Here is a 57,671-nt window from a genome sequence, read left to right on the forward strand (position 1 = left end):
TTTCATATACAGATAGATTTGAGAGCGCTTCAGGCCAGTTTTTTCCTCAACCTGTTTCAGACGTAATAACTGATGAGATGTCACGGTATTCTCCTGTGGCAGATATAGCGCTAGCCGGGAGATAACACGACAACACAAAGTCGTGCTGTGGAGAAAGTTGATGAGCCCGTATTACGGAAAATACAATCCTTAATACGGGTTATCATAGCTAAGAGACATCATCTTACTTTTGTGTTGGTAGGGAAGAGGGCGAGCCGCGCTCAAGCGCAGTCTTCAGCGTGTCGCCACTGAATCGATCGGTAATGCCTTCCTCTGATGCCCATTGCTCAAAAATGGATAGCAACTTGTAAGGCTTTCCTATCAACGGGCTGATAGTTTCATTATTTTTGCAGGCAAGCCAGAGGAGGCGTGATAGAGGGGTGGATATCCGAGTTGGAGACGGTGGAAGTATTTCTTTTTCGATCGGTTTGTTGATCAACTTATCAAGTTCACTTTTTCTGAGGACAAAGCAGGCATCACTCGGTAATTCATGCATAGGAAAATAATATTTATGCGAATCTTTCTTTATAGCGTTTAGTATTATATCTTCGTAATCATCTGATGAAATATCTTTAGGTGGCCTTTTTACGTGTCGTTCGATTCTTTCATGCCATGTCATCTTTTCGAAAAGTTGAAACGTTTCCCCCAATAAACAAACTGTAATGCCATAATTATTCGACTTTGCTCCTGTTACAGGTGATGGTATCTTTAATGAATGTGCAAGTAAATGCTGTATAAGGACATATTCATAGCCGAGCAATGTTGTGTCAATGACTCTTTGTACAGGGTGGATATATCTTCCTTCAGTACTGAAAGTTAAATTATTTTCGCTGACAAAGGAACTTTCGGCAAGCGTGAATGATTTCATCGTTGACGAGGTTTTTATTGGTCTTAGCTTTAATTTATGATTTTTTGATTTAATTTTCCTCAATATTACTGGGGATTGAAAATATATTGAAAGCCGAATTTTCCCTTGCAGAGCAAATCGATAAAAATCACTTTTTCTTATTTTACACCCATTCAATCCATTGAAAAGTCTTACCGCCTCCCTGATAGTTAGCCAGTCTGCAATTCCATCTCTAATGTTTAGGTAAGTTGGATTGTCTGACATAATACATCTCCTTTCACACAATTATATTGCTGATGAATTTCGCTGTGTTTTTGAAAGATGTTTAAAATTCTGATTGAAAAGAAATAGGCCGGATTAATATAGGCCTATTTTATAAAATAAAAAATAACCTGTGTTTGGTTGTGACATTTTTCAAAGAGGTAAAATAAAATGGCTCAGTGATTTGGTGTTCACTGAGCCATTTTAAATGCTATGTGTACTATCAGGAGTAATCGGAGGTGGTGCGTCTTTTATTCGAATTTATTTGTAATAACATCCACAAAATACCAACGATTACAACTCCGCCTCCAACCCAGGTAGGGCTTGTAAGACCAGTAACATCCAGTGCTACACCCCCCAATAGCGACCCTAATGCAATTCCTCCGTTAAAACCGGCAATATTCAGTCCTGCTGCCACAGCTGGAGCTTCAGGTGCATGTATGTGAGATAGCCCTATCACTCTTGCTTGCATTGAGGGGACCGCTGCGTATGTCAATGCTCCAAGCAACCCAATAAACAGGGCCATTAATATTAAGGATGAGACAGAGAACCACATAGCAAAGAGGACGATCGCCAGACCAATAAGAATTGTCATCACGGCACGGTCTGCACCTTGCTTGTCAGTCAGGCGACCACCCCAGACATTCCCGATAGCGGCCATCACGCCGTAGACCAACATAAGCAAACTACTCGTCCGCTCGTCTAGATGCGTTACCTGAAGTAGAATTGGGGAAATATACGTATACAGGGCAAAAGATCCTGCATAAGCCAAAACTGTAATTCCTGCTCCCGCAAGCAGTAGTGGGTTGAACATGGATTTTAAACCGTCCATGGCATTTGCTTGCAAGGAGGGATCATTCTGATCCGTGGGCATCAGCATTGCCAATCCAATGAAACCGATCGCTCCACTTGCCGTTACTGCCATGAATATAGACTGCCAACTCAACAGACTACCGATGTAGGTACCAAGTGGTACGCCTAATGCCAACGCAATTGTAAGACCGCCAAAAACGACCGAAACAGCGGCGCCGGCACGATGTCGCCCAGCCAGTTGGGTAGCCACACTTGAAGCAACAGCAAGAAACACTCCGTGCCCTAAACCGGAAGCAAATCGTGCAATCAACATAGGCGTTAGGGACTCAGACGCACTGACGATACCATTGCCAACTGTAAACAGGCCCATAGCAACAAGTAATAATCTTTTACGAGGCCATCGTGTTGCCAACGCAGTTAATCCCGGAGCACCAATTACGGCGCCGAGAGCGTAGGCTGTCACCGCTGTACCTACATGACTGACACTGACGTTTAGATCAGCAGATATCCTGGAAACTAAGCCGATCGTGACAAATTCAGTGAATCCCAAAGCAAAAGCGCAGAGTGCAAAGACATATATAACAAAAGGCATGCGTTCTTTCATAACTTAGGCTCTTCTATTTTCAATTGAAGCCAACAAAGGCAGCATTGCCTCAGCGACTCCTTTTGCGGAAGCGGGATTCTGTCCGGTCACTAATCTCTCGCTGACAATCACCTGAGGCTGAAAATTTGCGGCTGCAAGATGCTCGGCACCTCTTTCCTTCAACGTGTCTTCAAGTAAGAATGGAACAATGTCGTACAACCCTACAGCACGTTCTTCATCGTTGGTAAAAGCTGACACCTTTTTGCCCGTAACCAGATATTCATTATCGGAAAGCCGAATATTCACCAATCCGGCGGGGCCATGACAAACCGCAGCGACAACGCCACCTTTTTCATAAATTCGTGATGAAACACCCGCCAACTCTATATTGTCAGGGAGATCCCACATCGTCGCATGCCCTCCTGCATAGAAGACGGCGTCATAGACGTCAGGATCAATCTGCGAGGGTTTTAATGTGGTTTTAGTTGCCTCGCGTAAGGAATCATTATTCCAAAAGGAGGCGTTAACCGGATCGCTGAGGTCTAAACCGTCAACATGTGTCTTGCCCCCCTTGGGACTCACAAAATCAATTTCATATCCTTCTTTTGTAAGTACATCGTAGGGGTGAGACACCTCAGAAAGATAGAAACCACTGGGTGCGGCATCTTTACTCTCGGCTTGACCTTTACGGTCATGGCTGGTCAATACAAACAGGATACGTTTAGGCATTTTAACTTCCTCTATATGGGGGGACTTAAAGCAAAATTCTTCTGACTGCATGCGACATAACAGACTTGTCATATTGAGTCTTATTGTGGAACAATCTATTTATCCTTTAAATAGACCTAAATGGACAAACACTTACCCCAAAATGAACAAAATAAATTTGAGAAATGACGACCTTGAAGTGTTTTTACACGTCGTCGACAGAAACAATTTCTCTGCCGCAGCACGAGACCTACAGATACTCCCCAAGATGGTGAGCAAGCAGATAGCCAGGCTGGAAACTGCACTTGGCACTACACTTTTTGAAAGAAACACCCGTAATCTACGTATTACAGACGAGGGCAGAGCTATAGCTGAGAGGGCTCGCGTAGCGTTGAGCGTTCTGGATGAGATGAAGGAACTTTCCCGAGGGGATAGTGAGGAGTTAAGCGGAAATATTCGTTTGACTGTGCCCGCACCGTTTGGCCGAAAATATGTTGCTCCTGCGATCGCTGCATTCTGCCAAGTACATCCGAGGGTGGGCTTTGATTTAAGGTTATCTGACCAAATCCAGGATCTTTACAGTGGTGATTTCGATCTGGCTATTCGTATGGGGGATCTGGCGGATTCTCGCCTTCTGGCCAGAAAAATAGCAAATAATAGACGTATCCTCATCGCATCGTCCGAATATCTGAAGAATCATCCACCCATTGAGCGACCAGAAGATCTTTTAAATCACAACTGCTTAGTATTTGCTTACCCGGGTTTTTTACACAATTCATGGACGTTACGTAAAGCCGGTCATGAAAGAAGCATCAGCGTTACTGGCAACCTTATCAGTGACAACGGAGATGTATTGCATGCCTGGAGTTTGGCGGGGCTTGGCATATCTCTTCGAGAAACTTGGGATATTCATGATGAATTGAGGGCTGGGAAACTTTGCCGAGTTCTGCCTGATTGGGAAGCAAACACATCTCAGATCAGTGTTGTCCGGGCGCGGCGAGAACCTATACCCCGTAGGCTAAGTGTATTTATCGATTTCATGACTGAAAAATGGAAACGGGCACCATGGGATGATGATTAATGTTCCGAAAGGTAGTCCGAACCGGTCTAACAGAAGCTAACCGCTTCGCTGACCAACGGAATTTGTGATAACTCGATTTGAGTTGAGGTTGTCAACGTTAATAGATAAAAATACAATGATTGTTTAGCTAATTTAATGGTTTAGCGACTATCACACCTCAGAGTATGTAATAGAAGATAATACGCCAATCCTAATCATATGGTATGTTTGAAACCTTAATGCTAACCAGATATAACGCACATAAAAGCTATTTATATCAATTGGTTATGTTGTTATATGCTATCCTTGCCCTATAAGATTCTTTAATTGTTAAAATAAGTTAATATGTGTAGAAGCATTAACGAAACATCTTTATAACATAATACTGTGCAGGCTTTCGATTTTATGTCGTAATCGGAGAGCTTCAGGCTCTTAAGGGTGCGCAGTATGAGCTATCTGGTTCAGTTACGAAGTTTTGTTGAAGTATACAAAGCTGGTTCGATTTCAAAAGCGGCAATGCGGTTGGGCATAAGCCAGCCTGCAATGTCTGCCCACATTCATTCACTTGAGGCTTTTACCGGGTGTGTTCTCTTTACTCGTCGTTCACATGGTGTGGTGGCGACAGTGGATGGGGAGGAATTGGCGAGATTGGTGGCTTCAGATTTAGAAACGATTGAACTGAAGTTGTCGATGCTTAGATCACGTACAAGAAAGTCCTCGGGGACAGTATCTTTCATCGGGCCAGCAGAATTAATGTGGTCAAAATTACCGTACTTGGTGAAAATACTATTCAATGAAGGTATTAAATTTAAAGTTTTGACAGGAAATAGGAAGCGCATATACAGCTGTCTTCTGGACGGAAGTTGTCAATTAGGTTTCACGACTTCTATGCCGGATAAACAAAAGTTTGGATATGCTGAAATTGGAATGGAAAAGTTAATAGTTGTGGTAGCGTCACTTATAGCAGACAACTTCAAAGAAAACGAGGACGTGATTGATACGCTGTCGAAGCTTCCTCTAATAGCTTACGATGAACAGTTACCATTGATAAGGGAGGTTTTCCAGGATTCTTCGCGATTTTTTGCACTGCTTCGTCCGTCTATTACTGTACCGGATTTGCGGATTTTAGAAAGAATGATCCGAGAAAATATTGGTTGGACTGTGATGCCTGAGTATTTATGCGCCCAAAGCATAGCAGGAGGTCAGATCGTTGAAGTCAATGTCCATGAGAGACTCCCCGTAAATTCAATCTATTTGGTATGGATTGATAGCTCATTACGTAACCCACTCGTTTCAGGAATCAGAGACAGAATCCTCGAACTATCAAAAAATAGCGGATTTATGGTTTGAGATACATAAAATAGGCAGCCTTATCGGCTGCCGTGTCATTATTTTATCCGTGGCGATCGCTTGGCATAGTCATCTGCAATGTCATTCAATTTTAGGAATTTCACCCCTGGATGACCAAGCATATGAGTTAAGAGGCGTTCGAGCATCATTAATACGTGCGGGCGTCCAGATACGTCCGGGTGAATCGTAAAAGTAAAGATCGCATATTCATGCTCACGGTAGACCCAATCGAATTGATCCCTCCACAACTGTTCGATGTCCCTGGGATTCATGAAACCTTGGCTGTTGGGTTTTGTTTTCATGAACATGAAAGGAGGAATATCGTCGATTGTCCAACTGGCGGGTAATTCAATGAGGTCCGTCTCTTCTCCGCGTACCAGCGGTTTCATCCATTCGGTCGGTGTCTTGGAATAATCTATCTTGGTCCAGGAATCACCTTTCCTGACATAATAAGGCTGATGATCATGATGCATTAGTGAATGGTCATATTTGATGCCATTTTCTAATAGAAGATCTGTGGTTACAGGAGAAAATTCCCACCATGGAGCGACATACCCAGTAGGTCTCTTCCCTGTTAATTTTGTGACCATGTCAATGCCTTTTAGAAGGACTTCTCTTTCTTGGTCAGGCGACATAGATATTGGGTTTTCATGACTGTAATTATGAACCCCGACCTCATGTCCAGCATTGACAACTGCTTCCATTTGCCGAGGAAAGGTTTCAATGGAATGACCAGGCATAAACCAGGTTGTGGGGATATTAAACTGGTCAAATAGATTTAGAAGACGCGGAGTACCTACTTCGCCAGCGAACATACCGCGAGATATATCGCTTGGAGAATCTTCTCCCCCATAAGAAGATAGCCAGCCTGCAACGGCATCTACACCCACTCCAAAACCACATAGTATTTCTTTCGCCATGAGTTATTACTCCTCATACAGAAAAATTGAAATAATATTGCGTTAAGAGGGTTTCTTGACTAATTTCAAGAGAGCCTCGGTATCTAATTCATTAATTCCTTTTTGTAGCGCGATTAATTTATGCTCAGGGATGTTGTATCCCCAATTAGCCCAAAATGATTGAATGCCATGATCTAATGCATCAATAACATTTTGGATATTGTCATCAATAAATAGAATATCCTCTTTTTTATCGAAGGCTATTGATTTTAGCAAGGTAAGAGTCTTGTTTTTGTCGGTCATCCTCCCATATATTTTATTCGCGGGTATGTTTAAACCATATTTACTTAGAATGAATAATATAGACTCTTCATCCTTTCCTGATACAATATAGATATCATTAGCTGTTTCAAATAAATTTGAAACATCCAATAGCGGACGGTGTAGTTCAGACCAAAAACTAGGGTAGATACTTCTTGCCAGCTTCCTATAATGAATGAACTTATCCCTGAATATTTTCTTATCTTCAGTTGGAATTGATTCATATATAGCAGTGAATCTGTCATTATCTATAGCTTCGTTACCAAATTCAGTGAATGAGGCAATAAAGTGACCGTCATGGCGTACAAAATTCCTTAATTTCCTGAACCGTTTAGCCATCAGGCGTGGGATGTTTTGAAGTACATCTTGGTTAAAATCACTGAGAGGTCTGTCATGTAATACATTCCATGTAATTAGCATGCATTCGTCTACTCCATCAACCACGACCCCGTCGAAATCCATTGCTATTAACATCGAATTATACCACCAGCGGTTCTTTAAGAGTTTCGCCGCGCTTCCATCTATCTATTGCATCGAATGTCTGACGCATAAATTTTCCACATTCGGCATAATAGGAGCAAGTTATGATATTCCCGTCGACAACTACATCTGCTTCAATTACATTGGCGCCGGAATTAACCATATCGTCTTTCAGACCAACATAAGCGCAGGCGAGTTTGTCTCTTAGAATACCGGCAGAAATCATAATCCAAGGACCATGGCAGAGCCCAGCCACAACTTTCCCCTGTATTACCATCTGCTTTAGAAAATCTTTAACTCTCTGATCTTGGCGAACTCTATCAGGCGCTTCATGACCGCCAGTGAGAATAACAGCATCAAAATCAGTGGCGTTGAGTTGATCAAAATTAATATTGTCTTTGGATCTTTTATCCATAGGAACAGTGATGCCATATTTCCCTGTCACTGCACTTCCATCCTTTGTTGCAATAGATATATCGTATCCTTCCTCTTTAGAACGATAGTAAGTATAAACTACATCGTGATCCTGAAAACCTGGACCAGTGATTATCACTACTCGTGTCGGATTAGACATGTTATTTTCCTTCTTATTGCGTTACGGGACGTTAATTAAAAATACATTCTGACCACAGTACATTTCTGAGATGGCATCTTTAGCTCGTAGGATATGAATCTTTCCCATTAGATGGCTTTTTACATCTAATGAAATAAAAATAAAATCATCCTCGTCATTCAACATTTTCCTATCAAGATTTTTGACGGAAAAGTATGCTAATTTGTGTAGGTCATGTTCTCTGATCAATGTGCCTGCAGCTATCTGTTGCAAAGGAGGTAAAAGATCATGTTCCTGTGATTTCTTTTCATATGCCATATTTTGCCGGCCATAATTATCTTTAAGTCTGAGTAAGTCGAATTTGTTTCTTGGATTTTCAACTTCAATTAACTCGATGCCTGATTTTCCCGAAATAGTCTGATGGAATACACCTTTTGCAATATATATGCTGTCGCCAGATTTTAACGCCTGATGTGTACCATCAAGAAATCTGGTCTCGCCATCACCATGTAGGCATATAAGGACGGTGTCTTTCAGTATATGACAATGCATTGAAGTGGATTGATTCTTTGATATATGAAGGCGCCATACATCAAAAATAGAATCACAATAAACTCTATACTCATATCCCCATGGTTTTTCTATGAATCCATTGAGATGTAAGTCTTTCTCAAATGACTCACCATTATTTGAAGTTGAAAGTAGAATTTTGTTTATTTCAAGCAAGTCATATACATTTGGAGTCCGGTTGTGGATTTCCATATGGTCGCTCCCCCGCTAATTGAATTGCTGAATGTTGATTTCACTTCGGTCAATCGTTCTGTGATTTCAGTCTATAACGGTTATTTAGTTGGAGAGAAATAACTTTTATGATGATTACCTATATTGTTTCTTTTGATCAGTCCTTCGTACTCAATAATTACTGAAAACTATGCTTCTATACTTGGGTACTGTTAAAGATGCATAGATTCTATGCCGTCAGGAGGTCATAGCTCACAAGCGATTAAGATGCTCAGCAAGATGCCGAACTCGGACGTCAGCACGATACAGCTCATGATATATGTATTCGATGTTTACCAGAGGCCGCTTTATGTGATCCGGTAGGGACGGGGTACAGGTCAGTAAACCAGTCTGTCTCCATCAGTAGCATGCATGCCGAACCTGGGGACATTGTGGAGGTCGATACCAGCGGAGTGGTGATTGTCCTATGCGCAAAAGCTGAAGATGTCGCCAGAGTCTCTCATGAGATCGAGAAAACGAAGTCGCGGATAAGTGCATTGGACAATGAGGGTACCAGAGCGAATACGGAAAACCTGACGCGCCTTTTATGCCAGCTCAATGCAAGGTGCTTAAAGGATTTTCCTGGGGGGTAGGTAGTATGTTCTGGCCAATAACTTAAGTATGGCATCACGTTGATGCCGGACGTCAGCCAGAGAAACATCGGAATAAGCGCTTAAGGCACCGGAGCATGAAAAGCAAGAAGCCCGTTTACTAGACGTGCTTCTGAAATTTGGCCTCACTGATCGGGATCATCTTTGACAGTAACTGTCTAATAAGTAAGCTAAAACTGAGTTTCCTTTCTGTTAAGACCACGAATTGTTGCGGGTAACATAAATCTGGGTTGAGCAATCCCTGGCATGTGTTGATCGTTTCTATCGTGTTCCTTGAAAAGGAAGCGTAGCTAGAGCGAACATTGAAGAGTCTGTTCTAAGATAAACTGTGTCCATAGAGGTTTGACTGTCTGCTCCGTGCCAGAAGCGGAAATTGACTACGACTGAATAGCAGTTTTTAGATAATCCATGAATAAATATCCCAAATGCCTAAGCTTTTCATCAACAGTGAAAACTGATTTAACGTTTAGCTTTTAACCCCCGTCTTGCGGGCTCGAAACCGTTCCAGCACTCACCTATTTTGGTAAATATATCTGGAAGCGGTTGAATGGGCGCAGGTTAAAGGTTAATTTCTTATGAGTAAAATTCATGAATGAAGGTAATATGATTTTCTTCTTGCGTGTGTTTTGCTTTTGAAAAATACTGTTACCCAATCCAATCTCAACCTACAGGTATTGAAAGTGAAAAAAACTCCTCCATTTCAAATACCGCCACCAAGAAACTGGCAAGACTTTGAGAGTTTATGCTGCGACTTGTGGGCGAGAGTATGGAATGATCCAAACACTCAAAAAAATGGCAGGGGCGGCCAAAGTCAACATGGCGTTGATATTTTTGGTAGTCCATCAAATGCTTATGGAAAATATTATGGAATTCAGTGTAAAGGAAAGGATAATTACAGCGGAAGCATCCTTACAATTAGTGAACTAAACTCAGAAGTAGAGAAAGCTTCAAATTTCCTGCCTAGTATTGAGTGCTTTATCATTGCTACAACGTCAGTAAAAGATGCTGTCATTGAAATGAGGGCAAGAGAAATAACTGAAGAAAATAGAAAGAAAGACAGTTTCACGGTTCATGTATTTGGATGGGCTGACATAGTAGAAAAATTATCCGAACATCCAGAAGTTATGGATAAATACTATTCTTGGGCTGTACCATCTAACGATCCGAACAAAAAGCTTTTTGAATCATGGTATAGAGATGCCGATATAAAAAATCTGCAAAAAAACTCCAACATTATTCCCTTTCAGCTTTTTAATATCAGGTTTACTGGTGGCTTTTTAAACACCCTTCATTCGTATTTGATGAAAATTGAAACCAATTTAAGAGCATTTCCTTCAAACTCTGCAAGCCAAAACCTTAGGGATGCTATTGTTAATTTTAACCATGTTGCTACTGACGTGTTGAAATCGTGCCATGAATTTGAAAATAGATACGATATTGAGTCTGATGTTTACACTTACTGGATTGATACCAAAGGTCATCCATATAATAAGCAAGGGGAGTTCATTGAGTTTAAAAAAGGAGTCCTTAAGGTTCTTTTTTACAATCTTGTGAAAGCTGCCAATTATGTAATCCACATCCGTAATTCTCTGCACTTCGATAGCAGTCGAACATTAGATTTTATAGGTTTCATTGAGAACTTTAACTATAATTATCCGCTTTTCGGAGAACCGCACCCGTCCCCAGAGTACTACCCGCTTTACTCGGTTCAAGAAGTGGAAGAGGTTAGATTTTATCAGGGCTTAGAAAATATTAAACAATATGTTCATGACCAAGTATACAGCGACTAACATGGAGCTGATGGTGGAAAATTTGCCGTAGACGGCGGCGTTAATTTCCGCTTCTCGCTCGTAGCAGACCTTCAGCGTCACCTGTTTGTCTGCTGTGTGCTAGGACCGGACTTTGTAAACAAAACTCGTTCTTACTATTCATTTGGAATTATATTAATGCGTTGTTTTCAATGATTATATAAATAGAGGAGCTATGGAATAAATACTGGCGGCGTTTTTTAGAACATGAAAATACTATAACAGAAATGAAAAGCATTATATTTTTATCTTCTAATAAGATAATTGTCGAGTCTAAAAATAGATCGTTTACATTGTTATACTGATTAATATAAACGATTGTATTTTTTTAAGAATCTAATTTCTTATTTAATGGGAAGAGATTAGAGTTTTCACTTCACAAAGAAATGTACCCTTGTAGATGGATTCTCTGTAACCCCTAATAAAATCCCATAGTTTTTTGTAATCGATGCAGTGGTAAAAGAACCTGGATGCCCGTGTTTATTAGTGGTCCCGTATGATATAACTGAATATAGGAACTCCTTCATATTAATTTCATCCCTGTAGTTCTCTGATGAGCCATGATGCGGAATCTGTATAACTCCAGTTAAACTGTAATACTTATTAAGAATACGGTCTGTTACCCTCCATGCATCATCATGAACCTCATAGTCTCCAAAATATATACAGCCAGCATCTGTCGAAATAAATGGAATAAAGGGTGGGAAATGTAAAGCTAACGACAACTGCATGTGCTGACTATATTTCTGCTCCGAATTAGGTCCTGAATAAACAACCATTGAATTTTCATTTTGATTTTTTGGTAGTTTCTCAAATGCTTGTTTTATTTCTCTTTTTCTTTTTTTGGTATTCCAGGCAGTAATGAAATCTGCCGCGCTATTAAATTCAATATTATGATGCTTTAAGAATCGCTTGAAAATTGAAGAACGATTGCTATTGTCATAGTTGATCGGAATAAAAATCCAGTTAGGAACACATGAATGCAATAAAGTACCGCTATTAATAACATCACCATTATCCAAAGCATCGATAGTTCTCTCCTCTGGATCATCCCCATACATGTATTTTTTTACTAAAATAACTTTTGTTTGGGGTGAGATTGATTTTATCGTTTCGACAGGATTTATTGTTAATTTCGTATCAAATGAATTTAGATTGCCATCAGTATACATAAAATCAAGCACATGTTCATATACATCGTATTGGGGGATGAACACTTTCTCAACTTCGAAATTTGAAAGCAAATATTCCAATCCATTAATATGATCTCTGTGAAAATGCGATATGAATAAAGCATTAATGATATCGTTTTCTTTAAAGTGATTTTTTATATATTTTTCGATTCTTTTTTTTCCATCAGTATCGGTTCCACAATCATATACAAACCTAAAATCATCAAACTCTTCTGTATAAAAAGCGCCTTGCCCTATCGAATGAAAAGTTCTAATCATTATAACTCCACTTTTGCGATATAAAATTGATTATGTTGACTTTATAGTACTTGTATTTCATGGAAATACAAGATCTTTAAATTTCAACATTTTTTAGTTGCGCAGTATTATTGGCAATGTACTAAAATTAAATATATTAGCCTGAGCATGCAACTACTATGAGCCAGTAAGTTTTTATGTCCGTTTCTCGCTCATAACTGACCCAATCCGTTTCCGTGGATAGATCTAAATGATAAGCGGACCTCACACTTTCGATTCACGCAGGTCAATTCGGTTGAAGATGCTTATAAACGGCTTAACAATTTCTCCGAGTTGAAGCCAGAAAAATACCGTACCAGTACAGACTGATACGGCTATTTCTGTGGTTTATTTTGTCAGAGGGCTTATCCCATTGCGCAACTGATTTCCTTCCCACAAATATAAGGTGGAGCATACGCTTTCCGGCACATATCCAGATAATCCGACCACCATTGCATCATCGCTTTACGGGCATCGAGATATTCTGCTTTATGGAGGTAAGCCGCTCGAACGCTGTTACGCTCCTGGTGACTCATCTGCCGTTCAACCGCATCCTGTGCCCATAGGCCAGACTCCATCAGGGCACTACAGGCCATTGCACGGAATCCGTGGCCGCAGATTTCATCTTTCGTGTCATAACCCATCAGCCGCAGTGCCTTGTTGACCGTGTTTTCGCACATCGGTTTATACGGATTATGATCACCCGGAAATACCAGCTCCTGATGCCCGGATATTTCCCGTATCTGTTTCAGAATAGTGATGGACTGGCTGGAGAGAGGAACGATATGCGGTGTGCGCATTTTCGCTCCACGCCCGGAATAGCGGACACCGGGGATTGCCTCGCGAGTGGCAGGAATGGTCCAGATTCTGTTCCTGAAATCGATCTCAGACCAACGGGCGAAACGCAGTTCGCTGGAACGTATGAACAGGTGCAGGGTGAGTGATACTGCCAGGCGGGTTAGTTCTCGTCCTTGCTGATAGTCCTCTATGCGAGCCAACAGCTCCGATAGTCGCTCCAGTGGAAGGGCAGGGTAGTGGCGTTTAACGGGAGGGGCGATGATACCGTCCAGATTTGCCGCCGGATTGTTATCTATCAACTCCTGATGCACGGCATGGCGCATGATGTTGCACATATGCTGCCGGGAACGTGCCGCCACTTCCAGTAGGCCCTTTTTCTCAATCCCTTTCAGCAGGTCGATAAAATGACGTGGTTTTAGTTCAGAGACAGGTAGATGCCCAATGATCGGAAAAATATGGTTATTCATGCTGGCGAGCAGACGGACGGCATGATTCTCAGACCATGCTCTGTTGCTTTTATGCCAGCTCAGTGCAACAGACTTGAAGGTTTCTTCTGGCAACGCAGTGGCTCTTTCAGCGGAGCGTTGTTGTGCTGGATTGATATTCTGCACCAGTAGCTTACGGATACCGTCACGCTGTTGACGAGCATCAGCCAGAGAGACATCAGGATAAGCACCTAAGCCGAGGCGGGATTCTTTTCTATTGATGCGGTATTTGAGATACCAGAGACGTGAACCGCCTGGATTAACCAGCAGATATAGACCATGAGAATCGGAAACTTTGAAGGGTTTAGCGGATGATTTTAAGTTGCGGATTTTTGAGTCGTTAAGAGACATTTGGGGGTCACTCCGTCATCGAACCAACTTGACCCCAAATCTGACCACCAAATTCTCCCGATGCGGAGGGAAAACTGAAAATGCATCGGGAAGACTTTTCACGCTAACTCATTGAATCGGAATCACATAAGGATTCGCAAAGCGGCATGAAAACAAGAATTTGGCTCCTCTGACTGGACTCNNATCGTGTGAACGGGGCGCATGATAACGGCGTGTGTCGCACATGTCAAAGGTGTAAACCACAAAATTGCATTGTTCGGTGAGAGAATGTGCAATCTGCCGATATTTTTGGCAAATATCGGCATTTTATTGCGTCCTGCCATCGCTAGAGGGTATTCAGCGGCGCTTTCTGTTTATCGGAAAATGCATACAGTGGCCCTTTTCCTGACAGCGTAAAGAGGGATATCGCGGTAAAGGAGAGGGCAATGCAGCCTAAAATCAGGTAAGTGCCATGAAAACCGATGCTGTCATACATATTGCCAGCAAAGAGCGACATGAAAATGATTGATACCTGTTTAAAGAAGCAGAAGCACACCAGATAAATTGTCGCGGAGAAGCGGACTTCAAAGACCGTGGTAATGTATTTGAAGCAGCCGACAATCAGGAACGGCACTTCAAACATGTGCAGCGTTTTCAGCACAATCACTTCCAGCACGGAACTTGCGAAGGCAGAGCCAATAATGCGCACGGACATAATCGTACCAGCAATGAGCAGGGCGTTTTTACCGCCGATGCGGTTCACAATCAGCGGTGCGAAAAACATGATGCTGGCATTGAGCAATTCACCCAGCGTGGTGACGTAGCCAAATACTCGCGTTCCTTCTTGTCGGGTCTCGAAAAACGAGGTGAAGAAGTTGGCAAACTGCTGATCGAACACATCATAGGTGCATGACACACCGACGACATAGAGCGTCAGGAACCAGATTTTTCGTTCTTTTAGCAGTTCGACGGCCATTTTTAGGTTGAACGGTTTCTGGTTGGAACCTACCTGATCGGCAACGAGAGCGCTGGATGAGGCCTCTGGTTTTGCCAGCAGCAACAGGATGCCGAGGATGACGGCACAACCGGAACCCAGCCAGAAAACAAACTGGTTATTGATGGTAAACATAATACCGACGATAGACGCACAGAGCGCCCAGCCGAGGCAGCCAAACAGACGCGCACGGCCAAATTCAAACTGGCTACGGCGGCTGACTTTCTCGATATAGGCCTCAATAGCCGGTGCACCGCCATTGTTGATGAACCCCAGGTAAATCCCGCCGACGATAGAACCTAAAACGATATTGTATTTTAGTAATGGGCCAAAAACATAAATAAAGAACGGAGCAAAAAACACCAGCATTATGGTAATAATCCATAGCAGGTGTTTTCTCAACCCCAATTTATCGGAGAGTAAGCCAAATATCGGTTGAAATAGCAGAGCGAAAAAAGAAATACAGGCGAAGATAATTCCCGTATCGCTTTTACTTATTTGGTTAATATCATGCAGCCAAATAGGGAAGAAGGGGAAGTAAGCCCCCATGATGAAGAAATAGAAAAAGAAAAACAGGCCGAATATCCAGAAATTCCTATTATGTAGGTAGTACATGTTGCTTTCTCCGATATGCATAATATCCGCAGCGTTTATTTTGACGGCGGATATATACCTGCTGGGTACAACCAGGATGAAAAGAGGCGGTATACCCGCGCTCTTTCGTTGTTTTTTAATACTGCTTTTTCATATCAATATGGCTGGTGATGTTGCATGGCGATGCGATAGTGATAATGCGTCGCTGTGAGTAAATCATCGCGATGAACGCTAGGGCTCCAAGAGTCATCGCCGCCAATTCCCATGTGGAAGCCATCCAGATTGAGCCAAACGCCTTTTTCCTTTTCTAATAAGTGGTGGTGAGTGCACGTCATTAATTGTGTTAGTCCGTAGCGGCTTAACCCAAAGTGGAAGTTTCCGGTGATAGTCCATTTGCCATAGGTCAGCGTGCGTGTATTGCAGCGCAGCCCGTTTTCCGTTGGGAAAATATAAGGTGTGTGGAGGTCATCCAGCGGCAGATTCCAGTGCCCATGCTGTGCCGCGAGCTGTCGGTCTGGGTAATTTTCATGTGGTCCAAGCCCGACCCAACTGACCTGAGGCGCGACGTCGGCTAACTGGCAGCTCAAGCCTACTCTGGCCAGTGACGGCAGCACCGTAGCGGCATCAACATCGACATCCACGGTCATCACGCCATGTGCATCAATCTGCCAGCACTTTTTACTCCGCAACAGGATCTGTCCGGCATGGCGGAATACGTGCTCGGTGACAATGTGCACGGCATCGGTGAGCTGGTCGGCCTGAATCGCAACACACTGCGTCTGCAACTGATAAAGTCCGGCCGATTTCCAACGTTCGGCCCAGGCGCGTGGATCGATGCGATCGACCTCGCTGATACCGATGTCGTTATCCAGCGGTGCCCGAACAAACTGATCCTGCAAAGGAGTTAACAGCGTTGGTGCATCCGCCGTCCACCACTGTTCCAGCCAGCCGCTCTGGCGGTTAAAGCGCCAATGCTGTTCGCTCTGAATGATGTCAAAGTACGCATCGGACGATTGCAGAACGGGTGGTTTCTTCTGTCCAGAACTCGGTGCCTCGGGAAGATGAAGCGGTGCAGGAAGTTGCCACTGATCCCAGGCACAGCGGTGATTAGCTTCTGACCAGGCGGTGGCTTTAGGCTGTACAACTTCAACATTGAGCCAAAGCTCTCTTGCGCGATCGACTGTGGGAAGGGCTTCCAGCAGCGTCAGTGTCTGGGTAGTCTGTGGAGCGAGCGTCAGCGGTAACGAACCTTCTGCGAGCGTTTTATCATTCAGCGTAATGCGCCAGTTCAACTGCTCATTGTCCGTATGGCGAAACAGGTATTCGCTGGTGACACGCAGCTCACACGGCGACTCAGCCTGCCAGGCGAATTGAATGTGCTGCTGTGCCCGCTGGGCTTCATACAGGCTGGGATGCGGGGTGCGATCGGGAAAAAGCAGGCCGTCCAGACAGAACTGGCGATCGTTAGGCATGTCGCCAAAATCTCCGCCGTACGCCCAATAGGTATTGCCTTGTTCGTCGCGGCGGGTCAGTGCCTGATCGACCCAGTCCCAGATAAACCCTCCCTGTAATCGAGGATATTGGCGGAATGCCTGCCAATAGCGCGCGAATCCCCCCAGACTGTTGCCCATCGCGTGTGCATACTCGCAGAGGATGAGAGGCCGATGCTCGTCTGGCATGCTGACCCATTTGGTGATCGACCATTTGGGTACGCTGGGGAAGGGCTGATCTTCATCAACGCGAGCGTACATTGGGCACACAATATCGGTCGCACGGCTATTCGCGCCGCCGCCTTCGTAATGCACAGGGCGAGTCGGATCGTGGCGTTTGATCCACTGGTATAGCGCATCATGGTTTGCGCCGTAGCCGGATTCGTTGCCCAATGACCAGATAATGATGCAGGGATGATTGCGGTCGCGCTGCACCATCCTTGATACGCGTTCGCTATAGGCTGGCAGCCAGACGGGATCGTCCGACAGACGATTCATCGGCTGCATGCCGTGTGTTTCAATGTTCGCTTCATCCACAACATACAGGCCGTAGCGATCGCACAGCCGATACCACAGCGGATGGTTGGGATAATGTGAGCAGCGTACGGCGTTAAAGTTATGCTGCTTCATCAACATAATATCGCGCCGCATTGTGTCTTCATCCATGACCTGACCGTGCTGCGGATGGTGTTCGTGACGGTTAACCCCGCGGATTAGCAGTGGTTGACCGTTAATCAGCAGCAGGCCGCTGCGGATTTCAACTTTTCTGAAACCGACATCATAGGCTTCCGCTTCGACTAGCTCGCCTTCTGCCGTTTCCAGTGCGATAACAGCGCGATATAGATTCGGCAGTTCGGCGCTCCACAGGTCGGGCTGTGGCACGTCAATGCGGAGAAAAGATTTGTCATGATAGGCACCGCGTTCATCGACAATATTGCTGCCGAATGCCTGCCGCGTACCACCGATGAGCTTATTACCACGCCAAAGCTGTGCGTGGACGCGATAGCTTTTGGCGTCAGCTTCAGAGAGTGTTGCCTTCACCTGAATATCCAGCGTACCGTGGCGGAAATCGGCGCTGAGCGGCGTAGTGAGCTGGATATCGCTGAGGTGAACCGCTGGTTTATGCAGAAGGGTGACGTCGCGAAAAATACCGCTCATACGCCACATGTCCTGATCTTCCAGATAGCTGCCGTCAGACCAGCGTAGCACCATCACCGCCAGCCGATTCTCGCCGGTCGTCAGATAGCGGCCGATATCAAACTCCGCAGGCAGGCGACTATCCTGTGAATATCCCACCCAGTGGCCGTTACACCAGAGATAAAACGCGGAGTTAACGCCATCAAAAATAATCCGGGTTTGTCCGCGACTGATCCAGTCGTGATTGACTTTAAAAGTGAGCGAGTAACAACCTGTAGGATTGTCTTCTGGCACATAAGGTGGGTTGACGGGGATCGGGTATTTTACGTTGGTGTAAATCGGGGTGTCATAGCCCTGTAGCTGCCAATTGGCAGGCACCGGAATGGTATCAGAATCCGGCAGATCCTGCTGTAACCAGCTTTCCGGTACGGCTTCTGGGCGGGTGAAATAACTAAATGTCCATTCACCATTCAGGCGGCGAAGCCGCTGAGAAGGCTCATCTTGCTGTGCGGCAGCCACGCTGCGCCAGCTGTTGAACGGTGGATGAGCGGGGAGCCGCTGATAGTGAGTACAGGCTGGGTTTTCCCAATCACGCCGAGCAAGAATCTCTTGCAGTGTGGCGCGATGGCGTACTGGATACGGTAAAACGGTATCGCTCATGATGGTTAGCTCCTGAACGTCTTGAGTCTGTTTCTGTGATTGGATAGTTAAATTGTTATCCGCTCACAATCTCTATTGTTCATAACATATCGACTCGTCAGGGCGAGTAAAGTGGAACGTGACAATAAAGTGGAAGCGATCACAAAGATCGTTTGTAAAATGAGTGGCGATACATCGGATTTGGAAAGCGCTACGCAATAAATTAACGAGAGATGATAAATAACTTATTGTTTATCATCTTATTTTGTTAGGGTTTTGCATCGATGGTGAAAAAGGTGCTGCTGTGTAAAGGGTTACAAGTCGTGTAAGGGGTTACAAACATAAAGGGTTACAGCCTTTGTAGCTGGCGTGTAATGTCCAACAGGTTTTTGGTGAGTTCTTGCAGGGAGGCATGGGTTGATGAATGTACGGCGGTGCTATGGCGTACGATCAGTTCGGTGGGTAACAGCAGTGATGTGCTCTGGGTAGGATCGCGCAGCGTGGCGAGTAAACGAGTAACGCCTTCTTTACCTAATAGCCTGAAATCCTGACGAATGGTTGTCAGTGGCGGAGTGTAATACGCGCTGTCCTGAGTATCGTCAAAACCGATCACTGACATCTGCTCCGGTACGCGCAGGCCATACTCGTGCAGCGCACGCAGGACGCCAAGCGCCATTTGATCGTTCGCGACAACAATGGCGGAGACGCGCAGGGATTCTCCCAACAGGGCCAGCGTCTGGTGGTAACCGGATGCGGCGCTCCAGTCACCGTGTAGCACTGAAGCGGGGGGGAGCTGCTGTTTTTCCAGCTCGGCTAGCCAGCCTTCATAACGCAGACGGGCGGAGATCGACGTCATTGGTCCGGTCAACAGGGCGATGTGTTGATGCCCCAGCTGTACCAGATGCGTGATGGCTAAACGTGCGCCGTGATCGGGGTCGAACATGACGTTGAGTATGTCGGTATGCGGATCGGCATCCATAAACAGGACGGGGGTGTCGGCACAGGTCTGGCTAATGTGGGCGACGTCATCCGTGGATAGCGGAACATTCACGATAACGCCGCTGACACGCTGAGAAAGCAGGTCGTTAACGGCATTATTGCAGGTGTTGACATCCGGGCTGCTCAGCATGGACATCACGATGTTAATCCCTAGCTGACTGGCGGTGGTCTTAATCGCTGCGGCAATTTGTGAAGGCGCGTGTAGTGACAGATCGGTAGTGACCAGCCCCAGTGTGGTGATGGTTTTTCCTGCCAGCTGCTGTGCAACGCGGTTTGGCGTGTAGTTAAGTGCCGCCATCGCCTGTTCCACTTTACTGCGAGTACGGGATGACACATGAGGTGCTTGATTCAGCACGCGGGAAACCGTCTGATAGGAAACCCCAGCGTACTCGGCGACATCGTTTAAGGTTATGGGTTTCTGTTTCATAGCGGCTATTCCGTGCGTGATTCCGTGCGTAAAAGAGCATCATCATAACAAATCGCACAGGGAATCCGTAACAGGCGTATGTATTCCGACACAATCAAAATAGACCGAAGAGAAACTGAGGTTCGTAGGCGTTTTTAGATGTTTGTAAAAAGTAAAACCGGGAGCAAGCGCGCCCGGTTTGAGGGAGGGTTACTTGATTTTACTGCTCGGATAACACAAACATGCCGTAAGGGTGGATTTGCAGATAGTAGCTGTCGCCCGGATTCGGCTGAAGCTGGGTTGCGTTAACCTGCAACAGCATCGACTGTCCATGCCAGTCCACCTGCACTTCGTACTGCGGCCCCATGTAGGCGACCTGCGTGATGGTGCAGCGCTGGCTTTCGTCACCCTGATGGCTGAGCGTAATGGCTTCCGGGCGAATACCGACGGTCGATTCGCTTAAGCCGGCGGCAAAGCCCTGCGGACGCGGAATGAGGTAGCCGTAGATATTCACGCTGTCTGCCGTGAAGGTGGCAGGGAAAATGTTGGCATCTCCCATAAAGCTGGCCATGAAGCGGGAAGCCGGCTGGCGATAAAGCTCCTGCGGCGCACCCAACTGCATGATTTTGCCTTTGTTCATCACGAGAACCATGTCGGATACTGCGAAGGCTTCGCTCTGATCGTGCGTAACATACAGCGAGGTGATGTTGAACTGCTGCTGAAGCTCACGGATTTTCTCACGCATGCTGCGGCGCAGGTTAGCATCAAGGTTACTCAGCGGCTCATCGAATAGCAGAACTTTAGGTTTGAGGATCAGCGCACGCGCCAGAGCGACACGCTGCTGCTGTCCACCAGAAATCTGGTCGACGTAGCGATCTTCAAATCCTGCCAGGTCGACCAGCGCCAGCGCTTCTTTTACGCGCTGATTGATTTCAGCCTTCGGGCGACCGAGCATTTTCAGCCCGTAGCCGATGTTTTCCCCCAGCGACATGTGCGGGAAGAGGGCGTAAGACTGGAACACCATGCAGATATCGCGCTGTTGAATGGAGCGCTCGGTGACGTCTTCGCCATCGATGAAAATCTGGCCTTCTGTCGGCTTTTCCAGACCGGCAACGGCCCGCAGTACCGTGGTTTTACCGCAGCCAGACGGCCCCAGCAGCGTGACCATTTTTCCCTGAGGGATCGCCAGATTCAAATCATCAATGACGGTGTTGTTGCCGAAGCGTTTAGTGATGTGCTTCAGTTCGACAAAGCTTTTTTCAGTATTCAAGGTAATCACTCCGCTTAGGCATTATTCTTGGCTTTCGTGCGGGAAATCCGCGCTTCACCGACCAGATAATCGAACAGGAAAATAATGGCCAGCATGACCACAATCAGGATGGAACCGTAGGCAATCGCCATACCGTATTCACCGTCTTCCACGCGGTTAAGAATGTAAGACGTAGCGACGCGAGTATCCGGTGTAACCAGGAAGATAATGGCGCTGACGGTAGTAATGGCGCGCACGAAGCTGTAAATCAGCGCAGACAAAATGGCCGGACGCAGCAGCGGTAGCAGAATATAAAACACCGTGCGCATCGAACCTGCACGTAGGCTGAGTGACGCTTCGTCCAGTGATTTATCCAACTGCCCCAGTCCGGCAATACCCGCACGGATACCAACCGGCACGTTACGCATGACCATCGACATGATGACGATCACCGCGGTTCCCGTTAAGTAAACCGGCGCGCTGTTAAAGGCCAGGATGTAAGACACACCGGCAACCGTACCCGGCACCGCAAAGCACAGCATGGTGGTGAACTCGATAGCTTTCTTGCCGTAGAACTGCTGGCGCACCACGATGTAGGCGATGAGTAGCCCGAACAGTGCCGTAATCGGTGCGGCGATACCCGCGAACAACAGCGTATCCAGCAGGGAAGGCCAGGCGCCGTCGCTAAAGCCTTGTCCGAACAGCTTGCTGAAGTTTGCCAGTGTCAGGGTGTAATCCACGCCCCAGTTAACGGTAAAGCTGCCGTAGAAAATGCTGCCGTACAGCAGGACGTTAAAGGCAATCCAGACATAGAGCAGGATGCTGACGATCCACACCAGCGAAACGGGTAGCGGCTGCACATCACCCCGAGAGGATTTGCCGGAAATTGTCACGTAGGAGCGTTTACCGATCCACAGATATTGCACGCAGAACACGGCCAGTGAGAACACCAGTAGGACAACGCCGAGCGTACTGGCTGCCTGGTAATCCAGCTGTGCCCCAGTAATGTAGAAGTAAATCTGTGTGGCGAGTACGTCGAAGTTGCCGCCCAGCACCAGTGGGTTACTGAAGTCGGCCAGCGACTGGACGATCACGATCAGGAACGAGTTGGCGAGCGCCGGTTTCAGCAAGGGCAGGAAAACCCGCTGAAAGGTTTGATAACGGTTAGCACGCAGGGTGTACGATGCTTCTTCCAGCGACGGATGAATGGTCTTCATCGCGCCTTCCAGAATCATAAATGACATTGGCGTGAAGGCGAGCACCTGCGCCAGCCAGATGCCGGTAAAACCGTACAGCCAGTTGGTGTTCGTCAGCCCGAACCAATCCACCATCAGCTCGGTCATATAACCGGAGCGGCCCATCATCAGCGTCACGCCTAACCCGACAACAAACGGCGGCGTCACGATAGGCAGAATGGAGAAAATGCGGCCGATAATCGCGGAGCGGCGGGCAATACGCGAGGTGTAGATTGCCAGCACCATACCGAAGAAAGTACAGCCGATACCGACGGCAACCGACAGCAGGAATGAGTTCCAGATCACCCGTAAGATGTGCGTCTGACCCAAAATCTGCATAAATGCCAGCGGCGCGAATTCACCGCTGTCGTTGGTGAACATCGGGATGAAGATAGCGATGCTGGGGTAAAGGATAAAGACGCCAATCAGCGCGATGATGCTGATGAGCGAGCCGATGACGAAGCGATCGCCACCCAGCCAGTCCAGCCGCGATAGCGCCAGCGTAATAATCGCACTCAGCGCGACAAACAGCGCAATAGTGCCATAGCCCATCCCGCGACCTTCCACCGTGGCACTGATGACCACGAAAAGGGCACAGAACAACGCGTAAGCTGCATCAAAACGGTGGCGGCCACGCTGTTCACGACCGGGCGTCAGCAGTGGACGTGCGAGCAACCCGACTGGGAGCAGGAACCACAGCAGGCTGATATTCAGGCTTGACCAGCTGTAAGCTGCCAGCAGTTCATCGCGTGAGGCATCCAGCAGGCCGTAATCCAGGCTCCACGCTGGCAGCAGCAAAAAGGTTGCTGCAATCAGCGCCAGCCACAGGAAAACGGGATCCCGCTTAGGCGTCGGTGAAAGAGTTAGTGTGTGTGACATGATGGTTCCCTGGTGCGTGCAAGTTTTATAAAGTTGTTTTATGAGATTGAATCGTCACAGGTATTAGGTGGTGAATAATATTGAGTAATGGTTAATTAGCGATGCTGAGAACACGGCGTTAAGCGAAATGCGAGCAAGCCTTGCCGCCGTGTTCCCATTATTTTTCAATCAATAGAAGTCAATGAATCAAGGTCAATGAGTCGAGATTATTGGCCCATTTTGACTTCGTTAACCCACTTGGAAATCAGCTCTTTACGCACGTCCGCTGCACCGTATTTGTCCATGTCGTAGTTGATCAGTTTCAGATCCTGCAACTTCAGAGACAGCGGAGAAGCTTCGGCGGTGGTGTTGGTCAGAATCTGGTAGGACTGACCTTTCTTCCAGGAGAGTTCCTGTGCTTCTTTTGACAGCGCCCAGTCAACGAACAGCTTGGCGTTATCCATATTGCGCGCGCCTTTCAGGATGCTGACGCCGCCAATTTCATAGCCAGTACCTTCACACGGGGAGATCAGCGTCAGCGGTGCGCCTTTCTCTTTTTCCAGCGAGTAGTCATGCAGGAAGCCGATGCCGATAGCCGTTTCGCCACGTGCAGCGTTACGTGCTGGGGCAATACCGGATTTGGTGTACTGCGACACGTTGGTATTCAGTTTTTTCAGGTAATCAAAGGCCTGATCCTGACCCCACAGCTGGGAGAAGGTCGCCAGTGCGGTATAAGCCGTACCGGAACTTTGTGGATCGGCAATCTGGATTTCGCCTTTGTAGATTGGGTTGGTCAGATCTTTCCAGCACTGTGGAACGGGCAGGTTTTTCTCTTTCAGGCGATCGGTGTTGACGCCGAAGCCGAGAATACCGACGTAAACGGCTGACGAGTAGTTGCCTTTACGTTTTGCGGGATCGCGGAACTGCGGCATGATCTGCTCAAGGTTTTTAGACTGATAAGGTTCCAGCAGATCCATTTCGCCTGCTTGAGATTGCGGATCGAGCGTACCGCCGTACCACACGTCAGCCTGCGGGTTTTTCTTCTCTGCATCGACTTTCGCCAGCGTGCTGCCAGAGCCGTTGCGGATAAAGGAGGTTTTAACATTGTGTTTCTCACCGAAGGCCTTGGCTTCTTCCTCGCAGAAGGCGTTGGTGGCGCTACAGTAAATGACCAGGCGTCCTTCCGCCCGAGCGGTAGTGGTGGTAACAGCAGCAACGGTCAGTCCAGCGGCGATGAGGGTAGTTAAGGTACTCAGTTTCATGATGTTTTCCTTATAGGTATCTATCTGTTGTTATTGCTATTTTGATGTCATCAAACGTTCCCGGCGGCTGACACCTGCCATCAGCAGCGGCATCAATAACAGTCCGATGCAGGCTGAAGCCAACGCCAGCAGAGTAAAAAATCCCGACCATCCGTAGTGTTGCAGCACCTGTGCCAGCGGCCAGCCCGCCAGCGCTGCCCCCAGATAGGCAAACAACGCCAGAAAACCTGTCACCGTGCCTGCGGCATCCTTATGGCTGTATTCCGTCGCAGCCAGACCAATCAACATCTGTGGTCCAAAAACAAAAAAACCGATACTGAAGAAACAGGCCGCGAGCAGTGAATAGTGGTGAATCGGTGCCAGCCACAGCGCGGTCATGGTTAAAAACAGCCCTAATGCAAACAGCAAAATCATCGGTGCGCGTTGACCACGAAACAGCAGGTCCGAACCCCAACCGGCAAACAGCGCCCCCATCAATCCGCCCAGTTCAAACAGCGACAGCGTGGCGTTCGCGCTGAGCAGGTTGAAACCGTGACTCTCCGACAGCCAGATGTTCCCCCAGTCATTCAGTGCGATGCGAATCAGGTACACCAGAATGTAGGAAAACCCGAGTAGCCAGATGGTACGGTTACGCAAAATCGCATCGCGCAGAATCTGGCGCATTGGCATCGGCGGGCTCTGCTGCTCCTGACGACGCTCCAGCGCATCGCGCCGCCACTCGCCGACGCTGGGTAATCCCTGCTGTTGCGGTTTATCGCACAGCTGCCAGCACAGCCACAGACCCATCACAATGCCGATGATGCCCGGCACCAGCAGCGCTGCCTGCCATCCCCATTCGGAGGCCAGATAGCCTGCCAGCAGAGGAACCGCTGCGCCGCCAATGTTGATCGACGTATTCCAGCATCCCCACCAGAGGCCGCGTTCATTGCGCGAATACCAACTGCTCAGCAGTCTGGCGCAAGGCGGCCACCCCCAGCCCTGAAAGAACCCATTCAGTGCCCAGACAATCAGCAAACCCGTGAGCGACTGGCAGTACATGAACAGAATATTCAGCACGCCGGTAATCATCAGCCCGACACCCATAAACCAGCGCACCTGACTGCGATCGCACACGATGCCGGAAATAAACTTGGACGCGCCATAACAGAGATAAAACAGCGTCCCTAGCAGACCGATATCGCCTTTGCTTAACCCTAATTCCAACTGCATCACCGGCATGACGAAGTTGATGCTTTTACGCGTCAGGTAAAATGTGGCGTACCCGATGACCATGGAAATCAGCAACCGTGGTCGCCAGTAGCGATAACGCTGGCTGATTTGTGTTGGTGAAAGCTGTCCCGCTGGAAACATGGGTGCCTGCATGGGGTTCTCCGTCGCGTTGAGAGAAGAGTAGGGGGATGTGAATTAAAAAGGATGAGACAAGGTTTTAGATGGCTAGGAATAATTCCTAGTTAGTCGTCTTTTTGTTTAAATTTTGTGGGCAAGTTAACAATTATGTGTGTACCGCGCGATGTGGCAGCGTCGCCAATGGTGGCGGCTTTTACCAGCCAGTTACCACCCAACGCCTGTACACGTTCCTCGATGCCCCGCAGGCCGAAGCCACCGCCTGTCAGATGCGACCGGTCTTGTGCGATGCCCACGCCGTTATCAATGACGTCGAGTGTAATCAGGTCATCCTGTTGGGAAAGCCGAACCGTAATCTGCGTAGCGCTGGCGTGCTTGTTGATGTTGTTAAGCAGTTCCTGCACCAGCCGGTAAAGGGTGAAAACCACTACGTCATCATGCGGAGGCGTGGGGAGCTGATAATCCAGCTGAAACTGAATACCGCGAGCCGAGAAGGAAAATTCATCCGCCAGATGATGCAGCGCTTTATCCAACACCATTTCATCCAGCACCGGTGGACGCAACTGGCGCAGAAGCTGGCGGGTGGTGTGGTGGATGCGCCGCGACAGCTCGCTGATTTGTCCGGCAGCATGCTGAGCCGCATCGGCTGGCGCGCTGTGTTTCACCAGCATGGCCTGAATCTGAATGGCAGTGATGTTTTGGCCGATGTCATCGTGCAGCTCGCGCGCGATGTCTTTGCGTACGACCTCTTCGGTGTGGATGATGCGCTCCATAAGTTGCCGCCGGGTTTTCAGCTCCTGCTCCAACTGATGACGATAGCGCTGGAGCCGCTGTGCGAGCTGTTGCTGACGGCTGATCGCGATCCCCAGCCCAATGCCGAGCAGCGCCTGCGTAGAGAGAAAGAGTTCCAGTTCGCGCAGATCGTCGAAGGCACCGCTCACCTGACGCGTGACGGCAATCATCAGACTGCCGAGTACGGCGGAGAGCACGCCGCCTTGCCAGCCGAATTTATACGCCATGACCACGTTAGGCAGAAAAACGAAAATCAGCAGCAGGCGTTCCATCTCGGGTGTGAACGTCATTTGCAGGCAAACGCCGATAGAAAAAAACAGCGAGCACCAAATCAGCAGTGAGGTGCGCAGCGGCGGATCGGGGATCTCCTGTGCCAGCAACGTCTGCAAGTGCTGCTGTTTGATGTATTCGTACAGCAGATAGGTGAACGGGATCAGCAGGACGCCGCCGGTAAACGTCGCCAGCAGCGTTTGCGTCAGCTGCGAGTGTAACCAGGGGCCGATAGCGATACCGTGCAGAACGGTATTGAGCGTCAGCGCTGCCAGAAGCAGCAGAAGTCGCTGCCAATAAAGCGTATAGCGATGCCAGATTTTATGCGTGATGATGGCCGGAATCAGGCTGAGGAACGGAGAAAGTAGCAGCAGCGAACGCGTTATGAGTTGCTCGCTAATAAGCCAGCTCTGGATGGCGATTTCCGCAAGCAGTAAGGTCGGCCAGTACTTTCTAGGCAGCAAAATCATCAACGCCAGCCGCAGCCCTTGCGGTAACAGCAGAGCTGCCTGCTGGCCGTTGTTGCTCAAATAGAAACTGATGGTCCACAACGCCAGCCAAATCAGGCTATAAAAAAAGGCCAGAAACAGCGTCATGCCGATGACGTGCAGGCGACGCATGATTTACTTCCCAGCCAGCAGTTGGTGTTGCAGTGCAAAGTGCACCAGTTCTACCGTGGATTCACACTGTAATTTACTGAGAATATTGGCACGGTGAACGTGAACGGTCTTATGGCTGAGTTCGAGCTGTTCAGCGATGCTTTTTACACTAATCCCGTTGATCAGCAGGCTGAATATTTCCCGCTCGCGCGGGGTCAGCGCCAGCAGCTCTTTCGGTGGCTGCTGCTGATGGCGAATGGCGTGTAGTGCATCGGCACACAGGTAAAGGCCACCGCTGCTGACCACGCGAACCGCCTGCACTAACTCTTCCGGGCCGCAGCGCTTCGTGAGATAGCCGCCTGCACCCGCATCCAGTGCGCTTTGTACAAATGCGGTGGTGTCATAGATGCTCAGAATAATGGCGCGAAAATTAGGGCGCTGTTGACGCAGACGGGTTAATAGCGACAGGCCGCTTTCATCCGGCATGGCGATATCAATCACGGCAACGTCAATCGGCTGTTTGAGTAGATGGGGCCACGCCTGCGCCGCCGAAGCATATTGTCCAACAACCTGAATGTCATTTTCTAATGTCAGAAGCTGTGCAAAGCCAGACCGTACAACGATGTGATCGTCAACTAAAGCCACATTAATCATGGTTTCGCCGTGTAAATCCAAGGTCATCAAAACGTCATAATGCGGGGGAATCAAGAGGCGAGCAATAGCAGATAGGTAAAATGGAATCGGCTTAACAGATATCACCACACTTATTCATCGGATAATGAAATGCATATTCATAGAACGCAGAGTTATTTGACTCGGTGAATTATGGAGCGTTACTGTTTTTCTCTTTAAATCGATACAGTTACGATATCAGGTAAACCAGAATGATGAATAAATGGCGTATAGCGCTGGTGGCGGGAATGGTCACGGCGGCGATGGTGTTGACGGCATGCGATAGCGCAAGCAATTCTGCCAACCACATTAAAGTTGGTGTGATTAACGGTGCGGAACAGGACGTCGCCGACGTCGCGAAGAAAGTGGCAAAAGAGAAATATGGTCTGGATGTCGAACTGGTGGGGTTCAGCGGTTCCCTATTACCGAACGAGGCAACGGATAAAGGCGATTTGGACGCGAATGTCTTTCAACATCGTCCTTTTCTGGAACAGCAAAACCGCGAACACGGTTATAAGCTGGTGGCGGTAGGAAATACCTTCGTTTTCCCGATGGCGGGTTATTCGAAGAAGATTAAAAGTATCAACGATCTGAAAGCTGGCGATACCATTGCGATTCCGTTCGATCCTACGAATCTGGGACGCGCGCTGTTATTACTGGAAAAAACCGGGTTAATTACACTGAAGCCTGATACGGGATTATTGCCGACGGTGCTGGATATTACGACCAACATGCATAATCTGCGTATTATGGAAGTGGAAGGGGCACAGTTGCCGCGTTTGCTGGACGATCCGCAAGTGACAGTCGCGATTATTAGCACGACCTATATTCAGCAAACCGGCTTAACGCCAACGAAAGACGGTATTTTTATTGAGGATAAAGAGTCACCGTATGTGAATATCATTGTGACCCGTGAAAATAATAAAGAGGCGGAAAACGTCAAAAAGTTTATTCAGGCCTATCAGTCTGATGAAGTTGAACAGGCGGCTAACCGTATTTTTAACGGCGGGGCAGTGAAAGGTTGGTAATGATACTGCTTTTTTCCGTTTTGAATCGGGTCCGGTAGATATTTCACTGGGCCCGTTATCTGTCGGAAACGGCGCATCAGGCGGCAATATCATTTCTCGGGCTGTGGGTAAAATACCACTCGACCGTTTTCTTAATTAACTCTTCCGTTGCATCGACATAGTGCTGTGGTGACGTTTTAACTTCTTGCTCCAGAATCAGGGGAAGCTCGGTACAACCCAGAATAATTTTCTCAACGCCAGCCTGCAACAGGCGATCTTTTACCGGTGACAATAGGCTATAGGCTCCGGCGATATCACCGGATTTATACGCGTAGATGCTTTCCATTACCTGGTGTTGGTCTGCATCATCCGGCGTGTAGCACTCAACATTATCGGTAATCAGGTTGTCCTGATAAATTCTCGCTTTCACCGTCGCCGTCGTCGCCAATAGGCCGACGCGTGTGGTGTTGGCATGCTTAATCGCCTGACAGGTCACATCAATAATGCTGATCATTTCTGCACGGCACTGCTTTTTTAAGTCATTAAACCAATAGTGCGCGGTATTGCACGGGATAATGATGCATTCAGCGCCCGCGTTTTCGAGAATTTTCATATATTGCAGCATTTTATCCAGCGGCGACGCGCTGTGCTGGAGAATGCATTTCGTTCTATCAGGGATATCAGGAATAGACACCGCAATCATCGGAATATGGTCTTGATCCCGATACGCTGGCGTGTTTTTGATCAGCTTTTGCATCGCATCAACGGTAGCACCTGGCCCCATACCACCAAGAATTCCCACGAGACTGTTCATGCTGTTTACCCTGTAGCATTATGAAATTAAAAGGATAATCGCATACTGTTCGGCAATGTGAATTGCTAAATTCCCATCTGCTATGTGGGATTTGCATAACTATTAGCATCCCTATGCTTTTATTGATTTTAACGGTGTATAGTGGGCAATTGCTTTATTGGCGATGTAGGCCGTTGCAGATATAGAACGTTGGCATAGGGAACGAAAATATGACGCTGCGCGTTTTGAGTGAGGGGTGATGCTGAATAATATCGAAACCAAGTGGCTGTATGATTTTATCGTGCTGGAAGAACACCGGAGTTTTACGCTGGCTGCCGAGAAGCGGAATATTTCTCAGTCCTCATTCAGTCGGCGAATTCAGGCGCTGGAAGCGGCGGTTGGCTTTGATATTTTCGACCGTAGCGCGTTACCGCTACAGTTAACCGAGCAGGGGCGCGTGTTCCACGCCTATATCCGCAATACGTTGGATGATTTAGAGTATCAGCTCAATAAGCTGCACGGCGGGGACAATTACAAGAATAAGATCACCATCGCCGCGGCGCATTCGCTGTCGGTCTTCATCATGCCGGAGCTGTTAAAAGACGTGCCTGATCCGCAGGAAAAAATCTTTTATGTCGAATCGATCGATGTCGATGAGGCGGTACTGAATCTCAAAGAAGGGCGCAGTGACTTCATTTTCTCATTCTACAATGAGGATCTGATGGGGGAGCCCTTCATGCATGAGAAGATCCTGGAATCCCGTCTTTATCCGGTCTGCGCGTGTGATAGTGCTGGGAAGCCGCTGTTTGATGTCAGCGCCTCATCGGTGCCGCTACTCAACTATACCGAGACGAGCTACATGGGGCGTCAGGTCAGCCGCTACTTATCCAGTGTCGACAGCGATAAGTTTACGGTCAATTTCGTCTCTTCCATGAGCGACTTGCTCAAACGTATGACGAAGAAAGGTTATGGTATTGCCTGGCTGCCAGACTATTCCATTCAGGAAGAGCTGAGAAACAAAGAGCTGACGATCCTGAGCATGGAAAATGCCGTGATCCGCATGGGGGTTTATCTGTATCGCCTCGATGCGCGGTTGAATGTGGCTTCTGAGAAATTCTGGCGCTACATGAAAGGGCTGTCATCGGCGTCTGGACTCTAAGCGTCGTGACCATACAGATGATGAAACGAAATGTGGGCAGGCAACGAGAGATAAAAAAATAGCGGCCCGAAGGCCGCTATTGGTGATGTATTCACTCACGCAGCATTAGCTATTTTGCGTAGCCTGCTGAGGTTCCTTATAGGCGACGACGACGTCGGTAGCTTCTTCCTCATCATCGTGGATGTCTTTTTCCAGACTGGCCACAACGGCGGTAGAGATACTGTTACCGATGACGTTAGTTGCAGTACGGCCCATATCCAGGAACTGGTCGATACCGATAATCAGCAGGATACCGGCTTCTGGCAGGCTGAACATCGGCAGCGTTGCGGCAACTACCACGATAGAGGCACGCGCTACGCCAGCCATCCCTTTACTGGTGATCATCAGCGTCAGCAAGATCAGGATTTGCTCAGTCAAGCTCAGGTCGATGTTGTAAGCCTGTGCGATAAACAGAATCGCAAAGGACTGGTACATCATAGAACCGTCGAGGTTGAATGAGTAACCGAGCGGCAGCACAAAGCTGGTGACTTTTTTCGGCACGCCGAATTTTGTCAGCGCTTCCATGGTTTTCGGATAAGCCGATTCGCTGCTCGCCGTAGCGAAAGCTAGCATGGTCGGTTCACGGATTAGCTTCGCCAGCCTAACGATGGCTTTGCCCAGGAACAGGTAGCCAACCAGGAACAGAACGCCCCACAGTACGGCCAGACCGAGGTAGAACTCACCGATCAGTTTACCGAAGTCGTAAAGCAGGCCCAGACCTTGCGTGGTAATCGCGGAAGCGATTGCGGCAAAGACAGCAATAGGGGCCAGCGCCATCACGTAGTCGGTCACGCGGAACATCACTTTGGTCAGTTCTTCGATCATGGAAATGATTGTGGTCGCGTGCTTGTTTTTGCCTTTGACATAGGCAAGCGCGGAGCCGAAGAACAGAGAGAACACCAGAATTTGCAGGATCTCATTGTTTGCCATCGCTTCGACGATACTTTTCGGGAAGATATGGCTGATGAAGCTCTTAAGCGTAAAGCTGTCGGTGTTCAGACCTGTCGCAACGTGCTGTGCGGGGATTTCGAGATTCATGCCTGCGCCAGGTTGGAACAGGTTGGCGAAGACCATACCGATGAGCAGGGAAATGAACGAAGCGCTGACAAACCAGATCATCGCTTTCATACCGATACGACCAACGGCAGAAGAGTTTCCTCCCATGCTTGCCAGGCCGGAAACCAGCGTAGCGAAGACCAGTGGCGCGATGATCATTTTAATCAGGCGCAGGAAGATATCGGTAACCATGTTGAAATAAGATGCGACTTCTTTTGCTCGACTGCCGTCAAGATATTGATGGCAAGCCCAGCCGATTAATATTCCCAGGACGATAGCCAAGACTATCTGTACAAGTAACTTCTGCCTTTGCATATAAACCTCATGTTGATGAATTGATTCAGACAACACAATATTATTGCCAGCGTGATGGCTGGTGTTTTCCCTGAATACACCAATCCCTCACCCGAACCTGTTATTGGGGTGTTGTGTCTGCCCGCCGATATTACAACGATTCTTGCTTTTTACATTTTTTTTCTGCGGATTGTTATGTAATTGTGATCCTTGTCATGCGAAAAATGCATGTCCATGTCGCTTGTAATGATAAATAGGGATGTGATACGCAGATTGCGTAAATCGTGAAATTTTCATTAATTCATTATTAAACAGTAACTTATTTCATTTTATCGCGGGTAAAGGTAGATGGAATAAGGTGTTGAAGTAGTGTTGCTAATGACAGGTGGCTATACATCAATAAAACAGATGGTGAATTACTTAAAGATTAAGTAAAAATAAAAGTACAATTAACGAAAACTTTATATACATACCATTTTATAAAAATATTAATTTTTTAATTATTTAAAACGTGACTTTGTTTTTATGTTATAGGTTTCACTTTTCTTGTTGTTGATGGGAAGTTTAATTATTGTTCTATGTGTTTCTATTTGTAACTTCCTGGGCATTTAGGGTGTTTAAAATGGTGTTTTTTATTTTTTAAACATATGTTACTGATGATTTGAGACCTCGCTGTTGGTTATTTCACCGAAAAAGATCGATGCTGACTTTATCGTGGCACGCTTTTTCCAGATGCTTTTTCATCCAGTCTGCCGCTGTTTCGACCTCTCCCCGTTGCAGGAAATCCAGAATCGCCAGATGTTCTGCAATCTGTTCCAATCGCTTGGGATTGAAGGCTGGACTCCCTTGTCGATATTCCACCAGACGCCGTAACTGATTGATTCGTTGCAAGCTATGGTGGGCGAAACGGTTGCCACTACAGGCAAGCAGCGTTTCATGAAAGTGTGTATTGGCATCGAACATTTCATGCGGTGTGAGCGTCAGGTAACCCCCATTGAGAATGTCTTCTTGTTGCTTACGGCAGGCGTTGAGCGTGTGCTGATCGATACGAAACTGCGGCGACAGCAGACTAAGCGGCTCGACCAGCAGGCGGAACGTAAAACTTTCCTCATAGGCCGTGACGGAATCGATAATCGGCGTGGTTCGCCAGCCTTGACCCGTGCGGAACTCCAGCCAACCTTCCTGTTGAATACGCGTCAGAACGTTACGCAGTACGGAGCGGGACACCTGACATTCTCGCATCAGATCCACTTCTGAAAACTGCTCTGGTAACCGACGAGAGAGGCGCATATCGACAATCTTTCGGTAGAGCGGTTCTTCGCTGCTGGCGGCTAATTCGGTGACCAAATGCCCTAATTCATGGGCATGGCGGTCAAGATAAAACCCCCGGTTACGGTGGTAATGCAGCATGCCTTTTTCCGTCAGATACAGCAGCGCGACCTTGACTGGCGTGCGCGAGGCGTTCAATACCTGCGCCAGCGACGATTCGATCAGATGAGCACCGGGCGGCAGCTGCTCGCGGCGAATATAGGCGACAATCTGTCTGACAATCCTTGTCTGTAGGGGAGTTAAAGCCATGGCTATCCTGCTATGTCGTTTAGGGTATTACGGAGAATCTTTATGTTCTTGTCAGTACGGCTTGCCTGCCAGCAGAGCATGCTCCGGCTTGGCCGGAGCAATCCTGTTTTACTGGTGATAGAACGGAAATGCGCCGAAGACAATACCACCGACCAGCAGCGACAGGCTGACAAAAATCGCCCATTTGATTGCAAAGCGTTGGTGATCGCCGATGTCCACTTTTGCCAGACTGACCAGCAGGTAGAGCGACGGCACCAGCGGGCTGAGCAGGTGGAACGGCTGGCCGACAATCGACGCACGGGCGATCTCCTCTGGGGTAATACCATAGTTGACCGCCGTCTGGGCGATAACCGGTAAGATTCCGAAATAGAACGCGTCGTTGGACATCAAAAAAGTAAACGGCAGGCTAATGAGCGCGGTGAACACCGCGAGATACGGGCCGAAACTTTCTGGTATCACCTGCAACAGGCTCTTCGCCATGGCATCCACCATGCCCGTACCGGATAAAATCCCGGTGAAAATCCCCGCGGCGAAAATAAGCGATGTCACCGCGAGCACGTTAGCGGCGTGTGAGCCGATCCGCGCTTTTTGCTCCTCCAGCTTGGGATAGTTGAGCATGACGGCGATAGCGAAGCCGACCATAAACAGCACCTGAATAGGCAGAATCCCGATCACCAGAAACACCAGCAGCAGGGTGGTCAGAATAAAGTTAGGCCAGAACATTTTAGGGCGGCGGTTGGCATCGCTTTCTTCGTCGCTGCCGTTGCCCAGATTGATCGACGCATTCTGGAAGTTGCTGACATCAATGATCCCCAGCCGTTTGCGCTCCTGTAGACCCAGAAACACGGCGACGCCGACCAGAGTCAGGCTGGCTAAAACAATTGCCGGGAGCATGGGGAGGAAAACGTCCAGTGCATCAACGCGCAATGCGGCGGCGGCACGCGCTGTCGGGCCACCCCAGGGGGAAAGGTTCATCACGCCGCTGGCGATGTTAACCAGACAGGTCAATCCGAGCACGCTCATCCCCAACCGCTGATAGAGCGGCAGGAATGCGGCAATCGCGATCATATAGGTCGTCGTACTGTCACCGTCCAGCGCTACCATCAAGGTTAACACGGCGGTGCCGACCAACACTTTCAGCGGATCGCCTTTAACCAGACGGAGAATGAAGCGCACCAGCGGATCGAACAGCCCCGCATCGATCATAATGCCGAAGTAGAGAATAGAAAACGTCAGCATAACGCCGGTTGGTGCCAGCGTTTTGATGCCGTCCAGCATCATCGCCCCCAGCCCCTGATAGAAACCGGCGGCCAGTGCGAACAGCGTAGGGACAAGAATCAGCGCGATCAGCGCAGACATCCGCTTGGTCATGATCAGGTACATAAAGCAGATGACCATAGAGAAACCGAGAATAGTGAGCACAGTGAATCTCCTGTTTTTTATTATATTCTGAATAACTTACTGCCTTTCTTTCGGCGAATTTGGGGTACAAAAAGCCGTGCAGTTTTTTATAACTGCCTATCGAAAGGGATGAAATTAGGTTATTTCCCGACGTCAGAGACGTTCAGAGGAATACGAATGAAAGGCGGGGATTAGCTTCCAGGGTCGATACGAATAATAAAGGACAGATAATGAGGGAGCGATAAGATAACGGTAATCGATAACATAAACGACCTCTATATGAGCAATAATATTCCTTTTATCCCCGCCAGCGTCCATCTAACCGATTGTTTAGTAATTATTTTAATCGACTTGATCACTGTCGCTACAAGGGGCTCTTTTTGTTAAAAACAAATTAAAGCATTGTAAAATGAAACGCAAATTGCGCTAAATTGGAATAAAAAACAATTGGGCGGAGGGGAGGACGGTGAGAACCAACATAATTTTAAAAGATAAACAGAGATGTGAAAATTTAAGGTGTGCGTAGAGGTTTATTATCGATTAACGGAAATTTATCCGTATTCATTAATGAAATTTTACAAGATGAGGCGGGGAATAAAGGCATTATCGGTGAAGAAGATTAAACGGTGTCTAAACCATCTATACTCGTCATACTTCAAGTTGCATGTGCGTTGGCTACGATACTCGGCGCACTGGCGTGCACCTCGCCCCGTTGGGGCCGCTGCAAGCAGCGTTCAAATCTGCCTTGGCAGATTTGTCAGTCACCCGAATCACTTACCTGAGTAAGCTCATCGGGATTCCTTCTCTTGCCGCGCCTTCCTGAAACTCGAATTATTTAGAGTATGTATTTTCCTAAGCCGCCACGGTTTTTACCTGACGGCTGAGGTTCGCGGCGGCTTAGGTAAGGGAGATTAACTGACGTTTTCTGCGGTGCTGCGCAGCCGATCTTTCAAGTGGCTGTATTCTTGTTGTACATAGTTCTCTGCTGCCTGCTGATCGTCGATGGCTTCCAGCTTAACGGCGCAGTGTTTGTATTCCGGCGTTTTAGATACCGGATCGAGATGATCCAGAGTTAGTTCATTGCAGGCACCGATCCACCATTGGTAGGTCATATAGACGGCACCTTTATTGATGCGCTCGCTGACGGAAACGCGTGAGATCACTTTGCCGCGTCGCGACGAGATCCAGGCTAGCTGCTGATCGTGGATGCCTAAACGCTCAGCGTCATAGGGGCTAACCTGCACGTAGCCCGGTTCATCCGCCAGCGTTTGTAATGCGGTGCAGTTGCCCGTCATGGAACGGCAGGAGTAATGGCCAACTTCGCGCACGGTGCACAAGACCAGCGGGTAATCCTCATCCACCAGCTCCATCGGCGGTCGCCATTCGGCCGTGAGCAGTAAGCCTTTCCCGCCGGGACGATCGAAGTGATTACCGGCGTACAGCCATGGCGTGCCGGGGCTGTCTTCCGTTGGACACGGCCACGGCACATAGCCCAGTCCCTCCATTTTCTCGTAGGTTGCGCCGTAATACAGCGGGCAGAGTGCTCGCAGCTCGTCCCAGATCTCCTGCGTGTTGTTATAGTGCATCGGATAGCCGAGCGCTGTAGCCATCAGGCTGATGATTTCCCAGTCGGGTTTCACATCGCCCTGCGGTTCCACGGCTTTATAAAAGCGCTGGAATCCTCGGTCGGCGGCGGTATAGACCCCTTCGTGCTCGCCCCAGGAGGTTGCGGGTAAAATCACATCGGCAATCGCAGCGGTTTTGGTCATGAAGATGTCCTGCACGATCAGCAACTCCAGCTCGTTGAACGCATCGCGCAGCATCGACAGATCCGGCTCGGTTTGCAGCGGATCTTCGCCCATCACGTAATTGGCTCGGATCTTCCCTTCTTTTATCTTGTGCGGGAGATCGGTCAGTGAGTAGCCGATTTTGTCGGAGAGTTCAGGTACGCCCCAGGCATCGGCAAATTTCGCCAGCACCGCTTTATCCGTGACGTTTTGATAACCGGGGAACATATTGGGCAGCGCTCCCATATCGCAAGCACCCTGCACATTGTTTTGCCCACGCACCGGCCCGACGCCAACGTTCGGACGCCCCAGATTCCCGGTCAGCAGCGCCAGGCCGGACAAACCTTTGACCACATCAACGCCTTGACCCCACTGCGTCACGCCCATTCCCCATAGAATGGTGGCGGACGGCGCAGCGGCATAGATCCGCATCGCATCGCGAATCAATTTCGGCGACAGTCCGGTGATGTCAGCGACATACTCCGGCGTGTATTTCGCGACGGTCTTGCTGAATTCCTCGAAGCCTTCGGTATGGCGGGCGACGTACGCTTTATCGTAGTGGCCTTCATTAATCAGCACGTTAGCGAACGCGTTGACCAATGCCATGTTGGAGCCATTTTTCAACGGCAGCCACAGATCGGCGATGCGGGCGGTTTCAATATGGCGCGGATCGCACACGATGATTTTTGCCCCGCGTGCTTTGGCTTTCAGGATCCGACGCGCCACGATGGGGTGTGAGTCTGCGGCGTTGTAGCCAAAAATCAGGATGCAGTCGGTTTTTTCGATTTCGCAGATAGAGTTGCTCATTGCGCCGTTGCCCAGCGTCACCTGTAGCCCGGCAACCGAAGGGCCGTGGCAGAGTCGGGCGCAGCAGTCGACGTTATTATTCCCGGTGACCGCCCGGGCAAATTTCTGCATCACATAATTGGTTTCATTGCCGGGACCGCGTGACGATCCCGTGTGCATAATCGACTCGGCACCGTACTTCTCTTTAATCGCTTTCAGTCGGGAACTGGCGAAGTCGATAGCTTCATCCCAGGATACGGCTTCAAAGGGCGAGCCTTTCTGACGTCGAATCAGCGGCTGCTTTAAACGCGGTGTCAGAATTTTCGTGTCGTTAAGAAAATCCCAGCCGTAATAGCCTTTCAGGCACAGCTCACCTTCATTGGTGACGCCGTTTGCGCCTTCTGCACCAACCACTTTGCCGTTCTCTACCAGCAGGTTAATTTTGCAGCCTGACCCGCAATACGGGCAGACGGTAAGCACTTTCTGCATGATTATTCTCCAAAGCCGAGTCTTGGATCGTAAGAACTGCATTCCTGCGGCAGGCTGTTGATGCAGTCATCTAACCTTCGATAATCACCGATAAAGAAAATTAATTTACTGATCGTGGTCATGCTCAGGGCGATGATAAATCGTCCTAACGTGTTGAGTGCCGCGACCTTTTTCCATAGGACATTCGTCTGGAAAATAACGTGACTGCGTATTCATCCTCTTTATCCGTTAATGCCTATACTGTTTTTGACGATATTAACTCTATGTGCCACCGACTGGGCTGGGGTAGCCATGCCTGTCGGCTGTTTAACACAACGGAAATTGGCATCTCAAGGAAGATAACGCATTCTATTCGTTAATTTTTTTGAGCTTAATTTCCCATCTAATGGGACATGAATCAGGGAATTCCAGAACGTCTGTGAGATCGCGTGGGATAAGGGCGCGAGACAACGGGCGGCACCGTCATGAGTAAAAAGTAAATACTTTTCCGACAGAGCGTGCGGGCGGGAAATATTTGTTAACGTCGCGGAGTGCATTATGGAATTTCTAAGAAACATCAGCATAAGAATAATGGTGCTGATCATTGTGGCTTCTCTTTTAGTGGTATGGGGAATAGCATCAGGATTTAGCCTTTACTCGCTTTATCAGGTTACGAACTTGCTCGATAAAAGTGAGACTCAGCGAACAACGTATTCCCATCTGGTTTATGGCTCCGATCAATATTTTCGTGCGGTAACGCGCATGGAAAGGGCCGTGTATTATTTGCAGCACGATGATCCCGAAAACGGCAAAAAGACGTTGGAAATGGCACGGACTGCGCTAAAAAATACCAAAGACTCGCTGGAGAAATTCCAGTCGGCAGAGCACGTTGGCGTTGATCAGGCAACGGTTGAGGGGGTGAAAAATACCTGGAATACCCTGATCTCGACCTCCATCGACCCGATGAATGCGGCACTTCAACGTAATGATTACGAAGGATTCCACCAGATATTTCGCTCCGTGTATCCCCCTATTAGCCTGACGTTTGGTGAAAGCGTCAAACGCTATTCGGACAGCATTACCGCCTCCTCGTTGATTCCAGCCGTGAATGAACATAATACCCAAAACCGTAATTCGTTAATTGCTGTGATGGTGATTGGCCTCATCGTGTTGATTTTCACGGAATACTATTTGAGGAACTATCTGGTTATTCCGATTTCAGTGCTCAAGTCCCATTTGGCACAGTTGACGGCGGGGCGCTTAGGCTGTGAGCTGGCGGAATTTGGCAAGAACTGTGCGGGACGATTGATTCCCGATATTAAGAAATTGCAGAAAAGTTTGCGTGATACGGTGACAGTCATCCGGCAGAGCACGACGGAAATCAACAACGGGACGTCGAGCATTAAGGATGGCAACGATAACCTTTCCAGCCGCACGGAACAGCAGGCTGCTGCACTACAGCAGACGGCGGCCAGTATGGAAGAGATTAGCTCCACGGTGCGGCAAACGACCGAACACGTGCATCAGGTGCGTAAGCTGGCGAAGGATGCGGCGGATACGGCGCAAAAAGGCGGGAATATCAGCAGCAACGTAATGACGACGATGGATGGTATTAGCGCCAGTTCCCGACAAATTTCCGATATCACCTCGGTGATTAACAGCATTGCGTTTCAGACCAATATTCTGGCGCTGAATGCGGCGGTTGAAGCCGCGCGGGCAGGTGAACAAGGGCGAGGATTTGCCGTGGTAGCCGGTGAGGTTCGCACGCTGGCACAGCGCAGTGCGCAGGCGGCGAAAGAGATTGAGGCGCTGATCGCTGAGTCGGTTTCACGGGTTGAAACCGGTGCAGGGCAGGTTCGACAGTCTGGTGAAGCGATGACAGCAATTATTGCCTCCATTTCGCATGTGAACGATCTGATTGGTGAAATTGCAGCGGCAACGGATGAGCAAACGCGCGGGATTACGCAGATTAGTCAGGCGGTGCACGAAATGGATAGCGTCACGCAGCAGAATGCGTCGTTGGTGATGCAATCGGCCGAAGCGGCTGCCCGTCTGGATGAACAAACCAGAGAGCTGTCCGCTGTGGTGGATGTGTTCGATCTGGAGTCGGATTGCGATCCGGCAACGTCTTTTTCCCGCCCAGCGATCGCTGCTCCTGTGCATCCCGCGGTGAGGCAGAGCAGCACGCCGTTACTGTCCGCACAGGGGCGCAACGGTGAGGGATGGGAAAAATTCTGATCCGTAGCGGGTTAAACACGGGACAGACGTTGAACGTAAGATAACCCATGAGGCAGGCGTCGAACTGGGCGGAAAGGAATCTCTCCGGTTCTGTTGCTCGCGGGTAATCGCCTAAAAATGATCGATGAAACGCGTTAACCGTGACGCGTATAATGCGTTGGATTACAGAGGAAAAATGGTGTTTTTCTCTGTAAATCTGACTGTTCTAATGTAAAGAAATACTATTTTAAGACGGGGTCTCTAGTCTTAAAATGAGTAATTTAAAAATTTGGTATATTTATTGCTAGATTTTATTGATGATTTTTTGCCGTTTTTGAGATCGAAAAACCGTACTTTTTTAGGGTTATAGAAATAAAACGGAATTTTTTGGCACTAAGTTAAGTTAGAAATTATTTGTTACATACTAAAGTGGTTGTTGCTCCTATTTTCGTGACGTAAATCAAGACAGATGGCGGCATCAAAGTGATAATAAGAATAAATATCATTTGTGCTTCATCACACGCTTATGTCTATCTGGCAAAAAACGCTTCTGTTGTTGTGTTGGCTGTTGAGTTGTTCCGTGGCAGTTGCTGCGACCGATTACGCCTCATTTATTCAAGATATCGAAACCCGGCTGGATAAAACGGCTCAGCTCTATGGGCAGCAAAAGCCGGATGATGCCCGTACCGAAGTTCAGATGGCCTATTTTGAGGTGTTTGAAAACCTTGAAGGCCCTATCCGTATCAACATTTCCGCGCAAAAAAGCTATCAGTTGGAAGCGACCTTCGGTGAAATTCGCCGCATGATTGGCGAAGGAAAGCCGCAGACCGAGGTGCAGGCGAAAATCTCTTGGCTGAAGGGCGAGCTGGATGCCGTTCTGCCCGTGCTGTCGGAAGGGCACAAGCTGGTCGCACAGGAGCCGCACGGTGCCTATGACAATGCGGAGATCGCGCCGTACTGGCAGCAGAGTTTCAAAATCATCGATGACCAGCTCGCTCAAGCCGTGACTGAATATCAGGCTGGCGATTACAAAAAGGCCAGCCAGAGCGTGCAGCAGGCGCACTATCAGGGTTTTAAAAACTCTGAAATGGAGATGTCGGTCAGGCAGAATCGCTCAGCGCAGCAGGCGGCTTCTATTAATCAACAATTCTCCGCGCTGATTACCCTAGCCGGTCAGCCCGACCAACTGACAGATGTTGCCTATCGGGTCACCACGCTGTTGCAGGATATCGAAGATGTCTTGCCGGGATTGCCGACAACGCGCGATAGCCAGCAGGCCACGGCAGCACCTGCCGCGAACGCCGATACGGGTGCCGTGCCGGACGCGAACTGGGCGAAGCTCGCCGACGATATCAATCAGGCCATTGCCGCTGCGATCGCGCAGTACCGTCAGGGTCACGTCAAACCCGCCATCATGGCGGTGCAGGATACCTATTTCGATCTGTTTGAAGCCACCGGCATGGAGAACAAAATTGGTTCTCGCGATGCGGCGTTCAAATCGACGCTGGAAGGGTATTTCACCCGTCTGGTGAGCCTGATGAACGCCAAACAGCCGGCGGAACAGCTGCAAGGGCAGGCCGACGCGCTACAGCAGGAACTGGCGAAGGCGGTCACCATGCTGGGCGACGGCGGCGAAACCCACTGGAGCCTGTTGATCTACAGCCTGCTGATTATTGTGCGCGAAGGGCTGGAAGCCTTGCTGATTGTGGCGGCGATCGTGGCCTATCTGGTGAAAAACAATCAGCAGGACAAGCTGCCGCTGATTCGCCAGTCGGTTTACGTCGCGCTGCTGTGTAGCGTGATTACCGCTGTCATTTTCCAACTCGTGTTCACCAATTCCGGTGCCAGCCGTGAACTGCTGGAAGGCATTACGATGCTGATAGCCGTCGTGATGCTGTTCTTCATGAGCTACTGGCTGTTGTCCAAAGTGGAAGCGCGTCACTGGAAGGCCTATCTCGAAGGCAAGCTGTCCCATTCGCTAAGCAGCGGCTCCCTGATTGGCCTATGGCTCACCAGCTTTCTGGCCGTGTACCGCGAAGGCGCGGAGACGGTGCTGTTTTATTACGCGCTGGTCGGCGATGCCAGCAACATGGCGGGGCACCTCTCCATTCTGGCCGGTTTTGCCATCGGCTGTGTGGTTCTGTTGATCGCCTATTTCGTGATGCGCTACACCATCGTCAAACTACCGCTGAAGCCGTTCTTCATGTTTACCGGCTGCTTTATGTACCTGATGGCGTTTGTGTTCGCGGGTAAAGGCGTGCTGGAACTGATCGAAGGCAAACTGTTTGAACCGACGTTGCTGACCGGTGTGCCGGAAATCAGCGGGTTGGGGATTTATCCTTATGTGGAAACGCTGATTCCACAGGGGGTGCTGGTGGTCGCGGCGTTAATCGCTCTGTGGGTGATGCGGCGCCGGGCGTCTGCTGTCTGACAAAGAATAAATTCGACATTAATTAATACTGAAAGCAATAAGAGCAGCAAATAAACATAACAATCCCAATCGCTTAGCGAATTAAGCGAAGAGGGACGACTGAGATGAGGATGGGTTTGATGAATATGCAAAAAAGTCTGATTGCGGGTGCCGTTATTGCCGGTATTTTCACTGCGCCTGCCGCGCTGGCGTTTAAAGAATATCCAGCGGGTGAGCCTGTTTCCATGAACGAAATGGAAATTGCCGCTGTTTATCTGCAACCTATCGATATGGAACCGCGTGGGATGGGCCTGCCTGCTGCGAAAGCGGACATCCATCTGGAAGCCGATATTCACGCTGCTGAAGGCAACAAAAACGGCTTCGGTGCCGGTGAGTGGATGCCGTTCCTGACCATCGCTTACACCCTTACTAACACCGATACCGGTGCGAAGCAGGAAGGCACATTCATGCCGATGGTTGCCAGCGATGGCCCGCATTACGGCGCGAACATCAAAATGATGGGCGTGGGTAACTACAAAGTGACTTACCACATCGACCCGCCATCAAAAGCCGGTATGCATCGTCACACCGATGGTGAAACGGGCGTAGGCCGCTGGTGGAAACCGTTTGATGTCAGCTTTGACTTCAAATACGTCGGCTTAGAATAAGGTCTTCTGTCCGCGATGTTCTGTCGCGGTCATGTTCACGCCTCTGTGGGTCGTTATCGTTGTCCACAGAGGCGGCAATTTTTCGGTTCGTGTACGGATGCTATTTTGCATCACATTAAACCGACGCACCTGCAACTTGAAAGGTGACGGGAGTATATGAGTTATTTCTTTATCACGACCCTCCAATCCTTCCTGCCGATAGCGCTATTGCTGGGGCTGAACTGGAGCCATCGTTCTACGCCGACAATCAGGCTGCTTGGCTGGATCACGCTGCTGGCGCTGTTTGCCGGCACGTTTATTGGCGTACATTTTCCTAACGGGCAGGCGTTTCTGCTGGGCTTTGCAGCGCTTCAGGCGCTGGCCTTGATCCTGTTTCTTGTCTGTCAGTGTTTTTCCCACCCGCGTATTGGCTATCTGTGGCAGGCGCTGATGGTGGTGGGCGCGGCGGTGCATTGGGGCAACGATCCCAATCTGACTGCCCTGACAACCACCCATGTGGTGAATACCGATCTGCTGCTGAATTTCAGCGCCGTGCTGCTGGCGTTTGGCTGGCTGGTGTTCTGTGCTGCGCTGTGCGGCATGATCGTGCGCCGCATTCGTTTACTGCGCTGGCCGCTTCTTGCTCTGCTGCTCACGCTTCTGCTGTTGCCGATAAGCGGCAACCTGCTACTGCTATTGATGAAGTTACAGGCGCTGGGGCTGACCAAGCCGCGCCTGAGCTATGTGGCACACGTCACCAACAGCGCGTATTTATTGAATTACCTCAGTGCGTTGTTCATGGCGGCGTTGGCTGCCGGGCTGGTTTGGCCGCTGCGGCATGCGCGCCGCCAGATGCTGGCCACGCATGAGGCGATTGAGAAGCGTAAAGCGACGGCAGGCTATCGCACGCTGCGCCGCACGCTGTTGGCGACGATCACAGCGCTGCTGGTCGTGGTGCTGGCCCAACTCTATTGGGACAAGATTGCGTCGCAGCCGCCTCGTCTGTCGGAAGCGCAGCCGGTAACGCTGGCGGCCGATGGCAAAGTGCATATTCCGATTGAACAAGTGCGTGATGGCAAACTGCATCGCTTCGTGTGGATTGCCGATGACGGCAAGGCCGTGCGCTTTTTCATCATCAACCGTTATCCCGATCGCCTGCGTCTTGGCGTGGTGTTTGATGCCTGCTTGCTGTGCGGCGATCAGGGCTACGTGATGGAAGGCAATCAGGTGATTTGCGTCGCCTGCGGCGTGCATATCTTCATTCCTTCTATCGGGAAGGCGGGCGGCTGTAATCCCGTGCCGATTGAAGGATGGAGCAACGACGATAACGAACTGGTGATTGGGCGCGCGTCACTGGCGGCAGGCACTAACTACTTCTCGACGGTGGTGTCGATGGAGGTTATCGACCCGGTTGATGGCTCCAAACTCACCAACGTGAGTGCGGAACACAAATATCGCTACGGCGGTAAAACGTACTTCTTCTCGTCGGAAGCCAACTACAACCGCTTCCGCGAAAGTCCCGCGAAATTTGCCACGGCCAAAGCGGCAACGGGCGAGCAGGCTGAGGAGGAATAATCATGCTGTGGCGACTGTTACGTCAGTCCTGGCGCAGAAATATTCGGCGTAAATCGCTGGCGGTGCTGACCGTGTTTTTGGCGTCGGGGTTGATCTCCGCGCTGCTGGCGGTATCCATCGACATTGGCGACAAAATGGCGCGCGAGCTGAAATCCTACGGCGCGAATATTCTGATTGAGCCAGCAGGACAAGCGGCGCTACCCGCGCTGTTTGGCGAGCGCAGTAATCCGCTGGAAGGGCAGGATTTCCTCGATGAGGCCGAGCTGCCGAACATCAAAGATATCTTCTGGCGCAATAATATTGTCGGTTTTGCGCCGCTGTTAAGCGGTGATGTTGAGATCAAGGGGCAGCCGGTTGCCGTGCTGGGCACTTTCTTTTCTCAGCCTGTCGCGGTGCCGGATGAGGAAGACTATCGCACGGGACAAATGACCGTGAGCCCATACTGGCAGGTGGCCGGGCAGTGGCCGCAGGAACCGGTGACGACGGACAACGTTGCGCAAACGCTGGTGGGAAAACAGCTGGCGGCGCAAACGGGCTGGAAAGTCGGGGATAAACTCGCGCTGCACGGCGCAAAAGGGGGCACAACGGTAGAGGTGAGCGGCATTCTGAGCAGCGGCGGTGATGAAGAAAGCCGTCTGGTGATGCCGCTGGCAACAGTGCAATCGCTACTGGGGTTAGCCGGTAGAATTCAGGCGATTCGCGTATCGGCGCTGACCGTGCCCGAAAACGAACTGTCGCGGCGGGCGCGGGAAAATCTGGAAGCGCTGAATGCCGAAGAGTATGACCTCTGGTACTGCACCGCGTATGTGTCTTCGATTGCGCATCAGTTGGAAGAAGCCATTTCTGGCTCAGTGGTGCGTCCTATCTGGCAGGTCGCCGCCTCGGAAGGCGTGGTGATCGACAAGATCCAACTGCTTCTTGCGGTGGTGACCTTTGCCGCGCTGGTGGCGGCAGCGATGGGAATTGCCTCGCTGATGACCAGCACCATCATGGAACGAGCCAAAGAGATCGGGTTGATGAAAGCGCTGGGGGCACGTCAGTGGCAGATCATGCTGCTGTTTTATCTCGAAGCGGCGCTGAGCGGGCTGGCTGGCGGAATCGTGGGCTGCGTCGCAGGCTGGGGGCTGGCGAAAGCCATTGGCCTTATGCTGTTCGGCGTACCGCTGAGTTTCGCGTGGATTGTTATCCCTTGTGTGCTGGTGATCTCGATGCTGATCGCCATCATCGGAACGTGGTTCCCGGCGCGTCGAATCGCCAAACTGTATCCGGTGGAGGTGCTGTATGGACGCTAATGGCTGGATGAATAGCATGTTCTGGCGGCTGGTGTTCCGCGCGCTGCGGCTGCGTATGCAGCGCGTCAGCGTGGTGTTCGCGGCGCTGATGGTCGGGGCGGCGATTGTGACGGCGATGTCCGCGGTCTATTTCGATATCAACGCCAAGATGAGTCAGGAGCTACGCACCTTTGGCGCGAATTTTTACCTCGGTCCGACGCGGGGCAATACGATTCCACAAAGCACGTTTCAGCCGATTATCGACAACGCACCCGCTGGGTTGATCAATGCAGCCAGCCCTTATCTGTACGGTATGGCGCGTACGGAGCTGGAGAAAGTGGTGCTGATGGGCGTGTGGTTTGAATCGCTGCGGCAGTTGGCACCGTACTGGCAGGTCACGGGTAACTGGATTGGCGTGAGCTTCGATGACCGTAACGCCATGATCGGGGTGAAGCTGGCGGAACGGCTGAACGTCAAAGTCGGCGATAGCATCACGCTGGTGGGCGACGGCGGGAAGCAGCGGTTGCAGATCAAAGGCATCGTGGAATCCGGCGATGCGACGGACAACATGCTGATCGTGAATCTGGAACTGGCACAAAAGTGGCTGGATAAAGAAGGCGCGATCAGTAATGCGTTGTTGAGCGTCAGCAACGATCTGGGGCAGGTCGATCGCTTCGCTGCCCAGCTCCAGCATCAGTATCCGCAACTGGAGATCCGCCCGATCCTGAAAGTGTCGGCGTCGGAAGGTCAGGTGCTGAATAAAATTAAAGGGCTGATGGGGCTGGTATCGGCGGTGATTCTCGTGCTGTCTTCCCTGTGTGTGAACACGACGCTAATGGCGATTGTCGGCGAACGCGCCCGCGAATTTGCGCTACAGAAAGCACTGGGTGCGAGCGGACGAGACATCATCCGGCAGATGCTGGCGGAAACTGGCATCATCGCGCTGGCGGCTGTGTTATGCGGTTTGCTATTGGGCTATTTGCTGGCACAGGTGTTGGGGATGGCCGTCTTCAACGCGACGATCTCGCTGCGTTTACCCGTGTTCCCGCTCACGCTGGTGCTATCGTTGCTGGTTGCTGCCGTCGCGGCAGTGGTTCCTACCCGGCGTGCAATCTACGTTGAACCAGCCAAAGTCTTGAAAGGAGAGTAGCTCGATGTCTGTAGAGGTGAACGCGCAGGAAAGGGCGCAGGCCGCGGAGGCGGTGATTGAAACTCGCCAGCTCTATAAACGCTTTGGTCAGGTTACCGCGCTGGAGAACATCAATATCCGCATCGCGCGCGGCGAGTTCGTCGCCATCATGGGCGCATCTGGCTCGGGTAAAACTACGTTGATGAATATTCTCACCTGTCTGGATACGGTGAGTGAAGGGCAGGTATTGCTGGACGGCGTCGATGCCGCTGGGCTGGATGAAGAAGGGCGACGCCAGTTCCGGGCCGATAAGATTGGGCTGGTATTCCAGCAGTTCCACCTGATTCCGTTTTTGACCGCGCTGGAAAACGTGATGCTGGCGCAGCATTACCACAGCGTGGTGGATGAAGCGGCGGCGCAGCGCGTGCTGGAACAGGTGGGGCTGGCGCATCGCGTCGATCACTTACCGAGCCAGCTTTCCGGCGGTGAGCAGCAGCGCGTGTGTATCGCCCGTGCGCTGGTGAATGAGCCTCCCGTGATTTTCGCCGATGAACCGACGGGGAATCTGGATGAAGAGAACGAACGGCGGGTGCTGGATCTGCTGAAAGATCTGCATCGGCAGGGGCGTACCATTGTGATGGTGACGCACAATCCTGAGTTAGGTCGGTTTGCTGACCGTATTATCCGCCTGCAACACGGCAAGTATTTTGGTGAAGAGGTGAATCATCATGAAATGGCGTAACGGGATTACCGCGCTTTGCCTGCTGGGTGCAGTGGCGCTAAGCGGCTGTAAGGAAGAACAGGTGAGCGTCGGAGCACAGGCACCGGCGCTGGCGGCCTACGATCTGGCGGGGCAGCAGGTGGATCTGTCGCGCTGGCAGGGGAAAAGCGTGTACCTGAATTTCTGGTCGTCGGGCTGTGGCGGCTGCATGGTTGAAATGGGGGCGCTGGAGAAGCTGAGCAAGGAGTATGGCGATAAAGTCGTGGTGGTGGCGGTTAACACCGATCCTGACGGCGTGGATATCACGTCGATGCTGGCGCACCACAAGGTGACCTATCCGGTGGTGCGCGATCAGTTGGGCATTACCAAAGAGCGCTATCAGGTCAGCGGCACGCCAACCTCATTTATTATTGATGCCAACGGTAAGGTGACCGATCAGCATCAGGGCGCGCGCGATGAAGCGCAGCTGAGCGCGCTGTTTCAGAAGCTGGCAAGCCGCACATAAAGACCGGCTATTTTCACAGCCTGTCAGGTGTGCGTTTACTCTGGCCGTGAAACCGGCATCGGGACTTCTACCACCGTTGATTTTTTCACAACGACAGGTTCCGGTTTCACGCGCATCGCGTAGATCACCCCGACAATCAGACAGGTGATGCCACAGAGCGTCAGCAGCGGCGGCCAGGATTGCCGGATGATGAAGGCATAAGTTAGCCCCGCCAGCGTTTCAAACACAATCAGCGGCCCCACCAACACCGTCGGCAGACGCTGGCTGGCTTCGTTCCAGAACAGCGTACCAATCCACGAACAAAACAGTCCAATCGCCAGCATCAGCGGGATGAAAACCTCAGGACGTGGGCCGAACGGCTGCGTAAAGGTGCTATCCGTTAGCGCCAGATGGCCGCACACCAGCAGATACCCCAACAGCGCCAGCGGTAGCGTGACCAGCCCCTGCGCCGTGGCCCAGGTGGTCGGTGTATTGCCTTTGTGGTCGCGCAGCCAGCGAGCGTTGCGCAGCGGATACCAGGTCCAGCAAACCACGGCGAGAAAGGCCATCGCAATCCCGCTGGCATAACGCCATAAATCGAATGCGACGGTGGTGCCTTTCAGTTCCGCAATATTGACGCAAACCAACCCAGCCGCAATCAACAGCAGCGAAGGCAGCAGCCGACGCCAGGCTACGCGGCCATCGTGCTTGCTGTACAACACATTGGCGGTAACGGAAATGACCACGGGCAGGGTGCCGATAATCATTGTTGAGATCGGCGCGCCCGTGCGCTGAATCGCGCTGGCGAGCAGAAAGTAGTACAGCAGATTACCGATTATGGTGAGCTTCGTGGCCTCCAGCCAGTCGCTGCGGGTCAGCTGGCGCAAACGACGGCGATCGAGCCACGCCAGCGGCAAGGCAATCAGCCCAAAAGCCAGATAGCGTCCGGTGGACTGCAAAGCCGCAGAGTAGTCCGGTACGATTAATGGCCCAACAAAAATCAGCCCCCACATCAGCCCGGCGGAAAGCGCAAATAAAACCCCTATCAGCATGATAAACCCATTTTTTCACAATAGTGCATCGCGCCAGTCTAGGGAGAGTCAGTGTTGAATGATTGTAGGATATTGCTGTTTGTGACCGGCTGCCACCTTGTCCCTGATTCTGACCGCCATCATAGCAGTGATAGCGCGTCAGCTTGAAGTCGTGCGTGCTATTTAGCCTGAGCAGAAATACGTGAAAAAGGGAATAAAAGCACTGAGATAAATAGACCGGAAAGGCATAAATCATAGCGAAATGGTTGATTAACGGTACGTGCGCGACAAAAATGATTTTCTATAACTATTTGATTTTAATATTTATGTCTATTCCTTGTTAGATAAGATAGCGCGACAGACATACCGTTAGTATAAAAAAATATAATCAACTCCATTTGCTTATTTGTTCTGGCTCTCATTACTTGCATCAATATTGCTATCTGTAATAAAGGACAAGGGAGTGAAAGGTGAACTTTCAGCAACTGAAGATTATTCGTGAATCAGCACGGTGCAATTACAACCTGACCGAGGTGGCGAATACGCTGTTTACCTCTCAATCCGGCGTAAGTCGCCATATCCGCGAGCTGGAAGAAGAGTTGGGGATTGAAATCTTCATCCGTCGCGGCAAGCGCCTGTTAGGCATGACCGAACCGGGAAAAGAGCTGCTGGTGGTGGCAGAGCGCATTCTGAATGACGCCAGCAATATCCGGCGGCTGGCGAATGTCTTCACCAATAACGACACTGGCCAGTTGGTGATTGCGACCACGCATACGCAGGCGCGTTACAGCCTGCCGCCAGTGATTAAAGCCTTCCGCTCGCTGTATCCGCAGGTGCGTCTGGTACTGAATCAGGGCACACCGGATGAGATCGTGGCGATGCTCCATTCTGGTGAGGCCGATATCGGCATTGCCAGTGAGCAGTTGATTAACGATCCCTCGCTGGCGGCGTTCTCCTACTACCGCTGGCACCATTCGGTGATTGTGCCGGAGCACCATCCGCTGACGCAGGAACCGGTGATTACGCTTGAAATGCTTAATGCAGAGCCGCTGATTACCTATCGTCAGGGAATTACCGGTCGTTCTCGCCTGGATCGCGCGTTTCAGGCTGTGGGCATGTCGCCGGATATTACGCTGAGCGCGCAGGATTCAGATGTGATTAAAACCTATGTCGAGCTGGGGCTTGGGGTGGGGATTGTGGCCGATATGTCATTCGATCCGGTGCGAGACAAAAGTCTGGTTCGGTTGAATGCCGAGCATTTGTTTGAAGCGAATACGGTCTGGTTGGGGTTAAAAAAGGGGCAGTTACAGCGTAACTATGCCTGGAAATTTATTCAGCTGTGTAATACAGAACTGTCGCTGGATGACATTAAAGATAAGGTATTCTCAGATAACGATGAAGCGGTGATTGATTACCAAATCTGAATGACATAACCGTTTCCTAACCCGATGCCCAGCCAGCATTTTTTCTGACTGGGCGGGTGTTTTCCTTTTGATTTCGTCGCGATTTTTTGTATCGCGATACCCGCCGTTTTCTGTACTTGATTCAGCATAAATAGGGTTTAGCGTGCCGATAATCTGCTTGATCTGAACGTGCCGGAATAGTAACATCCTCGACATAACAATAACTTATGTCTGAATTTTTGTTAGGTGATACAAATACTTGTGCGTTTTTATTGAATAATTATGCTAACAATTTTGGTGTCACAATAGCAAGTTTACCCTAAATAATGCGAGTTGCAGGACAAAACGTGTGCGTTTTGAACAGCGTATAAGCGGCTTGAGGTATGGCGGGTTAATCCATCAGACATCCTTCTCACTAGTCAGTCACCTCCACGTTGATTTTTTCGGTTCGTATTGCGCCGGAGTCGCGCTAGCGCCATGTTTGTGATGGCGGGGAGTTTAAAACGGAAAATGACGATGAAAACACAAAAAATCAGCCTTGCCTGGCAAATCCTTATCGCGCTGGTTCTGGGTATTGCACTCGGTGCCGTGCTACATGAACAGCAAGAAAGCCGCCAGTGGCTTATCAGCAATATTCTTAGCCCCGCAGGCGACATCTTTATCCGTCTGATTAAAATGATCGTTGTCCCGATTGTGATCGCCACGTTGATTGTCGGGATTGCGGGCGTAGGGGATGCCAAAAAGCTCGGGCGCATCGGCTTCAAGACCATCCTCTATTTTGAAATTATCACGACGGTAGCGATTATCCTGGGCATCACGCTGGCGAATGTCTTCCAGCCGGGTCACGGCATCGATATGTCGACGTTGACCGCCGTTGATATCTCACAGTACCAAAAGACCACCGAGCAGGTGCAGAGCGGTTCGCACAGTCTGGTGGGGACGGTGCTGTCGCTGATTCCGCCGAATATCTTCGCCGCGATGGCACACGGTGACATGCTGCCGATTATCTTCTTCTCGGTACTGTTCGGTTTGGGGCTATCCTCATTGCCGAAAGATCACCGTGAACCGCTGCTGAACGTCTTCCGCGGCGTGTCGGAAACCATGTTCAAGGTGACGCACATGATCATGCGTTATGCCCCTGTTGGGGTGTTTGCGCTGATTTCCGTTACGGTTGCCAACTTCGGTTTTGCGTCGCTGTGGCCTTTAGCCAAGCTGGTTATGCTGGTTTATGCCGCGATTTTCTTCTTCGGGCTGGTGGTGCTCGGTATCGTCGCACGGCTGTGTAAGCTGCGTATTACTCTCTTGATTCGTATCCTCAAAGATGAGCTGATCCTCGCGTATTCCACCGCCAGTTCCGAAACCGTGCTGCCGCGCATCATCGAAAAAATGGAAGCCTATGGCGCGCCGAAGTCGATTACCAGCTTTGTGGTGCCGACCGGTTACTCCTTTAACCTCGATGGCTCTACGCTGTACCAGAGTATTGCGGCGATCTTCATCGCGCAGCTGTACGGCATCGAATTGTCGATTGGGCAGGAAATCGTGCTGGTGCTGACCTTGATGCTGACGTCTAAAGGCATTGCCGGCGTACCGGGCGTGTCGTTTGTCGTGTTGCTGGCAACGCTGGGCAGCGTCGGGATTCCGTTGGAAGGTCTGGCATTTATTGCGGGCGTTGACCGTATCCTCGACATGGCGCGTACCGCGCTAAATGTAGTAGGGAATGCGCTAGCGGTGCTGGTCATTGCCAAGTGGGAACACCAGTTCGATGAGAAAAAAGCGCGAGCCTATGAGCGTGAGCTTAAAGGGATAAGTACGCAGCCTGCCCAGCAGGGATAATCCTCGTCATAATGTAAATAGCGATATAGCGATAATGAAAGCGGGCGCATTGAATCATCAATGCGCCCGTTTCTTTTTCTTACTTTGGCATCTACCGCCACGTTCTGCTGAGCGGCTGAATGCAGATCATGACTTACAGGAAGCCGTACATCGCGGCAAACACCCACCCAAAGACGCAGGATGTGCTCACGCCGATCAGGCCCGGCAGAATAAAGCTGTGGTTGATAACGAAACGGCCGATTTTGGTGGTGCCGGAGCGGTCAAACTGGATAGCCGCCAGATCGCTTGGGTAGGTCGGCAGAATGTAGTAACCATAACAGGCTGGTGCAGACGCCACGATATACGCCGGATCTACCCCGATTGCCAGCGCAACGGGGACAATGGCCGCTAGCGCCGCCGCCTGCGAGTTAACGAACTTGGACACAATCAACAAGATAATAGCGTAAGCCCACGGATAGACTTTCACCAGTGAACCGAGCGTGCCTTTGATCTCTTCCAGATGCGCGCCAAACATGGTTTCCGCCATCCAGGCGATACCGTATACCGCCACGATGGCAATCATCCCTGAACGGAACACTTCATTCTTCGAGATTGATGATGGATTGGTTTTGGTCGCGATAATGATGATGGCACCAGACAGCAGCATAAACATCTGAATCACCAGCACCATCGACAGCGGCTTACCGGCAAAGACTGGACGCAGCTCTTCAACGGCACCCAGAATCGCTACCGCCGCGATGGTTGCCAGAAAGATCCACATGGCGATCCAGTTACTGCGTGGCAGTTTTCTGTCGAGCAGCGTGGCGGTATCGCCATATACATACTGTTTGTTTTCTGGATCGGCGATGAATGTCTGAAAGTCTTCATCTTTGTCCAGATCCTTACCGCGGAACCAACTGAAAATCCCAATCGCCAGAATACCCAGCAGGGTAGAAGGGATGGTAATCGACAGCAGATCGAGGAATCCCAGGTGTTTGCCCTGGAAGGTGAAGTTAGCCAACATAGCAACCAGCGACACCACCGCAACAGAGACTGGGCTGGCGATAATCCCCATTTGTGCACCGATCGAACTGGCGGCCATCGGTCTTTCAGGACGGATATTATTCTTGATGGCGACATCATAAATAATCGGCAGAATGGTATACACCACGTGGCCAGTACCGCACAGGATAGTCAGAATACAGGTGACGAACGGCGCGATAATCGAAACGTATTTCGGGTTACGCCGCAGCATACGCTCCGCGATTTGCAGCATCACATCCAGCCCGCCCGATGCCTGAAGCGTTGCCGACGCAGCCACCACGGCAATGATGACCAGCATGACGTCAACGGGCGGTTTACCCGGTTGTAGTTTAAAAATAAAGACCAGAATAACAAGTCCAATCCCGCCTAATAAACCCAGCGCGATCCCGCCTTTTCTTGCCCCGTAAAAAAGGCAGATCAGGACAATGACTAATTGAATGATGAAGTCCATAGTAGCCCCATTGCATTGCTTTATAAAATGAACTGATTAGTTAGAATTAAAATAAGTGAGTTTTTACTACGGCTACTATATGGACGGGTTGTTATTTGTTTTCTTGATCTAAATCTATTAATTTTTATCTTTGCGCTATTTCCTGAAAATAAAAAGATCTCGCTCGCAATAATTGCGCCTTTTGGTTTATTTAGTTTTTTAAGTGTAAATTTAATTTATTAATGATTTGAGGGTGTGCTTCTTGATGTGGTTGTTAATGAATGACACGTGGTTTTTAAAGATGATTAAATTCCTGTTCTTATTTTGTTGTGTTTTGTGTTCTTTTACTTTTTATTTTCGTTAACGTTAATTGCAAAAAACCATATTCTGATGTCTCTCTTCCTACTCCCAATGAGGTATTTTTGCATATTGTCTTGTTTTTAAATGATTACTTTAAAAATGATAAAATGAATCCCTTTTTGATAATGAAGTCAACGTCAGGCCACTTGAGAATAGCCGAAAAATAAAAATGGCTGCCGCGACATCGCTATTCACGTCGGGAATATAGCTGACTGTCTTTCTGATATTTTTACATTGAATGCGAAGAGGGAGACTCTTTATAGTGTGATTGGTTATTAATATAAATTTTTTATAAATATTTTGGAATATCTGGATGCGGATTATTTTCCTTACCCCAGTAGCAGCAAGGGACGATTTTCCACTGCGTCATGCCTGTTGCCGGATTTCAGGGGGATAATCGTTCATAAATTTAATGTAATTGATAATTATTATCATATATGCCGAACCGAAAAGCAGCGTTAAATTTTCTTCGGATTGGTGGATTTTCGTCATCGACTACACTTATCTTTGCTGGCTTATTATTTAATCAGGAGAGACGAGATGGCCACGAAGGACTCATCGCAGGATCCTAAAGAGGTGACGGTTAGCGAAGGGCTGGCAAAGGTGCATGAGGCATCAGAGCAGTTGACGGAAGAAGAAATTGACGCGCTGGCGGAAGAAGCCAGACAGGCCGCCACGCAGACGCAGAAAGGGTCGGGCAACGCCCCCTAGTGTAATGCCACGGGTTGCAGAGCGGAGCGACAGGTAAGCGCAACGTGGCAGGTTTTTTGCACAGACATTTTGCAGATAGTGATGAAAAACAAGATGGTTTTCTCTCTGTAAGGAAAATGTATGCACGATAAATTACTCATAGAAGGCAAGCTGGTTGCGGGGAAAGGCGAGGCGTTAGCGGTATTTAATCCTGCCACAGGAGAGCAAATTGCCGCCATTGCACAGGCCGATCTGCACCAGGTTGATGCAGCCGTGCTGTCCGCGGAGTCTGCTTTTGCACACTGGGGACAGACCACGCCGAAAACGCGCGCGACGCTGCTGCTACAGATTGCTGATGCCATCGAGGAACACGCCGAGACGTTTGCCGAGCTTGAATCGCTGAACTGCGGCAAGCCCTACCATGCGGCGCTGAATGATGAAGTGCCTGCGGTCGCTGATGTGTTTCGCTTTTTTGCCGGCGCGGCGCGCTGTCTGAGCGGCTCGGCGGCGGGAGAGTATCTCGAAGGGCACACCTCGATGATCCGGCGCGATCCGGTTGGCGTGGTCGCGTCCATCGCCCCGTGGAATTATCCGCTGATGATGGCATCGTGGAAGCTGGCACCGGCGCTGGCGGCGGGAAACTGCGTGGTGCTGAAGCCTGCGGAGCAAACCCCGCTGACCACATTCTATCTGGCGCATCTGCTGGCGGAGATACTGCCCGCTGGCGTGGTGAATATCGTATTCGGGCGTGGTGCTGATATCGGCGATGCGCTAACGGGGCATGAGAAAGTGAACATGGTGTCGCTGACCGGCTCGATTGCGACCGGCGCGCATATTTTGTCGCATACCGCCGCGAGCGTAAAACGCACACACATGGAGCTGGGCGGCAAAGCGCCGGTAATTGTTTTCGACGATGCCGATATCGATCAGGTGGTGGATGGGATCCGCAGTTTCGGTTTTTACAATGCGGGGCAGGATTGTACTGCCGCCTGTCGGCTGTATGTACAGCGTGCGATCTACGATGAGGTCGTAGAAGCATTAGGCAAAGCGGTGGCGACGCTGAAAATGGGCGATCTACACGATGAAACCACCGAACTGGGGCCACTGATTACCGAGCCGCAACTGGAACGTGTGATTGGCTTTGTCGAACGCGCCAAAGCGCTGCCGCACATTACGGTAGTGACCGGCGGCGAGCGGGTGAAAGGGCAGGGATTTTACTTCCAGCCTACGGTGCTGGCGGGGGCAAAGCAGGAAGACGAAATCGTCCAGAAAGAGGTGTTTGGACCCGTTATCTCCATCACGCCGTTTGACGATGAAGCGCAGGTGATTGGCTGGGCGAATGCC

The 57,671-nt window shown here is 49.6% G+C and carries 43 protein-coding genes (1 of these 43 running past the window's edge); 17 read left to right on the top strand and 26 right to left on the bottom strand.

Translation table 11 applies throughout. The annotated features are described in order from the left end of the window. The 4 genes from H0248_RS16090 to H0248_RS16105 all read right to left on the bottom strand — a co-directional run. Positions 1-84 (bottom strand): AlpA family phage regulatory protein (locus H0248_RS16090; protein WP_180786095.1); only part of this gene is annotated, 84 nt, incomplete at its 3' end. A gap of 139 nt (positions 85-223) precedes the next feature. Beyond that, positions 224-1,150 carry a hypothetical protein gene (locus tag H0248_RS16095; RefSeq protein WP_180786671.1) on the bottom strand — a complete coding sequence of 309 codons (927 nt, stop codon included), beginning with the start codon at positions 1,148-1,150 and terminating at the stop codon, positions 224-226. Between the two features lie 220 nt (positions 1,151-1,370). Next, positions 1,371-2,564, bottom strand: coding sequence for an MFS transporter (locus H0248_RS16100; protein WP_180786672.1), 1,194 nt, complete (start codon positions 2,562-2,564; stop codon positions 1,371-1,373). A gap of 3 nt (positions 2,565-2,567) precedes the next feature. Continuing rightward, entirely contained in the window at positions 2,568-3,272 is a 705-nt protein-coding gene (locus H0248_RS16105) for a type 1 glutamine amidotransferase domain-containing protein (RefSeq protein WP_180786673.1), read from the bottom strand. Positions 3,273-3,414: 142 nt separating this feature from the next. Between H0248_RS16105 and H0248_RS16110 the strand changes: the two genes are divergently transcribed. Both H0248_RS16110 and H0248_RS16115 read left to right on the top strand, forming a co-directional pair. After that, positions 3,415-4,332, top strand: coding sequence for a LysR family transcriptional regulator (locus H0248_RS16110; protein ID WP_180786757.1), 918 nt, complete (start codon positions 3,415-3,417; stop codon positions 4,330-4,332). A gap of 426 nt (positions 4,333-4,758) precedes the next feature. Continuing rightward, positions 4,759-5,661: a LysR family transcriptional regulator gene (locus H0248_RS16115; protein WP_180786674.1), complete on the top strand. Its 903-nt coding sequence runs from the start codon at positions 4,759-4,761 to the stop codon at positions 5,659-5,661. 38 nt (positions 5,662-5,699) lie between these two features. Here H0248_RS16115 and H0248_RS16120 read toward each other — a convergent pair whose 3' ends face one another. From H0248_RS16120 to H0248_RS16135, 4 genes are read right to left on the bottom strand one after another with little or no spacing between them, the layout of a single operon-like run. After that, entirely contained in the window at positions 5,700-6,581 is an 882-nt protein-coding gene (locus H0248_RS16120) for a polysaccharide deacetylase family protein (protein ID WP_180786675.1), read from the bottom strand. 42 nt (positions 6,582-6,623) lie between these two features. Continuing rightward, the gene (locus tag H0248_RS16125; RefSeq protein WP_180786676.1) at positions 6,624-7,355 is read right to left on the bottom strand and encodes an HAD family hydrolase; all 732 of its coding nucleotides are present in this window, start codon (positions 7,353-7,355) and stop codon (positions 6,624-6,626) included. 4 nt (positions 7,356-7,359) lie between these two features. After that, on the bottom strand, positions 7,360-7,935 hold the full coding sequence (locus H0248_RS16130; RefSeq protein WP_015689825.1) for a DJ-1/PfpI family protein: 576 nt from the start codon (positions 7,933-7,935) through the stop codon (positions 7,360-7,362). A gap of 21 nt (positions 7,936-7,956) precedes the next feature. Next, entirely contained in the window at positions 7,957-8,676 is a 720-nt protein-coding gene (locus H0248_RS16135) for a cupin domain-containing protein (protein ID WP_024359926.1), read from the bottom strand. 1,309 nt (positions 8,677-9,985) lie between these two features. On the opposite strand from H0248_RS16135, the gene H0248_RS16140 reads away from it, so the two are divergent. Next, the gene (locus H0248_RS16140; protein ID WP_180786677.1) at positions 9,986-11,095 is read left to right on the top strand and encodes a hypothetical protein; all 1,110 of its coding nucleotides are present in this window, start codon (positions 9,986-9,988) and stop codon (positions 11,093-11,095) included. 389 nt (positions 11,096-11,484) lie between these two features. Here H0248_RS16140 and H0248_RS16145 read toward each other — a convergent pair whose 3' ends face one another. The 11 genes from H0248_RS16145 to H0248_RS16195 all read right to left on the bottom strand — a co-directional run bounded on the left by H0248_RS16145 (position 11,485) and on the right by H0248_RS16195 (position 28,717). After that, positions 11,485-12,564, bottom strand: coding sequence for an MBL fold metallo-hydrolase (locus tag H0248_RS16145; protein WP_180786678.1), 1,080 nt, complete (start codon positions 12,562-12,564; stop codon positions 11,485-11,487). A 383-nt stretch (positions 12,565-12,947) separates the two neighbouring features. Further along, positions 12,948-14,216 (bottom strand): tyrosine-type recombinase/integrase, encoded by a 1,269-nt coding sequence (locus H0248_RS16150; protein WP_180786679.1) that lies wholly within the window; start codon positions 14,214-14,216, stop codon positions 12,948-12,950. Between the two features lie 325 nt (positions 14,217-14,541). Beyond that, the gene (locus H0248_RS16155; RefSeq protein ID WP_180786680.1) at positions 14,542-15,804 is read right to left on the bottom strand and encodes an MFS transporter; all 1,263 of its coding nucleotides are present in this window, start codon (positions 15,802-15,804) and stop codon (positions 14,542-14,544) included. Between the two features lie 134 nt (positions 15,805-15,938). Beyond that, positions 15,939-19,070, bottom strand: coding sequence for a beta-galactosidase (locus H0248_RS16160; protein ID WP_180786681.1), 3,132 nt, complete (start codon positions 19,068-19,070; stop codon positions 15,939-15,941). Between the two features lie 328 nt (positions 19,071-19,398). Continuing rightward, positions 19,399-20,475, bottom strand: coding sequence for a LacI family DNA-binding transcriptional regulator (locus H0248_RS16165; protein ID WP_180786682.1), 1,077 nt, complete (start codon positions 20,473-20,475; stop codon positions 19,399-19,401). A 199-nt stretch (positions 20,476-20,674) separates the two neighbouring features. Continuing rightward, positions 20,675-21,733, bottom strand: coding sequence for a ferric ABC transporter ATP-binding protein (fbpC, locus tag H0248_RS16170; protein WP_174435808.1), 1,059 nt, complete (start codon positions 21,731-21,733; stop codon positions 20,675-20,677). 5 nt (positions 21,734-21,738) lie between these two features. Next, positions 21,739-23,817, bottom strand: a complete 2,079-nt coding sequence (locus tag H0248_RS16175) for an ABC transporter permease (protein WP_039498696.1) — start codon at positions 23,815-23,817, stop codon at positions 21,739-21,741. A gap of 206 nt (positions 23,818-24,023) precedes the next feature. Continuing rightward, a complete protein-coding gene (locus H0248_RS16180) occupies positions 24,024-25,058 on the bottom strand; it encodes an ABC transporter substrate-binding protein (protein WP_014914786.1) in 1,035 nt (344 codons plus the stop codon). A 36-nt stretch (positions 25,059-25,094) separates the two neighbouring features. Beyond that, entirely contained in the window at positions 25,095-26,420 is a 1,326-nt protein-coding gene (gene uhpC / locus H0248_RS16185) for an MFS transporter family glucose-6-phosphate receptor UhpC (protein WP_180786683.1), read from the bottom strand. Positions 26,421-26,509: 89 nt separating this feature from the next. Continuing rightward, positions 26,510-28,084 carry an MASE1 domain-containing sensor histidine kinase gene (locus H0248_RS16190; protein ID WP_180786684.1) on the bottom strand — a complete coding sequence of 525 codons (1,575 nt, stop codon included), beginning with the start codon at positions 28,082-28,084 and terminating at the stop codon, positions 26,510-26,512. 3 nt (positions 28,085-28,087) lie between these two features. Then, positions 28,088-28,717 (bottom strand): response regulator transcription factor, encoded by a 630-nt coding sequence (locus H0248_RS16195; protein ID WP_010285873.1) that lies wholly within the window; start codon positions 28,715-28,717, stop codon positions 28,088-28,090. Positions 28,718-28,947: 230 nt separating this feature from the next. Here H0248_RS16195 and H0248_RS16200 point away from each other — a divergent pair, with 230 nt between their 5' ends. Beyond that, a complete protein-coding gene (locus H0248_RS16200; protein WP_180786685.1) occupies positions 28,948-29,763 on the top strand; it encodes a MetQ/NlpA family lipoprotein in 816 nt (271 codons plus the stop codon). A gap of 76 nt (positions 29,764-29,839) precedes the next feature. Here H0248_RS16200 and H0248_RS16205 read toward each other — a convergent pair whose 3' ends face one another. Continuing rightward, positions 29,840-30,556 carry an aspartate/glutamate racemase family protein gene (locus H0248_RS16205; protein ID WP_180786686.1) on the bottom strand — a complete coding sequence of 239 codons (717 nt, stop codon included), beginning with the start codon at positions 30,554-30,556 and terminating at the stop codon, positions 29,840-29,842. A gap of 238 nt (positions 30,557-30,794) precedes the next feature. On the opposite strand from H0248_RS16205, the gene hypT reads away from it, so the two are divergent. Next, positions 30,795-31,694, top strand: coding sequence for a hypochlorite stress DNA-binding transcriptional regulator HypT (hypT, locus tag H0248_RS16210; protein ID WP_180786687.1), 900 nt, complete (start codon positions 30,795-30,797; stop codon positions 31,692-31,694). 105 nt (positions 31,695-31,799) lie between these two features. On the opposite strand, the gene H0248_RS16215 is transcribed toward hypT, so the two are convergent. From H0248_RS16215 to fdhF, 4 genes are all read right to left on the bottom strand, one after another. After that, positions 31,800-33,104 carry a dicarboxylate/amino acid:cation symporter gene (locus H0248_RS16215; RefSeq protein WP_180786688.1) on the bottom strand — a complete coding sequence of 435 codons (1,305 nt, stop codon included), beginning with the start codon at positions 33,102-33,104 and terminating at the stop codon, positions 31,800-31,802. A 663-nt stretch (positions 33,105-33,767) separates the two neighbouring features. Next, positions 33,768-34,661 carry a GntR family transcriptional regulator gene (locus H0248_RS16220; RefSeq protein ID WP_180786689.1) on the bottom strand — a complete coding sequence of 298 codons (894 nt, stop codon included), beginning with the start codon at positions 34,659-34,661 and terminating at the stop codon, positions 33,768-33,770. A 108-nt stretch (positions 34,662-34,769) separates the two neighbouring features. Next, a complete protein-coding gene (locus H0248_RS16225; protein ID WP_039311989.1) occupies positions 34,770-36,083 on the bottom strand; it encodes a CitMHS family transporter in 1,314 nt (437 codons plus the stop codon). 890 nt (positions 36,084-36,973) lie between these two features. After that, positions 36,974-39,124: a formate dehydrogenase subunit alpha gene (gene fdhF / locus H0248_RS16230; protein WP_110162660.1), complete on the bottom strand. Its 2,151-nt coding sequence runs from the start codon at positions 39,122-39,124 to the stop codon at positions 36,974-36,976. Between the two features lie 537 nt (positions 39,125-39,661). Between fdhF and H0248_RS16235 the strand changes: the two genes are divergently transcribed. The 8 genes from H0248_RS16235 to H0248_RS16270 all read left to right on the top strand — a co-directional run bounded on the left by H0248_RS16235 (position 39,662) and on the right by H0248_RS16270 (position 49,578). Continuing rightward, complete coding sequence (locus H0248_RS16235; RefSeq protein ID WP_180786690.1) at positions 39,662-41,341, top strand: methyl-accepting chemotaxis protein; 1,680 nt, start codon at positions 39,662-39,664, stop codon at positions 41,339-41,341. A 505-nt stretch (positions 41,342-41,846) separates the two neighbouring features. Next, positions 41,847-43,751 carry an FTR1 family iron permease gene (locus tag H0248_RS16240; RefSeq protein ID WP_180786691.1) on the top strand — a complete coding sequence of 635 codons (1,905 nt, stop codon included), beginning with the start codon at positions 41,847-41,849 and terminating at the stop codon, positions 43,749-43,751. A gap of 119 nt (positions 43,752-43,870) precedes the next feature. Beyond that, positions 43,871-44,398 carry an iron transporter gene (locus tag H0248_RS16245; protein WP_010285198.1) on the top strand — a complete coding sequence of 176 codons (528 nt, stop codon included), beginning with the start codon at positions 43,871-43,873 and terminating at the stop codon, positions 44,396-44,398. A 156-nt stretch (positions 44,399-44,554) separates the two neighbouring features. Then, positions 44,555-45,952: a Fe-S-containing protein gene (locus tag H0248_RS16250; protein WP_180786692.1), complete on the top strand. Its 1,398-nt coding sequence runs from the start codon at positions 44,555-44,557 to the stop codon at positions 45,950-45,952. A gap of 2 nt (positions 45,953-45,954) precedes the next feature. Then, a complete protein-coding gene (locus H0248_RS16255; RefSeq protein WP_180786693.1) occupies positions 45,955-47,244 on the top strand; it encodes an ABC transporter permease in 1,290 nt (429 codons plus the stop codon). Then, complete coding sequence (locus tag H0248_RS16260; RefSeq protein ID WP_308415669.1) at positions 47,234-48,373, top strand: ABC transporter permease; 1,140 nt, start codon at positions 47,234-47,236, stop codon at positions 48,371-48,373. The genes H0248_RS16255 and H0248_RS16260 overlap by 11 nt, the downstream gene beginning before the upstream one ends. Positions 48,374-48,377: 4 nt before the next feature. Further along, the gene (locus tag H0248_RS16265) at positions 48,378-49,094 is read left to right on the top strand and encodes an ABC transporter ATP-binding protein (RefSeq protein WP_010285208.1); all 717 of its coding nucleotides are present in this window, start codon (positions 48,378-48,380) and stop codon (positions 49,092-49,094) included. After that, the gene (locus H0248_RS16270; RefSeq protein WP_180786694.1) at positions 49,081-49,578 is read left to right on the top strand and encodes a TlpA family protein disulfide reductase; all 498 of its coding nucleotides are present in this window, start codon (positions 49,081-49,083) and stop codon (positions 49,576-49,578) included. The genes H0248_RS16265 and H0248_RS16270 overlap by 14 nt, the downstream gene beginning before the upstream one ends. Positions 49,579-49,613: 35 nt before the next feature. On the opposite strand, the gene H0248_RS16275 is transcribed toward H0248_RS16270, so the two are convergent. Next, on the bottom strand, positions 49,614-50,609 hold the full coding sequence (locus tag H0248_RS16275; RefSeq protein WP_180786695.1) for a DMT family transporter: 996 nt from the start codon (positions 50,607-50,609) through the stop codon (positions 49,614-49,616). Positions 50,610-51,058: 449 nt separating this feature from the next. Here H0248_RS16275 and cbl point away from each other — a divergent pair, with 449 nt between their 5' ends. Next, positions 51,059-52,012 carry an HTH-type transcriptional regulator Cbl gene (gene cbl / locus H0248_RS16280; protein WP_180786696.1) on the top strand — a complete coding sequence of 318 codons (954 nt, stop codon included), beginning with the start codon at positions 51,059-51,061 and terminating at the stop codon, positions 52,010-52,012. A gap of 495 nt (positions 52,013-52,507) precedes the next feature. Continuing rightward, positions 52,508-53,824, top strand: coding sequence for a glutamate/aspartate:proton symporter GltP (gltP, locus tag H0248_RS16285; protein WP_180786697.1), 1,317 nt, complete (start codon positions 52,508-52,510; stop codon positions 53,822-53,824). A 133-nt stretch (positions 53,825-53,957) separates the two neighbouring features. On the opposite strand, the gene H0248_RS16290 is transcribed toward gltP, so the two are convergent. Continuing rightward, positions 53,958-55,298, bottom strand: coding sequence for an anaerobic C4-dicarboxylate transporter (locus H0248_RS16290; RefSeq protein ID WP_039516117.1), 1,341 nt, complete (start codon positions 55,296-55,298; stop codon positions 53,958-53,960). 879 nt (positions 55,299-56,177) lie between these two features. Here H0248_RS16290 and H0248_RS16295 point away from each other — a divergent pair. After that, positions 56,178-56,348 (top strand): hypothetical protein, encoded by a 171-nt coding sequence (locus H0248_RS16295; protein ID WP_180786698.1) that lies wholly within the window; start codon positions 56,178-56,180, stop codon positions 56,346-56,348. Positions 56,349-56,468: 120 nt separating this feature from the next. Further along, positions 56,469-57,671, top strand: partial view of an aminobutyraldehyde dehydrogenase gene (gene patD / locus H0248_RS16300; protein WP_180786699.1) — the 5' portion only. The gene runs 222 nt beyond the window's last position; only the first 1,203 of its 1,425 coding nucleotides appear in the window; it begins with the start codon at positions 56,469-56,471; its stop codon lies beyond the right edge, outside the window.

Source organism: Pectobacterium brasiliense (assembly GCF_013449685.1).
In the GTDB taxonomy this organism is placed as follows: domain Bacteria; phylum Pseudomonadota; class Gammaproteobacteria; order Enterobacterales; family Enterobacteriaceae; genus Pectobacterium; species Pectobacterium brasiliense_A.

Coding starts and splice junctions, on each gene's coding strand:
- uhpC (WP_180786683.1), bottom strand. CDS start 26,420: ATGCAGGCACCCATGTTTCCAGCGGGACAGCTTTCACCAACACAAATC.
- H0248_RS16135 (WP_024359926.1), bottom strand. CDS start 8,676: ATGGAAATCCACAACCGGACTCCAAATGTATATGACTTGCTTGAAATA.
- H0248_RS16200 (WP_180786685.1), top strand. CDS start 28,948: ATGATGAATAAATGGCGTATAGCGCTGGTGGCGGGAATGGTCACGGCG.
- H0248_RS16290 (WP_039516117.1), bottom strand. CDS start 55,298: ATGGACTTCATCATTCAATTAGTCATTGTCCTGATCTGCCTTTTTTAC.
- H0248_RS16105 (WP_180786673.1), bottom strand. CDS start 3,272: ATGCCTAAACGTATCCTGTTTGTATTGACCAGCCATGACCGTAAAGGT.
- H0248_RS16110 (WP_180786757.1), top strand. CDS start 3,415: ATGAACAAAATAAATTTGAGAAATGACGACCTTGAAGTGTTTTTACAC.
- H0248_RS16155 (WP_180786680.1), bottom strand. CDS start 15,804: ATGTACTACCTACATAATAGGAATTTCTGGATATTCGGCCTGTTTTTC.
- gltP (WP_180786697.1), top strand. CDS start 52,508: ATGAAAACACAAAAAATCAGCCTTGCCTGGCAAATCCTTATCGCGCTG.
- H0248_RS16120 (WP_180786675.1), bottom strand. CDS start 6,581: ATGGCGAAAGAAATACTATGTGGTTTTGGAGTGGGTGTAGATGCCGTT.
- H0248_RS16130 (WP_015689825.1), bottom strand. CDS start 7,935: ATGTCTAATCCGACACGAGTAGTGATAATCACTGGTCCAGGTTTTCAG.
- H0248_RS16245 (WP_010285198.1), top strand. CDS start 43,871: ATGAATATGCAAAAAAGTCTGATTGCGGGTGCCGTTATTGCCGGTATT.
- H0248_RS16240 (WP_180786691.1), top strand. CDS start 41,847: ATGTCTATCTGGCAAAAAACGCTTCTGTTGTTGTGTTGGCTGTTGAGT.
- H0248_RS16295 (WP_180786698.1), top strand. CDS start 56,178: ATGGCCACGAAGGACTCATCGCAGGATCCTAAAGAGGTGACGGTTAGC.
- H0248_RS16215 (WP_180786688.1), bottom strand. CDS start 33,104: ATGCAAAGGCAGAAGTTACTTGTACAGATAGTCTTGGCTATCGTCCTG.
- H0248_RS16165 (WP_180786682.1), bottom strand. CDS start 20,475: ATGAAACAGAAACCCATAACCTTAAACGATGTCGCCGAGTACGCTGGG.
- H0248_RS16190 (WP_180786684.1), bottom strand. CDS start 28,084: ATGCGTCGCCTGCACGTCATCGGCATGACGCTGTTTCTGGCCTTTTTT.
- H0248_RS16270 (WP_180786694.1), top strand. CDS start 49,081: ATGAAATGGCGTAACGGGATTACCGCGCTTTGCCTGCTGGGTGCAGTG.
- H0248_RS16175 (WP_039498696.1), bottom strand. CDS start 23,817: ATGTCACACACACTAACTCTTTCACCGACGCCTAAGCGGGATCCCGTT.
- H0248_RS16255 (WP_180786693.1), top strand. CDS start 45,955: ATGCTGTGGCGACTGTTACGTCAGTCCTGGCGCAGAAATATTCGGCGT.
- H0248_RS16095 (WP_180786671.1), bottom strand. CDS start 1,150: ATGTCAGACAATCCAACTTACCTAAACATTAGAGATGGAATTGCAGAC.
- H0248_RS16180 (WP_014914786.1), bottom strand. CDS start 25,058: ATGAAACTGAGTACCTTAACTACCCTCATCGCCGCTGGACTGACCGTT.
- H0248_RS16195 (WP_010285873.1), bottom strand. CDS start 28,717: ATGATTAATGTGGCTTTAGTTGACGATCACATCGTTGTACGGTCTGGC.
- H0248_RS16250 (WP_180786692.1), top strand. CDS start 44,555: ATGAGTTATTTCTTTATCACGACCCTCCAATCCTTCCTGCCGATAGCG.
- H0248_RS16100 (WP_180786672.1), bottom strand. CDS start 2,564: ATGAAAGAACGCATGCCTTTTGTTATATATGTCTTTGCACTCTGCGCT.
- H0248_RS16275 (WP_180786695.1), bottom strand. CDS start 50,609: ATGCTGATAGGGGTTTTATTTGCGCTTTCCGCCGGGCTGATGTGGGGG.
- hypT (WP_180786687.1), top strand. CDS start 30,795: ATGCTGAATAATATCGAAACCAAGTGGCTGTATGATTTTATCGTGCTG.
- H0248_RS16150 (WP_180786679.1), bottom strand. CDS start 14,216: ATGTCTCTTAACGACTCAAAAATCCGCAACTTAAAATCATCCGCTAAA.
- H0248_RS16265 (WP_010285208.1), top strand. CDS start 48,378: ATGTCTGTAGAGGTGAACGCGCAGGAAAGGGCGCAGGCCGCGGAGGCG.
- H0248_RS16205 (WP_180786686.1), bottom strand. CDS start 30,556: ATGAACAGTCTCGTGGGAATTCTTGGTGGTATGGGGCCAGGTGCTACC.
- H0248_RS16235 (WP_180786690.1), top strand. CDS start 39,662: ATGGAATTTCTAAGAAACATCAGCATAAGAATAATGGTGCTGATCATT.
- H0248_RS16260 (WP_308415669.1), top strand. CDS start 47,234: ATGGACGCTAATGGCTGGATGAATAGCATGTTCTGGCGGCTGGTGTTC.
- H0248_RS16220 (WP_180786689.1), bottom strand. CDS start 34,661: ATGGCTTTAACTCCCCTACAGACAAGGATTGTCAGACAGATTGTCGCC.
- H0248_RS16145 (WP_180786678.1), bottom strand. CDS start 12,564: ATGATTAGAACTTTTCATTCGATAGGGCAAGGCGCTTTTTATACAGAA.
- H0248_RS16160 (WP_180786681.1), bottom strand. CDS start 19,070: ATGAGCGATACCGTTTTACCGTATCCAGTACGCCATCGCGCCACACTG.
- fdhF (WP_110162660.1), bottom strand. CDS start 39,124: ATGCAGAAAGTGCTTACCGTCTGCCCGTATTGCGGGTCAGGCTGCAAA.
- H0248_RS16125 (WP_180786676.1), bottom strand. CDS start 7,355: ATGTTAATAGCAATGGATTTCGACGGGGTCGTGGTTGATGGAGTAGAC.
- H0248_RS16115 (WP_180786674.1), top strand. CDS start 4,759: ATGAGCTATCTGGTTCAGTTACGAAGTTTTGTTGAAGTATACAAAGCT.